We start from the raw sequence: 57671 nt of genomic DNA, 5'->3' as shown, positions 1-57671 counted from the left end.
CGTCGATCAGGTCCGCGCCGCGGTCACCACGCTGCGTTCCGGGCTGCGGCTGATGCCCGGCCAGGACGTCATCGTGGAGGTCCACCCCGAGCGGCCCGCCCCGGCGGCGCTGCTGACGATCGTCACCCGGCCCCCGGCCGCCAAGCCGCAGATCTGGCCCGGACCGGAAGCCGGCTTCGACAGCGCCCGGGGCTCGGTGATCCTCGGCCCGTTCGCCGACGGCGAGGGCTGCGCGCGCTGGCGGGTCTACACCCAAGACTCCATGTGGGGTGGCTACCTGCAGGGCGCGCAGGGCTCCGGCAAGTCCCGGATGACCGAGCAGATCGCCCTGTCCTGCGCCGCGAGCACCTCGCACCCGACGATCATCTGGTACGGCGACGGCCAGCACGGCGACAGCTCCCCGATGCTGGTCGAGCACGCCGACTACGTGGCCACCACCAACGAGGGCATCTACAACATGCTCTTCGCGGCGGAACGCGTCATGAAGATCAACGGCGTGGAGAACCGGGCCGCCCGCCTGGTGGGGTTCACGCCCACCGCGACCCGGCCCGGCACGCTGGTCATCGTCGACGAGTGCCACAAGCCGCTAAGCGCGCTGGAGAACCCGCTGCTCGCCGGCCCCATCCAGCGGCTCATGTGCACCATCGCCCGCGAGGGCCGCAAGGTCGGTGTGGCGCTCATCCTGGCCTCGCAATCACCGACGCTGGACGCCTTCGGCGGCGCCGGCAACCTCGCTGACACGCTGCGTTCCTGCCTGCTCTCCGGTAACGGCGTGATCCTGCGCTCCAAGACCTCCAACGCGAAGAACGTGTTCGGGGTGGACATCAACCCGAGGGCGTTCCCGAAGCTGCCCGGCTACGCCTACCTGGCCGACCCGGACGAGGGCGCCCGCTCGGCGCCGTTCCGCGGCTACTGGGTCCGCGACGACCTGGCCGCCTACTGGCCTGCGCGGATCACCTGGCGCACCCTGCCCGCGCGGCAGGCCAACATGGCCGGCAAACACTACGCGCGCCGGCACGAGGCCGCCGCCGAGCAGCGCTTCGCCGACGAGATGCTCCTCGCCATGGCCGACGCCGGCAACCTCGACGAGATCGAGGCCCTGGAACAGCACATGGACGCCGCCGCAGCCGCCCGCGACGCCGTCGACGTCGTCGAGTTCGGCGACGCGCACCCGCCGGTCCGCCGGGTCGCGAAGTTCTGGGAACAGCCCGCCACCAGCACCAGCAGTGCGCGTCCGGCGGAGCTGAACGCCGGGCAGCGCAAGGTCCTCGACGCCATCACCGCAGGTCACAGTAGCCCGAAGGAGATCATCACCGCGACCGGCTACAGCTCCAGCCAGGTCTACAACCTGCTCACCGACCTCGACAAGGCCGGCGCCATCACCAAGGCCGGATACGGCCGCTACCAGGCCACCGCCTCCGCCGCCTAACCACGATCCCGCCCCGGCTCGGGTCGCCCCGCGCGACCCGGCCCTACCCCCGCACGCCCTTTTTCCACCGATCCGCACCGAAGGAGAACCACCGTGGACACCCACACCCCCGGCGACCAGCACCTCGTCCTGCTCACCGACCCCGAACCCCGCGAGACGCCGCGCTGGCTGCGCACCCTGCGCGAGCTGCCCGGACTGCTGCGCCACCACCGCGGCGTGCGCTGGCTGCGCGAGAACTGGTCTCTGCTGCCGCTCTGGTTGGCCCTGCTGATCTTCGCCGGCACCCTGCTGTGGCTGCTCTGGGTCATCCTGCGCGCGATCGTCTCCGGGATCGCCGCCGCGGGCGACGCCACCGGGGACGGCCTGGCCCGGCTCGCCACCTGGATCACCGAGGGGCCGGTCCTGCACGCCCTGTCGGAGCCGGTGCGCCACTACCTCGACACCCACACCGCCGGACTGCCCGCGACCGGCGGCGACCTGTGGATGACCTGGCTGGTCACCGCCACCGGCCTGTACGTGTTCGCGCTGCTCGGCTCGACGTACGCCCGGATCGGCTGGGCCGTGATCGGCGCGCTGAGCGCCGCCGCCGCGTACGCCGGCGCCGCACCGGGGGCGCAGGGCACCGCGGCCGGGCTCATCGCCGCGGTGTGGCTGCTGCTGTCGCTGCCCGCCTACGCCCGCCGCATCCGGATCGCCGACGTCGCACGCCCGCGGCCGCGGCGCCGCGTCCCGGGCGTCGAGGCCGACACCCGTCCGGCGTCGCATGAGGACGACCTGCTGGCCACAAACGTGCCCTACTAACCCTCCCCGCACGTACGCGGGCGGCCCCGACCGCCTTGACCAGCAATAACGGGGCCGCCCACCACCTCAGAGAGGCACCGTCATCATGCCCGACCCCACCCGCCCCGACTCCACACCCACCGTCCGCCGGTCCGCGCCGCAGGTGTACGAGCTGCTCGACGAGCACGACCTGGCCGTGCGGCTGGATACCGAGACCGCCACGGTGCGCGGCATCGAGGCCCGCGTCGACACCAAGGCCGGCACCCTGATGGCCCTGACCAGCGGCCTGCTGGTCGCGGGGCTGGCCCTGCTCGGCGCCGGGAAACTGCCCGGCCCGGCCGCGCTGGTCGGCTGGATCGCCGCCGGCCTGCTCGGCGCGGCCGTGGTGCTGTTGAGTGCCGCGGTGCGCCCCAACCTGGGCGGCAGCCACGGTTTCGTGCGCTGGGCGTTTGCCGCTAGCGGCCGCGACGTGCTGGCCGCCCTGAGCGTCGAACAGCAAAGCCCGAGCCACATCCACCTCGCCGGCGCCGAGCAGCTGCACTGGCTGTCGCGCTCGCTGCACCGCAAGTTCGCCCGGATCCGTACCGCGCAGACCCTGCTCGCCGCCGTCCTCGCCGCGCTGGGCCGGTGAGCGCGATGACCAACACCCCAGCGTCCAGCACGATGAGCGCCGACACCCGGGCACGGCTGCTGCGCGCCGCCCACGGCCAACGGCTGATCCCGGCGGCGCCGGTGCCGATGGGTATCCGCTACCGCACCCCGGCCCGGCCGGTGCGGCCCGCCCCGGTCGACCGGCGGCCCCTGTGGATGACCCTCGCCGACCCGGAGCTGCTGACCGAGATCGCGCAGGCACCGGCACGGCCTGCGGCACCGCGCCGGCGCTCGGCGAGGCCTGCCCCGGCCCAGCCCGCCGCCCGGGTGCTGGGCAGCTATGGCGCCTACGCCTGCGAGGCCTGCGGCAGCCGGTACGGCCAGGACGACCCCGAACACGGCTGCGGGCCGCTGACCCCGGTCACCGTCACCATCACCGTGCGCAACCCCGGAGGGCCGCGATGACGACAACCTTCTGCCCCGCCCCGAGCGTCGACATGCTGAGCGTCGACACGTTCCGGCTGGAGATCGTGACCGGCCCCGACCCCGACAGCGCCGCCATGCTGGCCTTCTTCACCGCGGACGGGATCGCCGCGGCGATCGGGCAGGCGCGCCGGCTGCTCGCCGCCGCCGAGGGTCCGGACGACCGGTTCGGCGAGCTGTACGTGCGCGACGGCGAGCTGGCCACCTGGCTGACCACGCTCCACCTGGGAGCGTGACGCGATGCTGCACGCCGATGCGCTGACCGTGGTGCACCACGACGACACCCGCACCCACTACGCCGACGTCCGCTACACCCTGCACCGCGAGGGCGTACGGATCTGGACCCGCGACGGGCAGCAGGACCAAACTGACATCCTGATGACCACCGCCTACCGGCACCGCCCGGAGCCCGTCCGGTGAGCCCCGGCCCGGAGGTCGTCGGCCTCGACCAGTCGATCGCCTACGCGGCGCACCTGGCCGCCGAAGCCGGTCAGCACGGCGCCGACAGCGGGCAGCAGTACCTGGCCCAGCTCGCCGCCCGCGGGGTCACCGGCGCCGGGCTGGACAGCGGCCACACCATGCAGGACGCGTTCGCCACAGCCGCGGCAGCCGCGGCCGCGCACGCCGCCGAGCTGGGCAAGCAATGCACCGTCCAGCAGGCGTATGACCAGGCACCGGACTCCGGCGACAAGACGTTTCTCACCGGCGATGCCGCCTTCAGTCAGCCCCATCGACCCGCCGAGCAGGAGACGTCCATGACTGGTGAGCCGCCCGCCCCGGCACGCCGCGGCCACTGCGACCCGCACCAACCGCGCGCCGTCGATGGCCGGTGGATCAAGGTCGAGGACGTGCTCGGCTACGCCGATGACGAGAGCTGCTTCGCCACGGATCGGGTCACCGGCGCCGGCCCGGTCGGTACGGAACTCGCCCTGATCCACCTGCCGGACGAGCCCCTGGCGTTCGTCGTGGTGGCCACCCCGAAGAACGGCTACCACCCGGTGACCAGCAGAGAGCCGGACGGGCAGCTCTACTGCGCGCCGCCGCTGGCGCCGGATGAGGCCGACACCGCCGCCGATCATCTCGACGAGCTGGCCGAGATGATCGAGTCCGGGTACCGGCCGCCCGAGCCGACCCGGCACACCCGCGCCCGGCAGCGCCTCGAACTGCTGCTGCAGGAGGACCGCGCCGACCGGCGCCAGCGCATCGCGGTCGGCGAGGAAGAGGAGTTCCCGCTCTCCACCGGCGAGCTGCTGAAGCTGTTGATCGAGGCGGATCCGACCCTGAACGCGCCGCAGACCCGGCACGCCGTACGAGCCCGCGCCACCGTCACCGCCGGCGGCGACGACGGCACCGTGTGGCTCGACATCTCGCCGGACGCCGCGGGCGAGCTGCACGTCGTGGTAACCGCGGTCGAGGGCACCGACGATCCGGACTCCAACTTGTGGCAGCAGTACAGCGCCCGGCACACCGCGACCGACGCCCGCGAACTCGCCGGGAAACTCCGCGCCTTCGCTCGCGCCGCTCGCCACCGCAACACCGACCGCTGAACGCCGCACCACACGAGGCCCGGACCGGGCACGGTCCGGGCACGGTCCGGGCCTCGCCGCGTCATCATCCGTGCTGGGACACGGCGGTATTCGGACCCTGCAGTATTCCTGGATCGCCGAGGCAGCGACGCGAGGTGTTGGTAAGGGACGTGTCACGAGCCGCAAACGAGCAGGTGTGTCTCATGTCTTCGTCGCCGGTGGCGTAGCGGACGAGGTAGAGGACGAGGCAGATGGCGCCTCCACAAGCGCTGCCGCCGGCGACGACGGCCAGCGGCGCCGGCACGCCACCGACGTGGGAAAGCAGGCCGGTGGCGGCACCGACGAGGATGCCAGTGAGCAGTGCGAAGCCGATCCAGACGGCGCGGATCGAGGCGGTGGAGGTCGAGGTCATTAGGGCCGGGGTCCTTTCGGTCAGTGCAACGGCTCCCTGGTGGAGCCGTCACTGACCATGCGGGAGTCGCCCTGCTCATCCAGCCGGCAACCGAATAGACATGGTGATAATCGCGCGGTTATCACCAGTGCGTCGCGGTCCGGGCCACCGTCGGATTGCGGCCGTAGCCTGTCGGAGTGGCCACCGTCCCCGTGCGGCCCCGCAACGCCGCCGACTCGCCGAGCCACCCCGGCACGGGAATCGCTGCGGCGGTCGCGGCCCTGCCTCTGCCCGTTGGCGAGCCGGGCACCCGGTGGAGCCCGCACACCGTCACTGCGGCGTGGTTGGCCGCGCGCCGCTCGCCGCACACCCGCCGCGCCTACTTCCGTGACCTGGCTGACTATCTGGCCTGGACCGACCGCCACGGCCTGGACCCCCGGCAGGCCCGCAGCGGCGACGTCGACCTCTACCTGGCCAGCCTGCGCGAGCAGACCCCGGCACCGAGCCCGGCCACCCTGCGCCGTCGGCTGGCCGCCCTGCCCAGCTGGTACGCCTACCTCACCGAGCATGACCTCACCGAGCGCAACCCCGTCGCCACCGTCGACCGGCCGCCGGTGGACCGCGATCACTCCTCCACCGTCGGGCTCACCGTCGCCGAGGTGCAGGCACTGCTGGGCGCCGCAGCCGCCGACCGGTCCGGCGCAGCCCTGCCCTGGCAGCCCCGCTACGCGGTCGCGGCCCGCAACCGCGTCCTGATCGCCCTGCTGGCCACCCTGGGCCCGCGCGTCGGCGAGGCTATAGCCCTGGACCTGACGCACCTACGCCACCACGACGGGCACCGCGCCCTCACCGTTCCCGGCAAGGGTGGGCGTCTCCGGGAGCTGCCGATCCCGCCGGCGCTGGGCCGAGACCTCGATGCCTACCTGCGGGCCCGGCGGCTGAGCCGCCCCGGCGCGTTGAGCAGCCTGTACCGCAAACTGGACGACCACCAACGCGGCCTGGAAGAAGCCATCGCTGACCACATCGCGTCCACCGCCGCACGTGGCGTGCCGCCCACCCCGGATGCGTGGGAGCGTCGCGCCCTCGGCTATTGGCGGCACCTCATGAACCTGCGCAAGCAGGTGCACGCCACCCTGATGCACGACGCCCCGCTGGCGCCCGAGCTGCTGGTGCAGCTGCCCCCGCTGACCCCTGGCCCTTTGCTGGTGACCAGCGGCGGCGCCCGGTTGCGTCAGGCGTATGCGTTCGCGCTGGTGCGCCGACTGGCCCGCGCCGCGCAACTGTCCGCCGCCGAACATCTGTCCCCGCACAGCCTGCGCCACGCCGCTGCAACCGCGGCCCTCAATGACGGTGCCACCCTGCGCGACGTGCAGGGCTTCCTCGGCCACGCCGACCCGCGCACCACCCGCCGCTACGACCGACACCTCGCCGTGCTGCACGCCGATTGAGCCGGGAAGTTCGCAGCCTGAGGAGGCACGGGCTTGCGGCTGGTGACACGCTCCTTGCCGACACCCCAGCAAAGACGAGAACCCCCAGAGGGTCAGCCAGTGGTGAGGGCCGCACCTTGGACGGCCATGAACGGGACGGGGTCGATGGAGCTGGGATCTGCGGGGAAGGCACCGGCGGCGATGCCGGTATGCACTTCGTAGTGCAGGTGGGGGCCGCTGCTGTTGCCGCTGCTGCCGACGACGCCGATGACGGTGCCGGCGGTGACGGTTTGGCCTTTGCGTACGGAGGGTCGTTGGGCCATGTGGCAGTAGCGGGTGGCGACGTTGCCGGGGTGGCGGATCTCGATCATCCAGCCGCAGCCGATGACGCCGAGGCCGCCGTCGCGGTCGCAGTTGCCGGTGGAGGCGTTGCACATCTCGGTGATGACGGTTCCGGTGGCGGCGGCGCGGATGGGCTGGTGGCGGATGTTCGCGCCGACGATGTCGACGCCGGCGTGTAGGCGTCCGTCGCGCGGGCCGTACGGGGAGCCGACGACAAGCCGCTTGTCGACCGGCTGGACCCAGCCGCCGGGGCCGACCGGGACGGGGCCGAACTGGCCGGGGCCGCAGGGCGCGGCCGGGCCGCCGCCGCCGATGACGTCGATGTTGGGCAGGGCGAGCACGTGCGCGGCGAGGTCCTTGGCCTGCTGCTCCCACTGCTGGTACGCCTCGGGGGTGCCGGAGCGCTGGACCGCCTGGGCCGCGTCGGTGAGACGCATCTGCTCCCAGCCGGGCACCTGGACCAGCCGATCGTAGAACTTGCGGGCGGAGGTGCTCGGGGTCATCAGCTCGCTGACCGGCCCCCAGCCGTCGGCGCCGAGCTCGCCCTCGTTGGGGCGTTGCTGGAACAGCCCGACGCTGTCGTGGTCGTGGCCGACGGCCTCGTGGGGCAGCGCCATGCTCAGCGCCACCACTTGCGGCCACCGCGGGTTGTCGTTGGCCTGGTTCAACAACGTCGACTCTTGCATCGCGGTGCCCAGGGCGACGACGTAGCCCCAGGCGGGCACGCCCTTCTGCTTGCCGACCGAGACGATGATCGCGGCGTTGTTGACCTGCCGGGCGTCCCAGGTGGCGAAGCCGGGCCCGGACGCCGCGGGTACCGCGCCGCCGATCGGTAGCGGGCCGCACACCGAGGCCTCGGCGGCCTTGGTCAGGGCGACCATGAGCGGCACCCCGATGATGCAGGAGGCGAACACGGCGACGATCGCCGTGAGGGTGACAGCGATCCGGGCAGTGCTGCGCTTGATTGTCTTCATGGGCGCGGCTCGTAGGCGTTGCCGGTGACTCGCCAGGTGCCCTGCCAGTCGGTGAGGACCACGCTCAGCGTGCCGCTGTCGGTGGCCACCGTGTACTCGGCGCTGCGGTTGGCGGGGGCGCGGACCGCCTTGGGCTTACCGGTGACCCGGGTCGACGGCAGGTTCCGCGGGTCGGTGGTGGTGAGCAGCTTGGCGAAGCCCGGCTCGCACCAGCGGGCGACCCCGGCGTGCCACTGCTGGGCGGGCAGCTCGCGGCGTACCCAGGCCTTCGCGAATCCTGCCGCTACCGCGGGTGCGGCGGAGGCCTTCGCGGACTTGGTCGGCGCGGCGTGGTCGTCGTGGCCGGGCGGTTCCACACTGGCGGCCGGCCGGGGCGGCAGGACCGACCGGGGCGTGTCGTTGGCGGTCGGCGCGGCTGCCGACGCCGGCGTCGGCGCGGGCCGGGCGACCGCGTCAGGCCCGGAATCGCGCGCGCCGCATCCCAGAATGACCTGGAGAGCAACGACAGCGGAAATGGCGGCAACAGATCTGCCGATGCGCGATCCGGCAAGCAAAAGTGAACGGTCGAAATTGCGTGACATGTTCCTTTTCCCCCGAAAGCTAGGAATGTCCAATATCGACGGTTTGCGGCGGCGCGTCTACCTTTCTGCTGCTCAGAGCCACCCAAATACCCTCGATCTTGTCGTACCCCGCTGCTACTGTCAGTACCTTGATCGTCACAAATGCCGTCGGGGGAGGGCATCTTGATTACTGACAGATTGCGAAGGCGGCCGTGGCGGCGGTGACGTTGGCGCATTCTCGAACGACTATGCCGGTGCCATTTCTGCATAGCGCGCCGATGCCTCAGCAGGTTTTGGAGTCCGGGCTGCCGCCACTGTGGTGGGTCGGGTGCCACGGTGGTGCGGGCGTGACGACGCTGGCGACGATGACCAATCTCGGCGCGGAGATGGGTGCGGCGTGGCCGCAGGTGCCGCCGGACTGGCGCATCCAGCCCGTGGTGCTGGTCGCGCGTGGTTCGGCGTCGGGGTTGCGCGCCGCCACCGGGGCGGCGGAGCAGTGGCGTGCCCGGGCGGTCGCCAACGTGCGGGTGCTGGGCCTGGTCGTGGTCGCCGCGTCGCCGAAGCGGCCACCGAAGGTCGTGACGGAGCGGCTGCAGCTGCTCGGCGGCTGGCTGCCGACGATCTTGCGGGTCGGCTGGGTGGACGCCTTGCTGGCCGCGGACAACCCCCTCGACGTCGGTGTTCCGCCCGATGTGGAGGCGGTACGGCACAGATTCCAGAAGATCTTGAACGATGAGGTAGGAGCGCCATGATCCTCCAGATGGCACACGACGTGCTCATCAGCAACGGCGAGACCCTGGGCGGGGTGCTGGCCGCGGCGCCGGACCCGGGTGACGGGACAGCCCCGCCCGGCAGCGAAAAGATCGTCACCATCCTGGAGTGGGGGAAGTGGATCTTCACGGCGGCGGCAGTACTGGGCGGCTTGATCATCGCAGGTCGCATGATCCTGGCGCACCAGCGCGGTGACGACGCGCAGATGGGCAAGCTCGGCATCTTCCTCGCCGCCTGCGTGCTGGCCGGCGTCATCCCGAACGTCATCGACGCGCTGGCCTGAACCACGCCCAACCGACACCGATTCACCACGGGGAGGACCTGATGTCTGACGAGACCGATTTCGCCGACCCGTCGCCGTGGACCCGGCCGCGGTTCGTGCTCGCGGCGGTCTTCCTGGCCCTGGTGGTGCTGCTCGGCATCGGCGTCGCCGTGTGGTCCTCCGGTGACGAGCCGGACTCCGGACCGGCGGGCGCGCCCGCGGCGCCGGGGCAGGCTCCCGCGGCGGCGCCGACCGCTTCGTCGGTACTGCCCACCGCAGTGCCGACCCGCGCGCCGGAGGACGTGACGTGGCAGCTGGCCGGGCAGCACTCGGTGCCGGTGAGCGCGTCGGCCGGTCCGCGCACGGTCGCCGGTGGGGTGGCCTCCGGCTACGCCCGCACTCCAGAGGGGGCGCTGATCGCCGCCGCGCAGCTCGCCGCCCGCGCGGCGTTCTCCGCCGGCCGCGGCTCGTGGGAGCCGACCGTGCAGCGCCAGTTCGTCGCGGGCGCCGACCGCGACAAGCTGCTGGCCACCCTCCGTGCGGTGCCCGACCAGCCCGCCGAGCCGGGCGAGCTGAGCCCCCTGGCCGGCTACATCTACCAGTCGTACACCCCGGACACCGCGGTCATCGGGCTGGTCTACCGCGCGCCCGGCACCGGCGCGTCGCGCTATCACGTGGTCACCACCACGCTGCAGTGGCGCGGCGACGACTGGCAGATGGTGGCCCCGCCCGGCGGCTCGTGGCTGTCGGTCAGCCGCCCGGCCCCCGACCTGACCGGGGTCGTCGAGTGGGGCAGCCGCTGATGGCGTGCATCCCGGTCGTCGACCCGACCTGTAACCCGATCCAGGACGTCATCACCGACGGCGTCACCGCCATCTTCGACAAGGTCGCCGAGGTGATGGTGGAGACCGCCGGCTGGGCGGTCAAGACTCTGGTCACCGGCTGGATCATGGCCCCGTCACCGATCATGGACAACACCGACGTCGTCGACAACCTGCGCCGCTACACCTACTGGATCATGACGGCCATCGCGGTGTGCGCGCTGCTGGTCGCCGCGACGCGCATGGTGCTGACCGGCAACGGCCAAGACGGCGTCAACGCCGCCGCGGGGATGGGCAAGCTGGTGCTGGTCACCAGCCTCACCGTGCCGGTCGTCATCGCCCTGACCGAGTTCGGCGACGGCTACTCCCGCTGGATCATCAACCAGTCCGTCGGTGACGGCCTCGATGAGCGGGTAGCGCTGTTCGCACCGACCGCGGCCATCCCCGGCCTGACCCAGTTCGCCATCATCGCCATCGCGCTGCTCTGCGTGATCGTGTCGATCGTCCAGATGTTCATCAGCATTGCCGTGGGCGGCTTGAAGATCCTGCTCGCCGGGTTGGCGCCGCTGCCCGCCGCGGCGAGCATGACCGACGGCGGCAACGCCACCCTGGCGCGCTACCTGTCGTGGCTCGGCGCCGCCCTGCTCTACAAGCCGGTCGCGGCCACGATCTACGCCGGCGCGTTCTGGATGGTCGGCACCGGTCAGTCGCTCGAGACGGTCCTGACCGGCATCGTGGTCATCGCCTCCGCGATCGTCGCCCTGCCCGCCCTGCTGCGCCTGCTCGCGCCGATCACCGCCCTCGTCGGCGCGGGCGGCGGCGGGGCCGGAGCCGCTGCCGCGTCCGGGGCCGGTGTCGTGGCCAGCGGCGCGGTGCGCCTATCCGGCGCCCGCGGCAGCAGCGGCGGCGGGGGCCCGCAGCCGTCCGCGCCGACCGGCACCACCGGAACAGCCGGCGCGGACGCGCGTCGGCCCGCTGCCATCGGTCCTGGCCCGGGCGGTTCCGGCGCGGGCGAATCCGGCCCGGCCGGTGGCCCGGGCGGCGCAGATCCCGCCGGTCAGCGCGGACCCGCCGGCGCCTCGCCCGGTGCCGGCAGCGGCGCCCCCGGGAGCACGGGAGGCCCGGCCGGCGGTGCCGCCGGGGCCGCGGGCGGTGGCGGCGCTCCGGCGGCGGCCGGTGGTGGGGCGAGCGTCGGGTCGGGTGCGGCAGCAGGCGGCGGTGCCGCCGCGGGCGCCGGCGCCGCCGGTGGGGCAGCCGCCGCGGCCGGGCCCGCCGGCGCCGCGATCGCCGTGGGCACCGCGGCCGCCAAGGCCGGACCCGCCGTGGTCCGCAAGGTCGGCGGGACCGCCAGTGGAGCAGCCGAAGAAGGTGAACAGCAGTGACGACCACCAAGCCACGCACCTACGGCAACTGGCGCCGCGGCACCGGGGCGGGCCTGCTCGGGCTCGGCCCGGCCGGCACCCTCGCGATGTTCGGCATCGGCCTGCTGGCCGTGGCGATGCTGGCCGTCTCGACCCTGCACGCCCTGACCACCGCCCTGATCGGCGTGGTGGTCCTGGCCCCGTTGGCGGTGCGGGTCAACGGCCGCACCGGACTACAGGTCATCGCCGCCCACATCGCCTGGTGGCGCGGGCACTCGCGCCGTCAGCACCTCTACCGCTCCGGGGTCGCCTCCCGGGTCACCGGCCACCACCAGCTCCCCGGCATCCTGGCCCGCTCCGAGGTCTACACGGTGGAAACCGGCCGGGCGGGCAACCTCGGCGTCGTCGTGATCCCGCAGAGCCGCCACTACACCGTCACCCTGCGCTGCTCACCCGAGGGCCGCGACCTGGTCGACCAGTCGGTGATCGACCACCGGGTGGCGCACCTGGCCGCCTGGCTCGACACCCTGGCCCGCGAACCCGGCCTGGTCCAGGCCGCCGTGACCGTGGAGACCACCCCGGACCCGGGCACCCAGCTCGCCGCGGAGGTGGCCACCACGACCAGCCCGCACGCCCCCGATTTGGCCCGGCAGGTCCTGGACGAGGTCGTGCGTACCTACCCCGCCGGCGCCGCGATGGTCGAAACCCGAGTCAGCCTGACCTACACCGCCCCGCCGGGACGACGCACGATGTCTCACGAGGACATCTGCCGGGAGGTGGCGTCCCGGCTGCCCGCCCTGCACACCGGCCTGTCGGCCGCCGGGGCGGGCGGCGTGCAGCCGATGAGCCCGCGCGGCCTGGCCGCGGTGGTCCGCGCCGCCTACGACCCGGCCGTCGCGCTGGAACTCGCCCGCGACCCGGGCGCCGCCCCGCCCTGGGACGCCGCCGGGCCGGTCGCCACCAAGGAGTCCTGGGACTCCTACCGCCACGACTCAGGCGTCAGCAGAACCTGGGGCATGGTGGAGGCGCCGCGCGGCGTGACCTTCTCCAACACGTTCTCCCGGCTGACCGACCCGGACCCACAGCTCAAACGCAAAAGAGTCACGCTGCTCTACCGCCCGTACACCCCGGCGGAGGCGGTGCGCCTGGTGGAGAGCGACAAACGCGACGCCCGGTTCAACGCCAGCAAGAAGGCCCGCCCGTCGGCCCGCGACCTGGCCGACCTGGAAGCCGCCGAGCAGGCCGCGCAGGAAGAAGCCGCCGGGGCCGGCATGGTCCGCTTCACCCTGTTGGTAACCGCCACCGTCGACAGCGTCGACGAACTCGCACACGCCGACCGGCTGATCGCCTCCCGCGCCGCCGAGGCCCGCATGGTGCTGCGCCCGATGTACGGCGCGCAGGCCGCGGCATTCGCCGCCGGGCTGCCCGCCGGGGTCGTGCTGCCCACCCACGCCACGATCCCGTTCTGATGCGAGGGAGGCCCTGATGGGTACCAACCGCACCCCCCGCCGGCCGCGCCGGGCTACGCGCTACGGCCACGCCGGCCCTGGCGGCGGGAAGGTGTCCTGGGTCGAAGCACCCGCCGAATACCGCGGCACCAGCGTGCAGGTCTGTGGATTGTGGCCGTACGGCACCGGCGCGGCGACCCCCACCATCGGGGCGCCGCTGGGCCGACACCGCTACACCCACGCCACCGTCTGCTTCGACCCGATCTCCTGGTACGAACGCGCCAAGCTCATCAACAACCCGAGCGTGTGGATCCAGTCAGAGCCGGCCATGGGCAAGGCCCTCGACGTCGACACCTTGATCCCCACGCCTGAGGGCACCGTGCGGATGGGGGACCTGCAGCCGGGTGATGCGGTTTTCGATGAGCATGGTCAGCCCACCACCGTCGTCGCGGTGTGCGAGACGTGGACCGACCGCGAATGCCTCAAGGTGGTGTTCTCCGACGGTTCCGAGATCGTCGCTGACGCAGAGCACCTGTGGGTGACCGAGACCCAGCGGCAACGCCAGCGCCGCTGCGTGCAGCGGCTCCGTCCCCCGGCGCGAGCCTCTCTCGGTACACCCGCCGAACGCGAGACGGTCGCCGCCCTGCTGGCGGCCACCGTGCCCGGTCAGACCACCACCCTCACCGACCTGGCGATCCAGCTCGGGTGGCGTGACGACAGCCGCCGTCACCGGCTCTACAACTGGGCAACGCAGATGCCCGTTCCGGCCGGCAGCGGCTACAACGGCGCGTACGACAAGACGCTGTTCCTTCAGCAGATCGCCATGGTGCTGGCCGCGCCGCGGCAAGGGCGCACCCTCGACGACAACCGGCCCGTCACTACGCGAGAAATCGCGGACAGCCTCACGTTCAACAACAAGCGCAACCACGCGATCGAGGTCGCCGGGATCGAGGGCGCGGACGTGGATCTGCCGCTCGCGCCGCGACTACTCGGGCTATGGCTCGGCGACGGCAGCACCGATGGCGGGGTATTCACCACTGCCGATCCGGAGCTGGTCGACGCCTTCGCCGACGCCGGCTTCGCCGTCCGGAAGGTGACCCGGTACGGGTACAGCATCTCGGCGGTGAAACCCGCCGAGGAGCCGCGATGCACCGTCTGCGAGGTGTGCGGGGCCGCCATCAGCACACCGCGGCGTCGGCAGCGGATGTGCTCCAAGCGGTGCGCTTCCCATTCACGCCGGGACGCGCGTTACCGGCAGCCGCCCCGCCCCTGCATCACCTGCCAGCAGGACTTGGCTCACAGCAGCATCGCCGACCGGTGCGCTAGCTGCGCCAAGGCCGCCAGCTTGGTCGGCTGCCTGCGGACGGCGGGCGTGCTGGGCGACAAGCACATCCCGCCCGCCTACCTGCGGGCCTCGGTTGCCCAGCGCCGCGCACTGCTTTCCGGGCTGTTGGACACCGACGGCACCGTGGCACCCACCGGGCAGGTGCAGTTCACCACCACCAACCCACGGCTGGCTGCGGATGTCCACGAGCTGATCGCTTCCCTGGGCTACCGGCCGTCGTTGTTCACTAAGACGGCCAAGCTCAATGGACGACCGATCGGGCCCATGTGGCAGATCGGGTTCAGCACCACCGACGAGGTCTTCGGCCTGGCACGCAAACGCGCCGCTCACCAGCAGCGCAGACGGCAGACCAGCACCGCACGCAATCGCGTGCGCTACATCGTCGCCGTCGAGCCGGTACCGTCGCGGCCGGTGCGCTGCATCCAGGTCGCCAATCCGTCCGGGATGTACCTGGCCACGCGGGCCTTCATCGCCACCCACAACAGCACCGCGGTCCGCCGGATGCTGTTGTCGCTGGTCGCGCAAGGTGTCACCCCGCTGATCCTGGGCGACTTGAAGCCGGACTACGCCGAGCTGGTCGCCGCGCTCGGCGGCCGGGTCGTGCGCGTCGGGTCCGGCCTGCACCGGCTCAACCCCCTGGATGTCGGCCCGTGGCGCCAGGTCCTCGCCCGCGTCGGCGACGCGCAGGAGGCCGAGCGGCTGCGTGCCGAGGTCGTCGACCGGCGGCTCAACGCCGCGGCGGTGCTGCTCACCCTGATGCGCGGCGGCCCGCTGGAGTCCGGGGAGCTGACCGTGATCTCCGCGGCGCTGCGCTACCTCGCCGAGCGCGAGACCGACACCCAGCCGCTGCTGTCCGACGTGCTCACCGTCATCGAGGACGCGCCGCCGGAGGTGCGCTGGGTGACGCTGTGGTACACCGACGCCGATCTGCCGCGCTACCGCGAGGAGACCGAGAACCTGCGCCGGGCGCTGCGCGCGCTGATCCACGGACCGCTCGGCCCGACCGTGCAGGGACACACCACCGCCCCGATCGACCTGGACACCACCGCCCTGTGCGTCGACATCTCCAACATCAGGGAAACGAATCACCTGCTCACCGCCGCGTCGCTGGTCACCACCTGGGCGGCCGGTTTCGGCCAGGTCGAGGCGGCGCACCGGCTCTCCGACCTGGGTCTCGCCGAGCCGCGCACCTTCTTCCTGGTGCTCGACGAGATGTGGCGGGCGCTGCGCGTCGGGCACGGAATGGTCGATCGCATCGACGCGTTGACCAGGCTCAACAGGTCCAAGGGCACCGGCACCGCGTTCGTGACGCACAACCTCGCCGACCTGGAAGCCCTGCCGGACCCGGAGGACCGGGCCAAAGCCCGCGGTTTCGCCGACCGCTGCGCCGTGATGATGATCGGCGCCTGCTCGGATCAAGAGCTGGACGCGGTGTCGCGGGTCCGGCAGTTGTCACAGGCCGAACGCGCCGAGGTGCTGTCCTGGGCCGCGCCACCCTCCTGGTCGGCCGGCGCCGACGGCGAGGAAGTCCTCATCGGCCGCGGCAACTTCCTGATCAAAGTAGGAAACCGGCCGGGCATCCCGCTGCACCTGGAACCCACCGAGGTGGAGAAGCGGCTCGGCAACACCGACGCGCGCTGGAAGCGCACATGAGCACCGAACGAGGCCCCCGCGGCAACGGCCAGGGCCTGCTGATCGGCGCCGCCGCCGTCCTCGTGCTCGTGGTCGCGGCCGGGATGTGGGCGCCGGTCGCGCTCACCGACGCGCCCGGCTACACCGGGCAGGGCCTGTTCGACACCGCGTTCGCCGTCGCCCGCGGGCAGATCCGCTGGACGCTCGGGTGCACCATCGCCGCGGCCGCCGAGCTGCTGCTGCTCGTCCTGCTCGCCGTGGGTGTCGGTTGGGTGTGGAAGCGTCGCGGGCATCGCGGCAGTCGCGTTGATGCGAAGGCCCGGCACATGGCCGGCCGGCAGGAACTCGAGCACCTGAGCCCCAGGGGCGTGCAGGCGTCCGCGGCACGGCTGCGGCCCAGCCTCGCCGACGCCAAGACCATCGCCCCGGACGATGCCGGGGTGCTCATCGGGCACCAGCTCGCCGGCGGGATGCCGCTGCGCCAGTCCTGGGAGGACATGGCCGTCGACATCTGGGGGCCCCGCACAGGCAAAGCCCTGGCGGCCTGGACTCCCGTGCTGACCCCGCACGGCTGGACACCGATCAAGGAACTCGCCCGAGGGTGCCGGGTGATCGGCAGCGACGGCCGCCCGACCACCGTCACCGGGGTGTATCCGCAGGGCGTACGGCCCGCGTACCGGATGCACTTCAGTGACGGCGCGAGTGTGCTCTGCGACCCAGACCATCTGTGGACCGTGCGCCCGAAACGACGTGTCGACAAGAAAAACCCCGAGGCGTGGCGGACCTGGACCACTCATCAGCTGCTCGCCAACGGCCTGCACCGCGCCAGCGGAGGCGCCCGGTATTACCTGCCCGTAGTCGCCCCGGTGGCGTTCGAAGGCGTCCTGCCCGAGGGCCGGCTCCCCGATCCGCCGGTCCTGGTAAACGTCGCCCGCCGTGGGCCCCAGATCCGCCCGGTCCCGACGCCCACATCCCGGCCGGTCGCCCCGTACCTGCTCGGGGTGCTGCTCGGCGACGGCGGTCTCTCCGCCGGCCAGGTACGGCTGTCCACCGCGGAGGCGCTCGACCTGCTGCCGTTGTTGCAGCCCCTGCTGCCCGTCGACGTCACTGCCAAGCCGGTGAAAGGATCCCGCTACCATTGGGCACTGACCGCGCCCCGCGGCGTCCGCAACCAGCTCATGGCCGGGTTGCGGGAACTCGGCGTCATGAGCTGCCGCTCGACGACCAAGTTCGTGCCACCGGCGTACCTGCTCGCCGACGTCGCCACCCGCACCGCCGTGCTGCAAGGGCTGCTCGACACCGACGGCAGCATCGACCGCGCTGGCGTCGTGGACTACAGCACGTCATCACCGCAATTGGCCGACGACGTGCGGTTCCTCGTGCAGTCCCTCGGCGGCCTGGTCACCACCCGCCGCCGGGAAACGACCCACGCCCCCAGCTACCGCTTGCACCTGCGCCTACCCCTCGCCGTGCAGCCGTTCCGGCTGCCCCGCAAGCAGCAACGCTGGTCGGACGTGGCGCCCCAACGACGCTCCCACCAGCCGGTACGCACGATCACCGCGATCGAACCCGAGGGCGAAGCGGAGATGGTGTGCATCTCGGTCGCCGCGTCCGATGGTCTCTTCGTCGTCGACGACTTCGTGGTCACCCACAACACGACCGCCCGAGCGATCCCAGCGATCGTTGCCAGCCCGGGACCTGTGCTGGTCACGTCGGTGAAAGGTGACATCGTCGACGCCACCCGCGGGCCTCGCGAGGCCCGCGGCCCGGTCGCGGTGTTCGACCCGCAAGGCCTCTGGAGCGAACCGCAGCGCATGTGGGTCAACCTGCTGCGGCCCATCCTCACGATCACCGACGCGCGGCGGCTGGCCGAGCACTTCGCCGCCGCCGAACGTGCCCCCGGCGTGCAGCGCGACGCGTTCTTCGACCCCAAGGGTGAGGACCTGACCGCCAGTCTGCTGCTCGCTGCCGCGGCCGGTGGCCTGCCCATCACCGACGCCTACAAGTGGGCGACCAACCCGCGCGACGACACCCCCGTGCGGCTGCTGCGCCAGCACGGGCACGAACTGGCCGCCTACGCCGTCGAGGGTGTGATCAACCTGCCGGACAAGACCCGGGGCGGCATCTACGGCGGCGCCGAGCTCGCCCTGTCCTGCCTCACCGAACCGGCCGTAGCCGCCTGGGTCACCCCGCCCACCGCGCCGAGCATCGTCGAGTTCGACCCGGCCGCGTTCGTCACCGGCGCGGGCGCCCTGTACCTGCTGTCGCAAGGCGGCCCCGGCTCTCCCGCTCCGCTAGTCGCCGCGCTCACCGACGCCGTACTGCGCGCCGGCGAGGCCCGCGCCCGCACCTCCCGCGGGCGGCGTCTGGACCCGCCGCTGCTGTCGGTGCTGGACGAGGCGGCCAACATCTGCCGGATGCGGCAGCTCCCGGCCCTGTACTCGTTCTACGGCTCGATGGGCCTGCCGATCATCACGATCCTGCAGTCCTACGCCCAGGGCGTCGACGTGTGGGGCCGCGAAGGCATGAGAAAGCTGTGGTCCGCGGCGAACGTGCGCACCTACGGCGGCGGCGTCGCCGACCCCGACTTCCTCGAAGAGCTGAGCAAACTCATCGGAGAGCACGACGTCACGGTGCGCTCCACCACCCACAACGGCATGTCGCTCAGCGCCGACAGCGTGTCCCGCTCCACCCGCCGCGAACGCATCCTCGACGTCGCCGCCCTGCACGCCCTCCGCCGCGGCCGGATGATCGTCTACAGCTCCGGTGCCCGCCCGGTGCTGGCCCGAACCGCGCCCTGGCAGCACGGGCCGTACGCCGCGGCGATCCGCGCCTCGATCGAGCGCTTCGACCCCGACCACAAAGTCGAGTGGACGCTGACCCCCGGGCCCGGCGACCCGGGCAACGGCATCACCGACAGCCCGCCCCGATGAGCGAGACCGAGCACCGCGAGCCGGCCGGTTCCGCCGCGATCCCGGACCTGTCCACCCTGCTCGACCAGCTCGCTGGCGCACGTCCAGCCGTCACCGACGCCCTACCGGCCGAAGTCGACGATGCTCTCGACGGCAGCAAGGAACCCTCGGCGGCGCGGCCGCTGTTCAGCGACCTGGAAGCCTTCCTACGCCGGTACCTCGCTCCGGTCGTCGAGCGGCGCCTGACCGTCGGCGCGGCCAGCGGCGTCAACTGGTGCCCTGAGTGGTGGCAGCACCCCGAGGCGATCAGCCGCCTCTACGCGCTCTGGCGCGCCTGGGAAACGCTGCGCGCCGCCGACCCGGACACCGGCATGAGCATCTGGTGGCGCGACCACTTCGACCCCCACTTCGCCGTGCTCACCGGCGAGTACGGGCCGTTCGGCAAGTGCTCTCCCGACCGCGGCCACGTCGCAACCACGCCACTACCGCTCACGCCGGCCCCGCCCGACGTCCTGGCGCAGCTGCCCGACGCCGAGCTCTGACCCGCTCGATCCCCGCGAGCGGGGTGTTGGAAGGAAGGTGTCAGGAGCCGCAAGCGGATCGAAGGCCGCGCTTATGTCGAGGAGTCCGTAGTCGGTAGCGTGGAGACGGAGTCGGCTGGATTACCGTCGTCGGTAAGCCCGAATCGGCGTAGCTGTTCGGCGCCCTCGCAGTCCCCGTCCCGATGCCGCCACAGGGCCACCAGATCGAGCGCTACGGTGCTGCCGCGGTCGGCGGCTTGCCGGGCGAGTTGTTCGGCGCCCTCACGGTCCCCGGCCCGCTCCCTCAGCCTGGCCAGCTGCTCAAGCGCTGCGGTACTGCCGCGGTCGGCGGCTTGCCGGTACAGCTGTTCGGCGCCCTCACGGTCCCCGGCCCGGTCCTTCAGCAAGGCCAGATGCTCCAGCGCTGTGATGTCGCCACGGGGCAGCAGCGAGCTGGTACAGGCGGGCGGCGCGACCGAGTCGGCCCCGCATCTCGGCTTGGCGGCCGAAGCCGCTAAGCAGTGCCGGGTCGGTGACTGTGGTGGTGATGGTGTCCCAGAAGCAGGCGGGTGGGAGTACGCCGCCGCGGTCGATGCGGCCGGTCTGCTCGATGGGCCCCTTGCGGCCGGGCACCCCGTCGGGCGGCCCCACGGAACTCCGGCTCACAGTGCTCTGAATGTTTGCTGGCGACCCGACTGCGCGCCGGTCCCTGAAGTTGAGTAGGGCCAGGCGGGTCGGATTGGCGACTTGACGTAGACGACTTGCGCGGCGGTATCGAAAGTGAGGTGCCGGGCTCTTGCTGGCGGATGACGTGCGCGGTCTTCGGAAGCCCGCGTCCTGGGGGCGGCACTGTGCCGACTCCCTACGGGTTCGTGAGGGGGTTTCGTGATGAACGAGTCGCCTGATGTTGGATTGGCCAGGGACTGATCCCGATGAGCGTCAACCCGATGAGCGTCAAGTGGTGGGCCCTGATTTGGCTGGTCGCGCTCCTGGTCGTGATCGTCTTCGGCCCGGTCCTGGCCGATCGGATGCGAGCAGCCGGGATGAAGAAGAGCCTGGAACGGCGGCGGGATAAGCTGCCGAAGAACTCGGAGGAGCGGGGCAAGCTCGATGAGGAGCTGGCGAAGTGGCAGCGTCCGGTGCGTGCCCGGGTCCTCGGCGTGGTGATGGGCGACGACGAGCGGTTATCCACCACCAAGTCGGTCGCCCTGTTGTGGACTCTCGTGATCGCTTACGTCATTCTCGCGCTGATCCTCGTCTGGCCGTCGGACTGGGGTAAGGCCTTGCAAAATCTCAACGGCTCGTACCTCGCGCTGCTCGGTGGCCCGATCGCGACGGTCGTACTGTCGAAGGTCATCGTGTCGACCCGGTTACGCCGCGGCACGATTCAGAAGCCCGAAGGCGATGGCATCCCCCGGCTGGGTGACCTGGTGGCCGACGACAGCGGGAACACCGACCTGTTCGACCTTCAGTACATCCTGTTCAACGTCGTCGCGGTGATCTTCGTCCTGACCGGGTTCTCGAAGTTCACGTCCGCCGGCTTCCCCGAAGTGCCGGAGGTGCTGTGGCTGCTCACCGCCGGGCCGGCGGCCGTTTTCGTTAGCAACAAGGCCTTCGGCACGAATGCGCCGGCGATCTTCAGTGTCGACCCGGGAGAGGTCCGCAAGGGAGAGTCCTTCACCGTCTACGGGCAGAACTTCATCGTCGGTGACGCCGCCGGCGCCGCCGAGAAGGTGAGCGTCCAGATCAACGGGGCGAGAGCGGACGTGGTGCAAGGCTCGGTCAGCGGCGTGTCGGTGCGCGCAACCGTCCCGGAGCACCTGCTGCCCAGCGACTCCGCGGTCGTCACTGTCGTTACGGACGCGGGCGTGCACGTCAGCCGCCGCGACCTGCTTGCCGTCGTCCGGGAGCCGGTGGTGAACCCGCTTGCCGCCGGGACGACCGTGGCGCGCGACGGGAGCTTCCTTCTGACCGGGGCGTGGAACCCAGGCCCGCACGGCCTGACCGTGCTCATCAACGACGTCGCTGCGGCGACCGCGAACGCAAGCGGCAACGCCGTCACGGTGACGGTGCCGATGGCCACCCAGCCGGGGACTGCCCAGGTGAGGGTGCTAGACGCGGTCGGTCGCAGCGAGCCGGTGCCACTCAACGTCAGCCTTCGCTGAGCGCCGCGATCACATTCGGATCTTCTCGCGGTCGTGGTCGCCGTCGGGCTCCGAGTGTGGGAAGACGGTGGCCCAGATTGCGGCGTTGGCGGCATCGCCGCCGCCCGCCACCTTGAGTGCTTGGGTGGCGCGGGCGGCGTCCTGCTCGGCCTGTAGCGCTTCGGCCTCGCGGGTGCGGGCCAACGCGACCTGCAGGCGGACGCCGTAGTCGTCCAGCGCGAGGCCGCCGCCGAGGAAGGCGTCTACGACGATCCCGTCGGTGCGCAGGGTGTTGGTGGTGACGGCGTGAATGATGCCCGGCACGGTGACCGGCACGCCGCCGGAGGTGGCAGTGTCGTGGCCCGCCGCGGGCTCGGGGTAAGTCATCCGCAGGCTCGGATCAAAACGGGTCCAGGCGATCGTCTCGGTGGCCGGGACGGTCTTGGCGGGGTCGTTCGGGTCGGGCTCGGTGCGGATCTTGCCGGTGACTGGGTCGCGGGACGGGACCTGCCGGCTGACCTCCTCGACGACCTGGTGCCACTCGCCTCGGTAGTCGAAGATTGCATCGAGCTGGCGCAGGATGGTCGCCTCGGCGAGAGCAGCGCTCTCGTCGTCGGCGCAGATTCCCCGCAGCAGCGAGTGCAGCTGCGGGAGGGCGACCTCCTCGTAGTCAGTGAGCGGTACCTGGATCTCAGGATGGTGGTCCGGGTCCGGGGTCCGCATCATGCGCTTGCCGTCCGGGGTGAACCACTCGATCAGGTGCCCCACTCGCACATCGACCAGGTGCAGGATCGAGACGAACTCCTGGGTCATCTGCCGAAAGGTGAAGTTCACGGTGCGCGCCAGGCTGGTGTTCTCCAGGGTGCGCACCATGGTCTGCTCGTTTTCGCTCGTCGAGATGACGGTCTTGGTGGTGTCCACCTTGACGTCGCGCTTGGCGGATTTCTCCGCGGCGTGCCGGCTGGTGCCGTTGGTGACGTTCTTGGCGAGTTGTTCCCGGGCTGATGATGTCCCGTATGCGAGTCCCGCCTCCACCGACGCCGAGCCCCATCCCCACGTCACGCCAGCCTTGACGTTGACGCTGGCCTTCAGGTTCTGCTCGTCTTGCGACTTAGTGGTGTCCTCGTTGGTGATGGCCGTGGTGAGTTCGTCGCCGGTGGTTTCGCTGAAGCTGTCGAAGATGCTGGACGTGGCGGTGGCTGTGCTGCTCTGGCTGTTGAAGGTACGGATAGTGATGCTGGTCTTCTCGCCGGGTAGCAGGGTGAAGGTCTGCACGATCCGCCCGGCACCGTAGCGGCCGAGGAAGTTTGTTAGCCGTAGGCACTCCACCAACATCAGCCGGTGCCGGGGCAGGCGCGGCATGGCGGTCACGGTGAACTGCCGCTCCACCTGGCTTGCGGCGCCGGCCTTGTTCTTGGCGAGGACCACGACTTGGTGGTCACCGTCGGCAGTCACTGTCAGCGACGCGCGGAACGAGCCGTCGGCGTTCACAGCGACTGTAGTGGCGTCGGCGCCGTCGAGGGACAGGACGCAGCTATCGATCCCCGACTCCTCGTCGGCTGCCTTACCGGTGACCTCGAGCGCGGCGGTGCCAGAGCCAGACAGTGCCAGGCGCGCGCCGGCCGGCGGAGTGTCCACCGTCAACCTGGGGCGGGTCGTGTCTGGTGGCGGCGGTGTTGGTACTTCGCGGACCTCAACCTGGCGCGGGGCCAGTGTGGCGAAGTCGTTGCCAGGCAATTTGAGCCGTGCGGACACCGAAACCGGCCCGGGTGTGACCCGGACTGCTGTGGTGTACTCGCAGACAGCCGTCCCCGGTGTGCCGGTCAGCGGTGCGGTGGTGTCGACACCGTTCACCGTGACGGTAGCAGTCGGGGGGCGTGCCCCGGTGTTGGAGATGGTGGCCTGGACAACGACCGGCATATCGAATCCGGTCGGACCGCTGTCGAAGACCGCGCCCGGCGCGGGCTCGACGATTCGGAGTACAGCCTGCGGTACCGGCGGCTGGTGCCGCGGCTCGCCACGTGGCACGTCACCGTCGTTGCCGTCCCGGGGTTGCAGCATCATTACCGGTGTGGGGAGTGCGGGGGGCGGGGCGACGTCGGTGCGGAACGGGTCGTTGGCGCCGAAGTCGAGGGTGATGTAGCTACGTCCCGGGAAGCTGGTGGGATCGGGCACGTTGTAGGACAGGCCCGGCGCGTTGTCCGCATCGGAGACGTCCAGGTGCACGAAGGGCGCGACGCCGTCGATCATGGCACTGTCCTTTCGCTTCGGATGATCAGAGGCGCAGATCGCCGCCATATCGGTCGGACATGCCCGGCGGTGCGCCGGTTGCCGGGTCGACAACGACCCACACGGGTACGGCGAGGCGGGCGGCTGTCCCCGCGACGCCCTTGGCCAGCGTGCCGAGCCATACGGCGACCAAGCTCAGCGACTGCCACATCCGCGCGGCGGTTGCAGCCGCCGCACCGACGACGGCCGCGCCACCAAGCCAGCTCGCCAGATCCAAGCCGGAGGCGTCGTCGCCAGCCGCCCGGGTCAGTGCCTCCACCGCAGGCGGGCCCCCAGTCTGCCCGGCGGCGTCGGCCAGAGCCTGCGCGAGGACTAGGCCGAGCAGGGCCAGGCCGATGTCGCGGACATCGACGGCCTTGGGGCCGCCACCGTCCTTATTCTTGCCGAGGATTTGGTAGCACAGCACCCCGGGGATGGGGACCTCGACGTCCATCAGCCGGCCGTCCCAGAGCAGCACCCGCCGCGGCGGCGTCCACGAGCCCGGCTCCCAAAACCAGACTGGTCCAATGGTCGACAGGTCGACGCGACGCGGCACCTTACGGGTCACGTAGCCGGCGAACTTTTTCAGCACCTCCGCGGACCACACCAATGCACGCCGCGCTGGAATGCCCTTCACTGACTTGTGGATCTCCCAGGCATTCAGGAATAGCAGGTACCGGCCGTAGAGCTGCTTGGCGCCGCGTACCGCCTGCACCTTCGGCTTGATCTCGTAGACGTGCCGCAGGGCTGGGTCGAGGATGTCGGGCTGACCCACGGCATTGGTCACGACGCTGAACAGCGCCGTGCGGACCGTCTCCCAGTCCGAGCCCGCTTCGGCGACGTCGCCGAGGGTCTGGCCCCCGACTCGGGATCCGGCCAGGACCTCCGCGGCCACCTTTTTACGGTCCAGCAGGTAGAGAGCCAGTAGCGCCTTCTCCGCGATGAACCCGTCAAGCTGCGAATGCGGCCGGATCTCCCCGCTCGCCCGCCGCTGCTGCACCCATCTGTACAACTCCACCCGTGCCCCGGCGGGCAGGCCCCATTTCAGCAGCCGCTTCCAGTTGCGCTTGCTGAGCGGACGCAACAGCGTCAAGGCCGTCGACGGCAGCGGCCGCACGCGCGCTGTCGCACGGATCCCCATCCCGGCCGCCGCGGCGAGCAGGGCGGCGATCCACGGGTCTGAGTTGGGCGGGTCCGGCTCGGCCTCGAAGGTGGCGGAGTTGATACGGTCCTCGTCCGTCTCAGCCCAGAACTCGTCGGCCGCATTGTCGTACTCGCCACCATCCTCGCGATCCGGTTCGTCGTCCCCTGAGTCCGGGGCGGCCGCGCCCAGCATCCAGGTCAGAGCCAGCCGCTCCATGCCCAGCGACGACAACGCCCGCGACACGACCTGAGCGCACAACTGTTCGGCTTCCGCCCAGGTCACGGGGCCCTGCCGGGACACCCCGGTGGCAGCCCGCAGCACCATTGTCAACGGCCCGGCGTCCTGCGGGGATGGCGGCGTAGCCGCTACCGGCGCCGGCGAAAGCCGGGCCTGCGGCACGGCCAGCGCGTGCGCGTAAACCGCACCCACCAGGTTCACGGCGGTGTTCGCCGAGCCGGGGGCGCCACGCTCCACACCGAGCGAGGTCAGCAGCACGTCCACGAGCGTGACCACAGTGATCAGGTCCGGGTCGAAGGAGTGGTCTCCCGCACCGTTGGTCGCCGTCTCCCGGGACAGCACGGCGCTGCCGTCCACCGCCCGCTCGCGCTCCACCCGACACACCTGCTCGGGCCGCACCGCGACCGGGTCAGCGCCGGGGCAGGCGAGCAGTGACTGTCCGCCGGTAATCCGCGACCGCGTCGGCTCGCTCGGATCCGCCAGGAGAATATCGCCGCTCGCCATGACCGCCTCCCTTGGCGTACGCCTAACCATGCGAGCACGGAAGCCGGTGGAGGGCGTCGCAGTGGCCGAGATCTGACAGCGTCGCGGCCCGTACCAGGCCGTGGGGCGCCGCTCATCGGGTTGGTGTCGCGATCATCAAGTACAGGGCAGGCTGGGCTACGTGACGGCGCGGCCGAAGGTGGGGCCGGTCCTGGCCCCACCCGCTACCTCCGTGATCCGGATACGGGAAGACTGGCTAGGGCCTCGGTCTTTCGACTGCCAAGCAGCGTGATCAGATCTCTTCCGAAGCCCGGGGCTCAGGCGTACAGAACTTGGCAATAACAGCACCGAAGGGGCTAGTACCGATACGGCGAAACAAGTCGGACAGCAGGAGAGGGTCGTCTTTGCTGACCGCTGGCACCACCTGAAGCAGCTTGTACAGGTCCCGCCCTAGCGCCTCGAGTTGCTTCTCCGCCTCATGGCTCGGCGCTGCCAGCGCCGAGGCGTCTTGGCGGTGCAACCAGGCGCCGGCATCGCGTGTAAGCACCGCAGCCTCCTGCTCCACCTCGGCAAGACGCAAAAGCAGATCGACGACTTCTCGATGTACAGCTGCCTCGCCATGGTCGGCCAGGAACTGGACCATTTCTAGGTCAGCTGCGGCCAGGCTCAAGAGCTGAGCACGCTCTTCGTTAGCCGCGGCTGGCAGCTGCCGCAGCAATACGTCTTCGGCGGCCTTCAGCGACATCACGACTGGGTCGACGTCCGAACAGCCCTCCGGAAGAGGAGGGAGGTCCACGCCCAAGGTGTCGACCTCACGCAGCATGCCAACAAGCTCGTCTTCGGTCGCGGTACACAACCGGTACTGGATGGGCTGGCCGCCGCGACGACCCTGCGCCTGCGTACCCACTCGCTCCACGAAGCGAGCGTCCCGGCTGAGAACGGTTCGGACTGTGTTGTCCTTCGCGCCGCTGTAATGAGCCAGGTCCGCCACGGTGAACTCCCGCAGGGCCAGGATGGCGTTGAGAACGCGGTAGCGGTTAAGCATGGTCAAGGACCTTCTTCCGCTGGCCAGAGCCCCCTACCGGGCCGTTGCTTAGTCAGTGTGCTTCTTAGTTATTCGTTTGTCAAGTGAACAACTTAAGGACTTCACCAACAAGGCCATGCAAGTCGTGCGTAGTCAGATACCTACGCATGACAGGGACTAGCTCTGGATTCACACCCCGTAACGTGGCTTTCGATACGCCGGCCACAAACAGATCCCGCTGCTGGTTGTCGATCGGAGAGGCGTTCAGATGCACACTCAGCTGCACGAACGCCCCCAAAGGATCCGCCCGCGCTTCAGGCAAGCGCTCGAGCAGGCTACGCATGTTGTGCGCAGCCCTTACTCCCAAGGCTCGCTGCGCCCATGCCCGGTCTTCGACGTTTTTAGCATATCGAGCCTTATGTACGGTATCGGCGGCCTCCTCCTGCGCCGCAGCGCGAGGCGTCATCGTTAGGTCAGGGTCTCCCGATCCTCCATGCCGCGATCGGGCCAACATCTGATGCACAGAGAAGGCGACATAGTCCATCCAGCCCTCCGCGAACCGGCTGCTGGGGTCCGCGGAGGTTCTACCCCCTTGCCAGGGGCCTTGGAAGACATGGCAGACGCACTCGTGCAGCAACACGTAAGGGAGAGAGAAGGCTGTCAGCTCGTCCATCAACTTGGCGTTGACCCTCACATCGACGCGGGCTGAAGGCGGATCCCCCGGCTCCTCGTGCAGGCATGTGACGGCAGTGAGCTGGATCGGTAGCGGAGAGTGAAGAGAGCCAAGCTGATGATCAAACCGAACAGTGATCCGCTCTAGCATGTCCGGCGAGACAGGGAGGCCGTGTGCGCGGTATAGCTCAAAGGCTTCCTCCACCGCCTTGTCGAAGGCGGCTGGCAAGAGGTCGCCGGGGAAGCGGCCGGCGTCCGCCAGCACCCGATCGATCTCGTCCAGTAGAAGCGTGCACACCTTTTCGGTATCCGCGCCAGGGTAGGACTGCATGATCGACCGGAGCTCCTCCGCCAGTCGGTGCAGGTAACTACTCAACGGGTCAGCCGAGCAGAACTCCAGCTGACGAACAGTCGAATGGCACAGCCTGTCCCGAACCTCTTCCCACAACGTGCCGTACCCGGCCGCCGCCAGCTCCGCGTGATGAAGGTCTAGCACCTGGAACACGAGTACGCGCGCCAAGACCGCCTTCTCGACGTGGAGCGGAAGCACCCGCTCAGCCTTCATGACTCAGGCGGCTTCTCATCTCGGATGGCGTCGCTGCCGTAACGGTTGCGGATCCGTGGGAGAAGCACCTGCTTCCACAGAGAGATCAGGACTGCGTTGGCCACGGGAGCGAAAGCCACCACCAGAGTGACTGCGGTGGGATCCACGCCGGCACCACGCACGCCAACCCGGATGGCGTCCTTTCGGCCCCCCTCCGGCACGGCGTCAAGATCAATCCCCGACGCGGCGAGCTCCTTCTGAACCTGTTCGTCATCCAGGGACGCCCAGAACTGATCGATCTCCTGCTGGACTTCCGCAGCGGATCGAGTACCCCGCACATACAAGAGATCGGTCATCTCAGTCCCTCCGGTTTCTGTCGCAATCTCGACACGCCTAGAACTAATGCACCGGACGGCGGCTCACGTACCAGCGGAACCTGCATCTCGTCAGGCAGCATTTACTTACAGCGACGGTCCTCACTCGATGCGCAAGATCGCAACCGGGCAAACCACTAAAACCCAACCAGATGATACGAGCAGTTGGCTACCGTCCGAACCGGCGAAATCAAAGTGGCGGAGGGACACCCATTGGCACCGCTGCACCACCACCGCGGCAGCCAGCACGCCGGTCGCCACCACATCCAGCATGAGCATCTGGTGGCGCGACCATCTCGATCCGCACTTCACGGTCCTGACCGGCGAGTACGGCCCGTTCGGCAGGTGCTCACCTGATCGCGGCCACGTCGACACGGCGCCGCTGCCGGTCGAACCCGCCCCGGCCGACGTCCTGGCCCAGCTTCCCGACTTCGAGCTGCGAGGGTCCTGACCGGACGGACACCGCCCCGGCTCGGCGTTGCTACGCTCCGCCACGCCCGATGACGGCGACGACCAGGAGGCGAATGTGCGGGATCGACGGCTGGCCGCAGGGGCACTGCTAACCGTCCTGGCCGTAGCAGGGTGCACCTCCGATCCGGCCCCGCCGCCCGCACCCGGCCCGACGTCGTCGGCGCCCGCGCGGCCGACGTTCGATCCGCCGACCCGCTTCGGGCCGACCGCGATCAAGCTGGGTCCGGCCCGAGCCTCCGACGTGCTGCTCTACGCGGGAATGGCGTACGCGGCGGGAGAAAGCAGTACCACGGTCACCGACGTGCTCACCGGCCGCCGGCTTCCGGCACTCACCCCCCAGCACCCACCGGTCCAGCGCCCCGGCGGGCTCGGCGAGCCGGTCGGGCACATCCCGCTGCTCGTGCAACGCGACGGCCGCCCGGCCGTCGTCATCGCTTACGCGGTGAGCACCCCCGCCTCCGGTACCACCACGGCGAAGCAATCCGTGCAGCTCCTGCTCGCCGACGCCGCCTCTGGCCAGCAGCTCGCCGCCCTGAGCGTGGCCGCGACCCCGGCCGAGGGCGGCGGCGACTTCACCGCGGTCGCCGGCGAATACGTCACCGTCGTCGGTGCGCAGGCCAACACGCTCGTGCTGACCGTGGGCAAGCAGGTCACCCTGGGCGTCGACCTGACGACCGGCTCGGTGCTGTGGCGCAACACCACCTTCACCGCGGCCGCGGTGCTCGGCGACACCGTCGTCGGGCTCACCGCCGCGGACTCGAGCGTGCGGCAGCAGCTCGTCGGTCTCGGCGTCGCCGACGGCGCGACCCGCTGGCGCGCGGCGAACGTGCGTAACGCCGAGCTCGCCGCGGCCGGGACCGCGTACGCGGTCCTGGTCGCCGAGCAGGACACCGGCGGCCGCTTCTACGCCCGCATCAACGCCGACGGCAAGCTCAACGACCGCGAAGCCGGCTCCTACGGCTCCGGGCTGGGCTGCCGCTACGACCAAGCCTCGGTCACCGTCTGCTCGATCGGCACCACCGCGGTATTCGCCCTCGACGCCACCGACGGCAAACTGCTGTGGCAGCTACCCGCCACCGGGCGTACCGCCCCCAACGTCACCGCCGTGTGGCACGGCGCCGTCTACGGCACTACCGGCACGACCACACCGGTCGTCCTCGACGCCCGCACCGGCGCCGACCGCGAAGCCGCGCCCGGCCTGGCCCCGGTCGCCGTCAGCGGCTACGCCGGCGTGGGCGTCGATCCGGCCGAGCAGAACACGGTGACCGCCTACCCCGCGGTCGGCTGACGGTTGAGCGCAACTTCAGCGGCCTGGACGGCGAAGGGTGCGTCCAGGGCGACGAGAGCGTCCGCACTCCTACGAGCCAAGCGGCTGCGCTGAGCTATGGGCGGCCCCTATGGCGGCAAGCATGGCCGTTTCGGCTCGCCGAACCCCTTGTTGATCTTAGTTTCGGGGAGTGCTCAGGCCGCCGGTGGTGCCGATGCGCGCGGTCGGCGTACCGGAACTTCCCGGCCCGGCGATGTGCCGCGGCGGCTGCGCCTATGAGGTCAAGTTTGATGGCTGGCGGTGCCTGACCTTCGTCCGCCCGGGCGGGGTCTACTTGCAAAGCCGTCAGCTCAAGGCCCTGGGGCCGTACTTTCCCGACGTCGTTGTCGCAGCGCAGAGCACGTTCGCGCCGGGCACGGTGGTCGACGGCGAGCTAATCGTCTTTGACGCGGCGGCGGGACGGACGTCGTTCTCGGCCTTGCTGGGGCGCGTCACCGCCGGCCGTCGGCTCCCGGCGGAGGTGGCGGCGCATCCGGCGAGCCTGGTGTTGTTCGACGTGCTGGCCCACGATGGCGTCGACCTGACCGCCCGGCCGCTGCGCGAGCGCCGCGTCGTGCTGGAGCACCTCGTCGCCGGCGCCCCTCCGGCCCTAGCGCTGTGCCCGCAGACCACCGACCTTGAGCAGGCTCGGCAGTGGTTCGAGGAGCTGGCGATCACCGGCGCGGAGGGCCTGGTCGTCAAGGATCTCTCGGGGCGGTATCGCCCCGGGGCGGCAGGGTGGTGGAAGTACAAGCGGCGCGTCACCACGGAGGCGATCGTGGGCGGGGTGATCGGCACCCTGGGCGGCCCGCGAGCTCTCCTGCTCGGACGTCTCGACGAACGCGGCCAGCTGCGCTACGTCGCCCGGACCGGGCCGCTGGCGCCTACCCAGCAGCAGGAGGCCGCCGAGATGCTGACCGCGGCCGCCGATCCGCACCCGTGGCCATGCCCGCTACCTGCGGCCTGGATCGGACAGCTCGACCAGCCCGAGCCTGTGCGGTACGTGCCGGTCGAACCGCTGCTGGTCGCTGAGATCGTCGTCGACGGGGCGTACGAGCGGGGCCGCTTCCGGCACACCGTCCGTCACCTGCGCCTACGCGCGGACCTCGCCCCCGCCGACGTCGAGCTCTGGAGGTCTTCACCGTAGTGGTCAGCCTCGGTCTCCTTCCCCGGGTGGTCCGCCCGGCGATGCCGGGGCCGGTCTACAGGAACGTGGGGGTAGGTGTGGTGTTCGGGGTGGCGTCACGGTGACGGATCGCCGAACCGTTCGCGGGCGGCGATTTCTGGTTCGGCGTGGGCCTCCTGGAGAGCGGCAATCTGTTGGCGAACGACCTCGGACAGGATGGCGGTCTGCCATCCTTTGGCCTTTGCCAACTGCTCGGCTGAGACGACAACTGTGGTGTCGTCGCGCTTGTCATACAGCCGCGCCTCAGCCACGTTTGCGTCTTCCAAGTCCGCGCCCTGCAGCTGCGCCGCGAACAGGAACGCGCGCTGCAGCTGCGCCGCGAACAGGGTCGCGCCCTGCAGCTGCGCCCCGCTCAGGTACGCGCCCTGCAGCTGCGCCTCTCTCAGGTTCGCGCTCGGCAGCTGCGCCCCTCTCAGGTTCGCGCGCCGTAGCTGCGCCCCGCTCAGGTCCGCTCCCTCGACCAGCAAATGATGCTCAGTAGCCGGTGTGGTCCGGTTCAGTGTCGTCCAGTCTCCGTCTAGTCGTCGTGCTTAGGGTGATCGCGTCCGTGAATGACGGAACGCACCCACTGCGCTGAGTATCGGGTTGGGCTCGGTGGACCGCGTCTGTGCAGCGGACCGCCGCTGAGCGTCGGGCGAGAACGGGCGCGTGGCGGTGTCCACCTGACCAGAGCCGGCGATGTACCGCCGCCCTACCGATCGTGAGCCACCTGTCGAGCCGACCTCCGACATGAACGCGCTCGGTCGTCCCATCGAATCCGACCTCAGGAAAGGAACTCGTGGCAATGAACATCGCACGATGGCTTCCGCGGAGGAGGCCGCTGGCCGTGGCGGCGTTGGCCATCACGGCGGTGGCGGCGATCCTCATCCCCGCGCCCGCATCGGCCACCGCCGCCGCCGGCTTCTGTACCTTCCGGTCGGGCGGCCCCAACAACTGGAGCAACCCGGCACAGGTCAGCGCCGAACTGTTGATCAGTTGCGACATCGGATCCCACGCCTACGCGTCGGTCCACCTCTACCGCGACGGGACGCTCGTGGGGTCCGACGACGACTCCGGCCTCGGGGGAGCGTGGGCGATCACGGCGGCGAGCTGCGTACCCGGCAACTACGTGGCGTACTGGTACGCCTCCGTGAGTGACCCCACCCCGGAGTCGTACCGGTGGCAGAGCCCGAGCACCAGCATCAGTTGCGCTCCGCCACCCCCAGCCGTGGTCAACCCGGGCAGCCAGAGTACCTACATTTATGACTCCGCATATCTGCAAATGACCGCGACCGGCGGGACCGCCCCTTACAGCTGGTCCGCCAGCGGGCTGCCCACGGGCACGTCGATCAACTCCAGCACCGGCGTGATCGCCGGCACCGTTACTCAGTTCGGCACTTACACCGTCACTGTGAGCGCGACCGACGCGGCGGGTCGCTCCGGCAGCACCCAGTTCACCTGGCTCGTCCGGCGCGAGGCCTGTCCAACCTGCTAAAAGCGGGTTGGACAGGAGTTATGTCGGTAACTCGCCGAATCGATAGGCGTCCGGCGGGAGGCGTTGCAGCGTTGCGGGGGCGTGCGCTTCGATCAGGTGCGGCCTGCGCCGGCACCCGCACCTGCGCCGCCACGAACTCCACGACCTCGTCACGCAACTCCGCCCGCCCCCGCGGGAACCGCCGGTACCGGCCGTAGAACTTCAACAGCACCGCGAACGCCAACGGCCAGGGTGAGCCGGAGTTCGGACGGCCTCCGGTGTCGTCTTCCGAAGGCGGGCGCACGGAGGTTCCGAACCGGCCGTCGCGGTCCGCCGCCGGGTCGCGTTTCGCCTCGCCGGTGAGTCCAGCGATACGGCGTTTGAGCGGGGCGTTCTCGAGTTCGGCGGCGCGGGCCTGGACGGCGGTCAGGAACACGTCGAGCGCGGAGACCGCGAGGTCTTCGCGGGCGTCGTCGATGGGTACCGTCCCGGGGTTGATCATGGATCTACGGTACGGCCCCGGTACGACATATCCGCGCTGGTAGAGACCGGTGCGCCGGTATCGATCCCAAGGGGCTCGGAGCTCGCTCAGGCGTCGGCCGGGCGGCGCTGGGTGAGGAGCTGGTCGTGCTGATCGAGCGACGGCGGGCCCGGCCGCGAGTCCGGCGGGAGCTCGGTCACCCGCGCCTCCACGCTCGCTGGGTCCGGCTGGTTGGGCAGCAGCTCGGGCAGCGCCTTATACAAGGTGCTGCGCGAGACCTTGAGCAGCTTGGCGATCGAGGAGATCGAGTGGTCCGGCTCGTTGAGCAGCTGCATCGCGTACGCGATCTTCTCCGGGGTCATGGCCGGGGGGCGGCCGAGGCGCTGCCCGCGGGCGCGGGCGGCGGCCAAGCCCTCGTTGGTGTTGGCCACGATGATGGTGCGGACGAACTCGGCCAGAGCGGCGAAGACGTGGAAGACGAACATGCCGCCGGCGGTGGTGGTGTCGAGCTTCTCGTGCAGCGACTGGAAGCCGACGCCGTGGCGTTTGAGTTGGCCGACGATGCCGATCAGGTCTTCCAGGGATCGGCCGAGCCGGTCGAGGGAGACCACCACCAGGACGTCGCCGGGGCGTACGTAGTCGAGCATCTTCGCCAGCTCGGGCCGGTCGGTGTTCTTGCCAGTGGCCTTGTCGAAGAAGCAGCGCTTGCAGCCGGCCGCGGTCAGCGCAGTCTGCTGCCGGGCGAGGTTCTGCTCCCGGGTGGAGACCCGGCCGTAGCCGACGAGCACGCCGGCGATCGGCGCCGCGGCGAGCGGGTCGTCGGGCGAACTGAGCATCACCGCGCCCGAGGCGGTCGGCATGCCGGGGCCGGTCACTGCTTTCCTCCCGGAAGCACTGTTAGCCGCGGTCGTGGTCCCTCGATGCCGAGCTCGTCGTACGCGGCGCGGTCAAGCTGGACCTGCCGTTGGGCGGCGCCCTCACGGCACGACTGCGGCGCGTCTTTGCAAACGAGAGTCTCGGCGCGGCTCACCGGGTCGGTCAGGATCTGCACGCTGCGGCCGATCAGGGCCTCGCGCGGGAAGTCGTCAAAGTCGCGGCCGCACAGCGAGCAGACCGGCCGGGTGCTGCCGTGCTCGGTGAGCAGCGCGGTGAGCGCGCGGGCCTCGTCGGCGCGGGGCGTGGTGGGGTGACCGCAGGTGCAGACGGCGCGGCTCCGTCGACCGGCGGGCAGGAAGCCGGCCGGCAGATGCACGCGCCGGGGGTCGAAGTCGCTCACCCGTCCATTGTGTCCGAGAAACCCGTGATCGCCTTGTTGGACACATGGCATTTTCGGACGGGTTTTTCAGACGGCTGTGACCTTCAAAGGTCTACGGCGCTGAATCTTCGCCGGTAGTTGGCGTTGCTGCTTCGGGCGGTTGGACGCAGTACAGCTTGCTGCGGGAGACGCCGATCAGGTCGGCGATCTCGGTGACGGGCACGCCGGTGGCCCGCAGGTGTTGCGCCAGTTCGTCTTGCTCCTGGGTCAGCGGAGGCGGTCCTGGTCGCCGGCCGAGCTTGCGGCCGGCGGCGACGGCCTCGGCGAGTCCTTCTCGGGTGGCCTCGGAGCGCCATGCCTTCTGGGTTTCGATCAGGCCGTGGGTGACCTGGCGGAGCAGTTCTCCGTGCTCGGCGGTGTCGAGCTGTTCGCGCAGGGCACGGAACCGCACGCCGCGGTGGTCGAGTTGGATGAGCAAGTCGGCAAGGTAGTCCAGGGAGCGACCGATGTGGATGAGCCGGCAGACGATGAGGGTGCCGCCGGCCGGGACGGCAGCAAGCGCGCGGTCGAGCTGGGGCTGGTGGGCGCGGATGGAGACCTGCTCGTCGCAGTAGATCGCGGTGCAGCCGGCGGCGGTCAGCTCGGCGCGGACCGCAGTGATGTCGTCGACTGGTCGGGTGCGGGCGTAGCCGATGACGGTCACAGCACGCCGATGACCAGGGACTCGCGGGCGGCCTCGACGACTTCCTTGGTGACCACCGTCAGGTGGTTGATGTCCAGGACGCGCTTGATCTGGGCGACGAGGCGGGCGGTGAGCCGGAAGTTGCCGCTGGTGATGCGGATGATCGTGGCGAGGGCCTCGGCGGTGGTGAAGTCCTGCGGGTCGTGCAGGCCGAGTTCGGGCCAGTGCCGGGCCAGGACGAACGCCTGTTCCTCGGCGGAGAGCACCCGGAAGTGGTGCACGAACCCGACGCGGCTGTAGAGCTGCGGGTAGCGGGCCAGGCGTTTCTCGATGCCGGGCATGCCGATGAGGATGAGCCCGACACCGGTGCGGTCGTGCCGGTCACGCAGCTGTTCCAGGGTGGGTGTCTTGAGCCGGTCGGCCTCGTCGACGAGCAGCAGCTCGGCGAAGCGGCCCTGGTGGCGCGACAGCGCCGGCGGGTCGTGCTCGGGGTGCTCGAGTGTCTGGACCATCCAGGAGACCCGATCCTGGACGAAGGCCAGCTCCTTCTCCAGCCGGCTGGGGCTGTTGTGGACCTTCGGGGTGTAGACGGCGCTGCGGGTGTCGAGGATTTCGCGCGGGATGCTCTCGGTCTCGAAGAACTTGAAGGTCTGCACGGCGTGCTCGACCAGGTCCCAGCGGGCGTACCGCCGCGCGGACAGGGTCTTGCCGACCCCGGGCGGGCCGTAGCACAGCCCGATGTAGCGCTCGCGGCGTACGGCGTCGGCGAACTCGGCGAAGCGCCGGTACTCCTTGGTGATGACGAACGGCGCCTCGGCGGGCGGCGGTTCGGGCTGCTCGGTCAGGGTGGGCAGCGTCGCGATGGCGGCCTCCTTGGCCGCCCACTGCTCGGGGGTGTCTTCGACCTCGGGGTCGGCCATTGCTCAGTCCTCCCGGTAGAGCTTCAGCGCCGGTGCGGTCGGCCGGGCCGGCTCGCCCTGCGGTGCCGCGGGTACGGGCTCGGGTGGCTGGTGCACGGCCAGGAGCCGGTCCACCACGCTGGCGCGTTCGGTCAGTCCGTGGGTCAGGCCACGGCGGCGGGCGTTGCGGGCGGCGGAGATCTCCTTGATGCCGATGTTCTGCGCGGCCAGCTCGGGGCAGATGGCCCGGCACAGGAACTTCTCGTCGTGGAAGACGCGGATCTCGGCGACGTCGCGCGGGTCGTATCGGATGGTGACCGCCTCGCCGACGTACTCGCCGAGCACGCTGGTGTCGAGGTAGCGCAGCCCGAACAGGTGGATGCCGTCGGGGTGGACCTTGCGCGGCTTGGCGATGGTGAGTAGCAGCAGGTCGAGCTGTTCCACGCTGTCAGGCAGGTGCGGTAGGAATCCGGCGGCGTCCCAACGGGCCTGCGGCGGCTGGCCGGTCTCGCTGTGCGGGCGCTGGTTGTATTCCGCGACGATGAACCGGCCGATCGCCGCGTCGAGCTCGGCGAGGGAGAGCTTCGCCTGTCCGGCCCGGTCCTTGGTGCCGCGTGGGGCGTAGCCGGGCAGGGTGGGCAGGCACATCTGGTTGATCGTGGAGAAGTACCGCTCGATCTTGCCGCGGCCGCGGGGCTTGCCCGGTTGGGAGAACACCAGGCGGATCTTCAGGTCGGCGGCGACCTGCTCCATGTGCTGGGAGGTGAAGTCCGAGCCGTGGTCGGTGTAGAAGGTGTCGGGGATTCCGCAGACGTGCCAGCCGGGTTCGCTCTTGCGCCAGATCGCCTGCCGCAGGGCGAGGGCGGTCTGGATCGCCGACGGGGCGCCGAGGTTGACCGCGTACCCGGCGATCGCGCGGGAGTGGTCGTCTTCGATGACGGTCAGCCACGGCCGGGCCGGCTTGCCCGACGGGGCGATCACCCACAGGTCGAGCTGGGTGTGGTCGGCCTGCCAGACCTCGTTCGGCCGGTCTGCTTCCCGGCGGTGGATCAAGTCGAACACCTCCCGGTAGCGCTTGTCTCCGTCCAGAGCCAGGGTTCGCATCGCCGGGTCGATGCCGCGCACGATCGTGTACACCGTGGCGTAGGACGGCACCGGCCAGCCCTCGTGCTTGGCGACGTCGACGACAATCCGGTGTACGTGCGCCGCTGACGGCCCGGGCGGGCGCAGCGCCAGGCCCTCGATCAGCAGCCGCAGCTGCTCGGGCAGCCGCCGGGTGCCACGGTCGGCGCGCGCCCGGCGGGCGAGCCCCGCGAGGCCGTCGGCGCGGTAGCGGGTCAGCCACCGCTGCGCGGTGCGCAATGCCACCCCCGCCTCGCCGGCCGCCCGTGGCAGCGGTACCCCGTCGTGCAGGTGCGGGCGCAGCACCCGCCACCGGTGCAGCGCCTGTGCCCGCGCGGCCTCCGGCAGCTCGGCCAGACCGGCCAGCGCCGACGGAAGGTGCGAGCCGCGCACCGCCGTAGGTTATGTCCACATCGGTCGATGTGCCGGACGGACACGCGGAGGTGTTCCATATCCAAGGAAGTGGAACGGCAATTCCGGCGGCGTGACCGCACGCCGGAAACCGGCCGCCAGCCGTTCCAAAAGTCGTTCCACAAATAGCGTTCCGAAACGATAGTACGGAAACGAGTTCCGGTACGATGGCGTGGTGACAGCCGCCGCACCGCACCCGCCGGCCGGGCTCGACCTCGGCTACGCCCGCGTCTCCACCACCAAGCAGAGCCTCGAGCGCCAACTCGAAGCGCTTACCGCCGCCGGTATCGGTGGCGAGCGGATCTTCACCGACAAGCGCACCGGCGCCACCGTCGACCGCGAGGGCCTGGCCGCGTTGCTCAAGTACGCCCGCGCCGGCGACACGATCGTCGTGCACACGCTCGACCGGTTGGGCCGCAACCTGCGTGAGGTGCTCAACCTCGTGCACGACCTCGCCGAGCGGGGTGTCGGCGTGCGCTCACTGGCCGACCCGCTGCCGATCAACACCGCCGACGAGGGCATGGGCCGCATTGCGTTCCTGCTGCTCGCCCTGTTTGCCGAGATGGAACGCACCTTCACCGCCGAACGCGCCGCCAACGCCCGCGCCGTCGCTGAGGCCAAAGGCCGGCACGTCGGCCGCCCCGTCGCTCACCCCGCCGACCGCATCGAGTACGCCCGACTGCTCAAAGCACAGGGCGCCAGCCTCGGCGCGATCGCGGCCAAGACCGGCATCCCGAAGACCTCGTTGCACCGCTATCTGACCGCCGTCGAACCGGCGGCTTGAGCTCGAAGAGGAACGACCGCCATCCGCTCAGGCAGTGTCACGCGGAGGACTCGTGGTGAGCCAGCCACTGGATCTCTTGGCCGTGGGGACCGGTGAAAGCAACGCCTTGGCCGTCAACCGCAAGCAGGAACCTTGCCGGGCCTGCGGGATCGACCTCCATGGTTGCCGCCAGTTCGGGCAGAACGCCCACGCCTTCGTTCGAGATCCAGTGCCCGGGCAGACCACGGACTAGGTTGATGAAGGCACTACGGGTGTCCGGCGGAACATAGGTCAGTACCGCGCTGTGGAAGATGACCAGCGTGGCATCGGCCGGCGCCTGGGCGGCCAGCGCCGGCAGGTCGGCGAGCAGATCCCCTTTGACCATGCGCGGCGGATCCGCGCGGGCGATGTCAACCGCGGCTTGCAGCCGCTCGCGCCGTTGCTGCTGCTCCGGCCAAATCAGCGCATCGAGCCACCGCACATCATCGTCATCGTTGACGTCGAGCGGATTGAGGTCCAGGCCAGCGCGCCACGCCACCGTGGGCATCGATACCGGCCGTGGAACGTTATCGCTGACTGCGCAGGTCAGCCGTACCGGGCTGACCGCAGGGCCGAGCACCTGCTGGTCCTGACCGTAGCGGTACTGGTAGGCATCGGGATACAGGCACAACCCGGCGGAAGCACCGACTTCCAACAGCGCGAGGGGCTGCCGCAGTCGCGCCAGGACCGGCAGCAGGGTGGCACATCGGGCCGGCTCGTTCGTCTGCGTCCGCCGCTGGAGCATGGTGGCGGACAACGCCGACCAGTTCTGCAGGACCCAGTCCAGGAAGTCATCCGGAGCGCCGAGCGGCGCACCAAGGTACTGAGCCGCGGCAAGGAGCAGGTTCGGCTGCCGCTTCTCCTCCGGCAACCCATCCAGGAGTCCCAACACCTGCTGGTCTGCACCAACCGCCAAGGCCAGCGCCTCGTACGTCGGCGACTGGCCCCGCGCCTCACGAACCGCAAACGCCTGATACCACTGAGCTGTCGTCATCACATCACCGTGCCCGCACAGCACGGAGGGCGCTATGACAACGATCTCAACGTCCAGTCGCACGCCCTGTGGTCACGCCACGAACCCCCGAAAGTTCGCCGCCACATACCGTCGAAGATCACACAGACGGCCCTGATCGCCGCCTGAGCCAGTTCTTGATCTTGTCCGGGAAACGGTCGATTTTCGGACACTCGGCCTGGTGACCGGGCGCAACCGAGGCATGGGGGCGAACGCTACCGGCAGCACTGCGCGTTGCGATCCTTGCCGCCCCGGTGGCCGGGCGCAGCACGTACCTCTGATGCGGGAGCAACACCTTGAACGTGTTGCGATCCTCGCCCGGCCTTGTGGCCGGGCGCAGCGCGGCGAGCGGCCGCCGCAGTGAGGGCACGGCCAGATGTTGCGATCCTGGCCGGCCTGACGGCCAGGCGCAGCTCGAGCGTGGTGTCGGAGCGGGTCGGCTCGACGGAGCCGTTGCGATCCTCGCCGAGCCTGGTGGCTGGGCGCAGCGTCACGCGGGGGTGGATCCAGGAAATGTTGATCTGGTTGCGATCCTCGCCCGGCCTGGTGGCCGGGCGCAGCCGCGCGGACTCAGCACAGCAAACCTGCTAACGCCTGGCTGTTGCGATCCTCGTCCGGCCTGGTGGCCGGCGCAGCCCGCCCGGTGGCGCCCGTCTTCGCCAGCGGTTCCTCGAAGTTGCGATCCTCGGCCGGGCTGGTGGCCGGGCGCAGGTGTGTAGCGGCCTTGACCGCGGACACTTGCTTGTCGTTGCGATCCTCGCCCGGCCTGGTGGTCGGGCGCAGCCCGACGATGTCGCGCAGCGTCAGCGGGCGCTGGTAGTTGCGATCCTCGCCCGGCTTAATGGTCGGGCGCAGCCTGCCGGTGGCCTTGCCGGTGGCGTGCCACCAGATGTTGCGATCCTCGTCCGGCCTGACGGCCGGGCGCAGCGGCCGGGCTGGTCAACAAGCCGAGTTGCGATCCTCGCCCGGCTGGCGAGCCAGGCACAGTGCTCGCTCACAGCTCGAACACACCATCGGGGCCGAAGTTGCGATCCTCGCCCGGCGCCTGGTAGCCGGGCGCAGCCTTCTCGTACAGGGCGGGCTGCTCATAGCCGCGGAGGTTGCGATCCTCGCCCGGCTTAATGGTCGGGCGCAGCGTGCGGGATCCCCCTAACAGTGATCTCGATCGAAAGTTGCGATCCTCGCCCGGCCTGGTGGCCGGACGCAGCCATGCAGGGCCGTGTACGGGGCCAACGGGATGCCCCAGTTGCGATCCTCGTCCGGCTTGGTGGCCGGGCGCAGCTCCTGCAGTAGGGGCATGGCGTTTCCTCATACCTCGTTGCGATACTCGCCCGGCCTGAAAGCCGGGCGCAGCTGCTCGAGGACGCACACCAAGTTTGGGTGTAGAGGAAGTGCGATCCTTGCCCAGCCAGGTCGCCCCGCCCAGTCTGACGACGGGTACGGCGGCCGCGGAGCAGGCGACGCAGTTGCGATCCTCGCCCGGACCTGATGGTCGGGCGCAACCCCATGTCATTTTGGTTCGCCTGGGCGGTACGCGTTGCCGTTGCGATCCTCGCCCCACCTGACGGCCGGGCGCCTGCGTGTGGAGCCATCATGGCCAGAGGTCGACCAGTGGGGTGAATTCGACGCCGGTAGGCAGGTCGGTGGTGTCGATGCTGCGGGTGTAGTCGGTGTGTTGGCGTGGTGCTTTGTCGGGGTTGGCGCGGTACAGCGTGATCCGGCTGGTGAGGGTCGCGGCGGGGGCGACGCCAAGGGGGTCGGGGTGGTTGAAGATGTACAGGCCGCAGAGTTTCATTTCGCCGCGTGATGCGGCGCGGTCGTGGTCGAACATGACGGTGAGGGCTTGCCAGAGGGTGGCCATGTCGTCGCTGGTGACGCCGGTTTTTGTAGCGCGGGGGGCGGAGAAGAAGGCGTGGGCGCGGTACAGCCCGTAGGGCACGGTCCATTTGGAGCCCATCTCGGTGACCTTGCCGGCGGCGAGGTCTTCGGGACGGGTGGGGGTGACGCGGGTGATGGCGTGGTCGGTGGGCAGGATCGCGTCGAGGCTGCGGGCAAAGGTGAGTTGCATTGGGCCGCGGACTTTGCCGGCGCCGCCTTTGGTGGTGCCGGTGCTGAGTACTCCGCCGAACATGCGGATGTCGAAGTAGTGCTGGCACAGCCATTGTTGGGCGTTGTCGGGGTTGCCGGGGTTGGCTTTGAGGGCTTGCTCGATGCGGGTGTTCAGGGCGTGGCCGGCTTCGACGAAGATGCCGTAGCGGGGGTCGTCGCCGCGCAGCAGGGCCACGGTGTCGCGGATTTTGCGTTTGAGGGCGACGTCGGTGACCAGGCCCTGGCCGGTTTCGTCGTCGGTGCGGGGCTGGTTGCCGCCGTCGGGGTCGCCGTTGGGGTTGCCGTCGGTGACGTCGAACAGCAGCACGGCGTCGTGGCGGCGGGTGGGGTCGAGGTGGGCGGCGCTCATGCCGGGACTCCTTCAGTGTCGGCGTCGGTGCTGCTGTCGATGTCGAGGGCGGTGTCGTCGCTGTCGACATCGAGGTCAGGGTCGATGGCGCCGCTGGCGGCTTTGGCCTGCTGACGTTCCACCGTGGTGGCGGCGCGTTGCTGGTGGTAGCCGAGGATGAATGCGGCTTGCTCGACGACGACGACGGCGGCGGGGATTCCGCCGGCGTCGGCGATCTGGTTGAACAGTTCGTCGAGGCGCTGTTCGTAGAAGTACGCGGACTTTGGCCGCACGCGGCGTAGGCGTTTGAGCCAGGCGCGGGCGTCGCGGCGTCCGGCGACCAGGGCGCTGAGCGGGCTGGTGATGGCGCGGGAGAAGTAGCGGTCGGCGAAGGTGGTGTTGATGCTCTGGTTGTAGGCGCGGGCGTTGGCCAGTTGTAGGTCTTCCAGGACGGCGAAGATCCGGCCGGCGAGGTAGGCCGGTGACGGGTGGTCGGGGTTCAGGGTCGCCATGAGGGCCTTCCGGTCGGGAGCGGGGATACGCGGGTGGCGGCGCAGGATCAGCCGGATCAGCGCGGCGCGGGCGGTGTCGACGCGCCTGTCGGCGCGGATGCGGTGGATCACGTGGGTGAGCAGGTGTGGTGGCAGGGGCCGGCCGAGCAGGGCGGCGGCCAGCAGGGCGCGGTGCGCGCCGTGGGGGCGGTCCTCACCAGAGGCACCGAACTCTTTCCAGACGCTTTTGCGGGTGTCCCACCGTCCGCTGACGCGGGTCAGATGGCCCAACGGAATCCGGGTGGGTGCGCCGGTGAACGCGTCGACCATTTCCAGGTCGGTCAGCCACGCGGCGATGTTGGCTTTGAGCTGCGGTAGGGGCATCTGGACCCAGCCACGGACGACGACGCGGGCGGAGTTACCGGCGACGGTCACGGTGCAGAACGCCGAGGTATCGTCGAGCTCGGTGTGCGAGCCGCCGCGCACGGCGGCGAGCAGCTGCGGCACGTCGGCGTCGTTAGGTTGCTCGAGAGCGCCCATCGGGTCGTAGTCGGCGCCGCCGACGATCCACCACGCCAGGCGGGTGTTCTGCCCGGAGTAGGCCACGCTGTGGTTGGGGTCGGACAGCAGAGTGGTCAGCGCGGAGGTGAACTTCAACGCGCAGCCGGTGCAGATCGGGGTGTGTACCAGTGACTTCTTCAGTTCATAGCCGTGTACGGCTTCGTTGACGCTGACCAGCGACGCGTTCTTCAACGTCCCGGGCAGCCACCGGCTGGGGATCTGCTGCGGGATCGTCTTGAGCAGCGGCTGCACCCGGGCGCAGACCAGGCACAACCCGACCGCTCCGGAGCCCTTGCGGGCTGCGGCGACCGTAGCCCAGTAGCCGATCGCCGCCTCGCTGGTGCAGGCCACGGTGCCGGCAACGCGGAACGCGACCAGGTCGCCGCGCCCCCACCCGGGCGGCTGGTCCACACTCGCGTCGCGCTGGTGGCGGTAGAACTCGGCGATCGCATGCGCCGGGCCGCGCGGGTCGCCGACATGCTTGTCCCAGGCGTAGATCAGTTCCTTGAACGCGGCGTGCTGCTTCGGCGCCCGCTCCGGGTTGCTGCCCTCACCGATCCAGCCGAGCACGTACTCCGGGTTATCCACGGCCAACGCCGGCGCGATACCGACGGTGCGGGTGACCGACGGCACCAGCCGCGCTACCCCGTACTTCCGGGCGCGGTCGCTCGGGTCGGCGGTGTCGGTCAGCGGGCCGGCAACAGTGCCGTCGGGGTGCAGGTCGAGCAGCCATCGCACCGCCTTCCGCGCGTAGAACGGCGGGACAACCTCGCCGCTGGCATCGGCGAACTCGACCAGGCGTTGCAGCAGCATCAGCGTCCCCCACCCGGCAGGTCCAAGGTGAGGCCGTGTTCCGGTACATGCAGCACACCGACATCCAGGCGGGCGGCGAACCACTGCATGCTCACCACGCCGCGCGGGTCGCGCTCAATGGAGTGCAGCATGATGCCCAGGTCTTCGCTCAGCGTGTACTGGCGCGGGGTGTCGTCGGGCCAGCAGAAGTCGGCGCTGAACTCACGGGTACCTAGATAGGGCTGCTGGAAGCAGGCGCCGCGGCGGACCCGGCGGCGCAGCTGGTCGCGGTAGGCGGCGGCGGGCTTGTCGGCATGCGCGCGGGTCTCGATGTGCGCGTGGATGCGGTACGCCACGTCGCGCAGGCAGACCGCGTTGCGCTGGTCGCGGTGGGCCACGGTGTCCACCCGCCGACCGCCCTTGATCGCATCAGCCAGCGCAGGCACGTCGCTGGTCTCGTTCCGGCGGATGGTGAACTGCCGGATCGGGTTGAGCACCTCGATCGCGACGATGCGGTAGCGCATCTCGGGTTTCCAGAAGATGGCCTCCAGCACCCCCACCGCCGCCGAGGGCGTCATCACCGGATAGGTGACCCGTTCGACCTTCAGCTCCGGGCGCGAGAACAGCGCCGCGTCGCCGCGGACCTGCACCGCCACCGGCGGCTCACCAGCTCGGTTACGAGGCAAAACGAGTGCATGGGGGTCGGTCACAGCACCAGTCCTTCCACTGCGGTGTCGATGGTGATACCGGTCGCGTCGTCGTAGTCGCCGCACCACTCGACCAGCGCGCCAGCCGTGCCCGGCGTGCCGAGCACCGGGCGCAGCAGCGCCTGCACATGCGGGCGGGCGCGCAGGACGCTGCGGTTCAGGGTGGTGGTGTACGGCTGCAACCGGCGCACGTCGCCCATCGCCGGTACCGGTGCATCCCGCAGCCGGGTCAGGGCGTCGTCGACCTCTTGACGCTCATCGGGGTCGGCGGCCTGCGGGGTGATCACGGCGAGGCTGTCATCGTCGATCATCCGAAACGCCTGAGTCTGGTCCCGGACGCCGCTGGTCGCGTCGATCACCGGGCCGCTGGCCACGGTCTCGAACGCCCATCGGGTGCGGGCCTGCTGGATGCGCTGCCCGACGTGGCCGGGGTCGGCCAGGTTCAACGCGTCGTACAGCGACCGGTAGTAGGCCGGCAACGCCGTGACGTCGTCGGGATCTCGGCCCGGCCCGAAATGCAGCAGCGTGGCCCCGACCGCGGCCCGGTACGACGGCGGCTGACGGGCATCCGACGCGGCGAAGATGACCACCCGGCCCAACCCGGCAAGCCGGCCTTCGCGATTGGCCCGGCCGGCGGCCTGGAGCAACGAGTCCGCCGGTGCCAGCGCCCGGAACACCACCGGAAAGTCAATGTCGACGCCGGCCTCAATCAGTTGAGTGGACACCAGCAGCACCGGCAGGCCCGCGTCCAGCCGTCGTCGCACCTCGGCCAGCACCCGACGACGATGATCGGGGCACATCCGGGTGGACAGATGCCACGCCACCCTTTGCGCGGTGTCACACTCGTCGCCGGTGTGGCGCCACTGCGCGAAGACGGTCTGCGCGTCGGCGGTGGTGTTGACCACCACCATCGCGCAGCCCAGCGCGGCGGCCTGGGCTGCGATGCCGGCCAGCGTCGGCGACGGGTCGAGCTGCCACTCGAACGAGACCCGACGCAGCCGGCTGGCCACCGCTGGCAGGTCGGTGATCAGGTCGGTGGCCTCCAGGTGCGCGAACGGGCTCAACGCCCAGAAGTCCGGCTGCGTGGCCGAGCACAACAACACCGTCACGCCGAAGTGCTGCACCAACAGGCGCAGCCCGTCCAGGATCGGCATCAGCATCGCCGGCGGCAGCGCCTGCACCTCATCGAGCACGATCACCGAGTCGGCCAGGCGGTGCAGCCGGCGCACCGCGGCGGGCTTACGCGCATACAACGACTCGAACAGGCGCACGAACGTGGTCACGATGAACGGCGCATCCCAGTTCTCCGCCGCCAGCCGCGCCCACCGCCGCGCTCCGCCTGCGTCGAAGTCGACGCCGCTGTGATGCTCCAACACCACCGGATCGGCGTCCCGCTCGTCGTCGAGCAGCTCGCGGTACTGCAGGGCGTTCTGCTCGGTGATCGTCAAAAACGGCACCGCGACGATGACCCGTCGCTTGCCGTGCCGGTGCCCGTGCCGCAACGCGAACCCGGCCGACGCGAACGTCTTACCCGCCCCGGTCGGCGCCGCCAACCGGAAGATCCCCGCCGGACGCTCGGCGGCCTCCACACATCCGGCGTAGATGCGTTCCCGCAGCGCATCGATCGGCGAACCCCGGCGTGTGGCGAGCTTGCCAGCCCGGCGGGTGGTGAACCGCTCGTACAACACCCCCAGGTCCGCCTCCGGGCGCACCCGCGGCGCCGGCAAGCCGGCGAAGTGCGCGGCAGTGTCCAGAAAGTCCGCGTCGACCAGCGCGCTGAAACACAACCGGACCGCCATCTCACCCACCAGACGGTCCTCGCGCCACACCGGCGGCACCGCCGCACGTAGATCAGCGGGTAGGTCCGCCACCAACCCATCCAGGACCTGCTCAGCGCTGGCCACCTCAGCGGCACCGTCGGTCACCCGTGACTTCAACGCCGGCCCGAGATCCTGCATGTCGACCAGGCCGCTGTGATGGCCCCAGATACCCACCGCGAAGCCGCCCAGGCCCCGCTCGTGCGCGACCCGCGTTCCCAACGCCTTGTGATCGGTGCCCACCCGGCCGCCCGTGACCGCTGCCCGCGCCAAGCCCGCCTGCCACGTGCACGACGCCTTCCCCACGTCATGCAACCGCCCCAACCAGTACGCGACCTGTTGACCACCGAACGGCGCAGCGAAGTTGCCTGCCAGATCCGCGACCGCTCGCAGATGCGCATCCAGGCTGTGCCACCCCCCACCCAGGGCAGGGCTATGCGCCCACAACGGCGTACCACTAGACACGAATAGTCCTCAATCCACGGTTTGCCGCATCTGAGCCCGTCCATCCCGCCACGCCGAAACACCCACCGTCAATGTCAGATAGCCACCAGTAGCAGTTCGCGCTAGCTGGGCTGCCGCACTCTGGTCGGGATCGAGCACGCGCCGGACCCTATCGCCACCGTGTGACACTTCGACGCGAGCCGACTACTCCTGGTGATCCACTGCGCGACCCGCCCTGTCTATCGACGCCGACATCCGCACGGGCACCAGCCTCAGTAAGCGCACCAAGGACACCGAGCGCATGAACCAGGGCCTTCCCAACCTAGGAACCTCCGGTGACCGCCGCACGAGCTGTCGGTTCCTCACCACGAAAAGCCCCTAAAATAAGGCGAAGAAGACACGCACCTGTCCGCGCCCGAACACCAGAACGGCCATACAGGCAGCTCACGAACCGCTGCGCCCGGCCACCCGGCTGGGCGAGGATCGCAACCAGTCGAGCAGCCGAAACATCTCGACGGCCCGCGTGGTGCTGCGCCCGGCCACCGGGCGAGGATCGCAACCCCCGAGGCAAGGTCCACGTGTCCACCGCCGCTGGTGGCTGCGCCCGGCCACCAGGCCGGGCGAGGATCGCAACGTCGTCTACCGCCCGGCCGCGTTCGCGACCGTGACCGGCTGCGCCCGGCCACCCGGCCGGGCGAGGATCGCAACGGCTTGTAGGCGCCGTTGCGGGTCAGGTCGACCCGGCTGCGCCCGACCACCAGGCCGGGCGAGGATCGCAACGCCACCCTCGGCGGCGCCCCGTGGGTCATCACCCGGGCTGCGCCCGGCCCACCGGGCTGGGCGAGGATCGCAACGCGACCTGCCACCCCATGCGGAACGTCAGGCGGATCGCTGCGCCCGGCCACCAGGCCGGGCAAGGATCGCAACGTCAGCGTGGAGACCAACGCCCGGCCCGGACGCGGTCGCCGCCCACGTCGCCCGCCGCCCGCACTTCTAGCTCCGGCCCGGTGCACCCGAGGTCGCGCGCCGGACTTCGTCCTGCCTGAACAAAGTAGGCCCTCGCCGACGAAACGGGGAGGGCCTATGGACCTACACAGGCGATGCCACAACCTGAACCTCGAACGTCGCGATCGGCCGATCACACGACACGCAGCGCAGCGCGTAATGGGCAAGCCGTTCCACCTCGCCGACAAGCTGGAGTGAGTGATCCCGGTGACCCAGGCGGCCGGCGAGCCGGGCAGCTGCCGACCAGAACCGTTCGTCCGCGAACTCCCGTTCGGCCACCAAGTGATGCGGCACCGGATCCGCCATGCCACCGGCAATCATCGGCTCGTACCCGCGTCGAGGTGCTGCTCGTGGCCCGGTCGCGCCAGCTCGTGCCGGGCCGCGGTGACACAGGGCGCCCCGCTCTGCGACCGGGCCGCGGCCCCCGCGACGGCATCCTGTGTCGTGATCGGGTACGCCTGCGCGGCAAGTAGAGCAGCTTCGCCGTAACCGGCGGCGACCTGCGCAGCACCCGCGTCGGGCGTCTCCGCTGCCGGGTCAGCGGCAACCCCGGGAGAGCCCGGGTTGCTCGCGGACGACTCCCTCGACGCCGGCGCGGTCTCCGAGACGGGGTCCTCGGCGACGCCCCCGCCGCGGCTTTGGGTGCCGAGATCGACCGGGCCATCGAGCCGGTCGTCAATCGAGCGGAACGCGAATGCCGCCGGGGTGTGTGCCTGATCGACGAACGCCGGCACACCACGCAGCAGCATCTCGACGTCGTGTCCCTGCTCCTCCAACTGGTCGAGCTGGTTCACCAGCGCGCCCCACGCCTTGCAGCTGATCACCCGCTCGGCGCGTTCGTCGGACCACGCCGCCCGCACATGCGCGGCGGCGCGCTCCTCCCGGTCACGGGCACTCCGACGCTCTGCCCGTACGGGCTGGGCCTCGCCGAGCTCGCCGTCCACAACCGCGGACGCCTCCCGCCCGGTGTCGCGCTGCGAGCCCGATCGCGCGTGGCCGCGGGTCGCCTCGGCCTGAGCCGCCCGGTCGGCGGCGGCGCGGTCCAAGGCATCGGACAGCCATGCCACATCCTGCGAACTCGGCGTTGTCTGCGCGGCAAGGTCGACGCGCACACCGCGCTCGGCGAGCCGCTCGACCACCACCTGGCGGGCCTCAGCGGCACGCGGGTCGACGTGCTGCCACGTGGACGCCGCCCGCCATACCCGACTGATGTCCTCCGCTCCAGCCTCGCGCCACCACTGCCGACGCATCGCCGCGCGCCACACCGCGGCGTCGGCCTGGTGGTACGCCCGAGTCTGCTCGCGGACCCGCCGCACCTGCTCCCGATCCCGCTCGGCCGCCTCCCGCAGCCGCTGGATACGCAACTCGATCAGCGCCATCAACAGCTGGGTCGACGCGTTGACCACCGCGGCGACCACCCCGCTGGCCCGCGACATGATCTCGTCGACCTCGGTGCCCTGACTCATCTGCAGTCTCCTCCCCCGTTACCGTTCCTCGCGCTCTGCTACTCGCTCCCGGCGCGGACCGGGAACGCTCGGACGGACCGGCGTGACCGCCGGCGTCCCGGCCCGGACCGGCTCCGGCGCCGCCGGTGCCGACGCCGGCGGCCCCTGCCTCACCTCATGGGCCTGCCGCAGCAGCGGCATCATCTGCTCCGCGGCGACCCGGGCGGCCCCGGCTGCGTGCGCGTCCTGCTGTGCCTCCCGCAGTCGCGCAAGGGCCACGATCAGCCGAGCGGCGGCCACCATCAACGCCACCACGGCCGCCGCCTCACGGCTGTGCCGGGCGGCGCCGGCGATCGTGATCGCGTCCGAGACGCGGGCCAGCTCGGCGGCGATCGTGCTGGTCTCAGGCGCCGGACCGGAACGCTTCGGCGCCGCCGCACGAGCCAGGATGTCCGCCGCCCGCGACACCGGCCCCTGGCCCGACGATTCCGCGATCACCGCCGTCACCGCGAGGGCATCGGCACTCGCGCGCGCAATCGCGGGCCACTCCGCAGAGCCCGGCGCGACCGCGGCCATCCGCGCGGTGATGTCCTCCAACGCCGCGGCGGTGGCCCGCCACACCCCGACGCGCTGCGGTCCAGCCAGAACCCGATGTTCGCGCGGCACCGCGTCCTTCCACTGCTGCGCCGACAGGCGTTCCCCACTCGGCCAGCGCTGCCGGACCCGGTGCAAACTCAGGTCCTGATCGAGCAGCCGACCGGACAACCAGCGCGGCTTGCCCGCGCGCCGCTCGGGCGGCAACGCGACCGCGTACCCGACCGTCTTCGCCGGATCGTCGGCGTCGGCGCGGGCGGCCACGAGCAGCCCGGCGGCCTTCATCCGAGCCACCCAGTCCGCCTCATCCTTCGCTCCGGCGAGCGCGGCGCGCACCTCGCGGCGCAGCAGCTGCCGATCAGTGACGCGGCGCCCCGCGGTGCGCGCCTGGTCAATCTCCGGCCGGTTCTCCGCGGGCCGGGTGGTTGCACCAGCGCGGCCCGGGGTGTCCTTGCGCAACCCGAATACGTCCTCGATGCGGTCGCACACCTGCTGCGACTGCTTCCATTCGCCGCGCAGATACACCGGGGCGCCGTCCTCGGTCGCCCGCGTGATCACCAGATGGATGTGGTCGTTGCCGTTGACTGACCGGCCGTGATGCACCGCGATCCACCGGCAGCCGGCCCGCTCGGCGTCGCCCGCGAAGCCCATCTCTTCCACGTACCTGTGCGCGATCTTCGACCACTCCGCGTCAGAGATCTCGCGCTCGTCGACGCGCACCGACAGCGCGACCTGCAGCACGTACTCGTCGATCCCGCGATCGCCGAGCGCCTCCTGCGGCGCGTCCAACTTGGCCGCGAGTTCGCCCAGCAACCACCGACCCGGGGCGCTCGGATCTACCGGCGGCGCCAGCACCGCAGGATCGTCATAGCCCGCCACGATGCGCGGATTCGTATGCTCCTCGGCCTTGCCCGGACCCCACAGGTACTCCAACAGACCGCGTACCCGGGTTCCCTTGGTGACCTTCGGGATCATCGCCGCATCCGCACCGCGGCGACCGCCTCGTCCGCCGCGGTGGCAACCTTGCGGACGTACTCCGCGATCGCCGGCAGCTCCCCCACCGGCTCGCCGAGCGAGTGCAGCTTGGCGACCGCCTGGTTCAAGTTCGTCGCCGCTCCGCGCAACTGTCGGTGGATGCCCATCAGCTCCAGCAGCTCCATCCGGCGCACCTCGCCGTCCTCGGGCGCGTCCTGCAGCACCGGCTCAGCGGCCATCTCCTCGACAACGTGTTCGGGATCGGTGCCGGTCGCCGGTGCCCGGCCGACCTGCCACGCCGACGGCCGCAGACTCGCCTCCGCTACGTACGCCGCGGGTGCCAACCGGGCCGCCGCCGCGAACACCAGAACCTGAGCCAGCTCCTCATCGGAGTAGCGCGGGGTGATCCGGTTCTCCCGCGGTACATCGCTACGGCGGCGGCGTCGCGATGCCGCGGCGCCGGGCTGAACCGCGCGCCGGCGCGGTGAGTCCGTCACTCCTACCTCCCCCATGAAGCGCAGCGACCGACCCCGAGAGGAGTCCGCTGCCGCCGCCTCGATCAACCGCGTTGGTCGGTAAGGCAGCCTTTCCTTTTAACTTGCTCCGTTCTCCAAGGCCTGTGCGCGCGTCCTGCGGCACCTGCCTCGCAGGACGCGCGCGGCCGCGGTGCAGCCCCGCGCTTCAACCCCGGTGCCTTCCCCGGGAACGCGGGATCGTAGTTGGCGGCCGTCCAGCGTCAAGGGCGCTTCGCGTCGCTCCGCGATGGCCCTGCGGCCCACCCTTGACTCCATCCGACCTCGGCACTGCAAGGGCGTCTGTTCCCGGCGGAAAGGCGGTTGGCGAACAGACCTCCGTTGGGAGGTCCCTGTCCGTACGCCGAGCCAAGGAGCCCAGCCGTGACCCTGGATCTCTACACCCGACCCGACGTCGACCTCATCGACGACGAGTGCGGCCACACCATCGTCACCATCTCCGGCGAGCGCCAACACCACGAGATCCCCGACGACGGCGCCCCGCACTCCCCCACCAGCGAATGCGGCTGCGGACCGCAACGCCACCTCGTCGGCGGACACACCGTCTACGAACACGTCGACCAAGACCTGTGCTGACCGCCTCGGCCGCACACCCAGTCCTGCGCGAAGATCGACGAAAGTCACCCGCCAAGGGTCACAGAAGATGATCGTTGTCGCTACCCTCAGCATTCGACGCTAGATCATCCACGCACGGGGAGGAAAGCCCAATGCCACGCGACACCACCCCCAAGGCCATCAGCAGCAAGGCCGAACGTCAGGCGCTAGAACTGCTACGCGCCCGCGCCGCCGGCATCGGCGAAGCCGCTGTCCTACGGCACCGTGTCGACGAGCTCACCGCCGAACTCACCGCCGTCACCGACGAGTACGCCGCGGTGCTGGCGAAGCTGCGCGAGAACGGCTGGTCCGATGCCGAGCTCAAGCAGCTCGGCCTTACCGAGGTGACCGCCGGCGGACAACCCGCCGGACGTCGGCGCCAAACCCGAGTTGCCGCCGTTCCCGCTCCGCGCGACTCCGAGCCGACGCCATCCGCAACCCCGCATCTCGAACAGCATCCCGAGCACACAGCCCTCAGCTGATCACGAAGGCGGCCCGGCCGGAGCGTCCGACGCTCAGGGCGATCATCCACGGGTGATGTCGACGGTCATCAGGCACGGCCGGAGGACCCGTCCTGGCTGATGGAGTAGTAGCGCCGCCGGCTTGTCGCCTTAAGAAGCCACAGCTCCGCCCCCTTAAGCGCCAAGAGGCCCCACCCCGACCGTTGAGGAACATCGAACGGGGCTGGCGCTAGGGACGATCTTGGCCAGTTCTCCGACGAGGGCGGATGGAGCGCCCCGCCACGACCGAACCCGGCCCGTATCGGGAATCCCCGAGAGCGTTACGAAGGCATTGCCACCGCACCGCGTTCTAGCGGCGGCCGGGCAGCCAGGCCATTCTTAACGCCGTGGACAGCCCTTCTCCGCGACGTAGCCGCCCGCATGGCTGGTCGGTCCTGCTTGGCCTGCTCCTGGCGGCGGTGGGCAACATGGGCTACAACCTGCTCTCGGCCGACCTGGGCTACCCAGGGGTTGCCGCCACCTTCGCCGCCGGGATGGTCGTCGTCGCCGGCCTGTGGGTGCGCCGTGAGCGTCCCGACGCCCCCCTGGTCCGCGCGGCGATGTACGCCCTGCTAGCCGGATCGCTACTCGCCACCGCTACCTCACTGCTGATACCGGAACGGCTAGCTGGCTATGCCGTACTCGCCGCAGCCGTACTTGTCGCTGGCGCGGTGCTCATCCCCCGAGACTACGAAATTGCCGCCGACATCCTTTGCGCTGCGGCATTCATCGGCGTGGGAACGGATCGCATCAACGAGAATCTGGCCGGCCTCTTTGGCGGGCGGTTCCTGCTCTGTGCGGCGTGCGTTCTCACGGGACTGGCCACAATCCTGACCGGGCTGTGGTTCCTGATGGGCCGCCAGTCCCTGGCCGTAGTGGGGTTCATCGGCGGCGGGCTGGTGGGCGCCGTGGCCGGGCTGGTGTTCCTGTCGCACGGGCAAATCCCGCTCGGGGTGGGGACCATCGTCGGCGGACTGGCGAGCGCCGTGTTCGGTCTCGGAGTCCTGGTGGACCGGCAGCCCCTACTCGGGGTGGGCGGCGTCGTCGGCGGACTGGCGTGCGCCGTGTTCGGTCTCGGGTTCTTGGTGGACCGGCAGCTCCTGCTCGGGGTGGGCGGCGTCGTCGGCGCGCTGGCGGGCGCCGTGTTCGGTTGCGGGTGGCTGGTGGGCCGGCAGCTCCTGCTCGGGGTGGGGGGCATCGTCGGCGGACTGGCGTGCGCCGTGGTCGGTCTCGGGTTCCTGGTGGACCGGAAGTTTCTTGGCGGCGCGGGGATCGCTGGTCTTGGGCTGGCGGTAGGTGCCTACGGCGTGCTTCTTTTAACCGAGGCTGGAGCGGGACGGCGGCTAGGCGCGTGGCTGCGAACCCAGCGTGGCCTACCACCAGTAGAAGCGGCGGCGACCGCGGTGAGCGGTGACACCGCCGCGGCGGCAGCACCAACTCTCCCCACCTCTATTGAGAGCGGACAGCAGAATACCCGGCCAACCCGACGGCGAAGCCGTCGCGGGCGACGCTCGTAGGTGCCGACGCCACAACGAGCATCGATAGGGGCAGGACGCGCCGCACCTGCACGAACATCGCGTTGTCGCCCGCCAAATCGAAGGGGCGCCCTACGACTGCGCGGAGCCGATGAGCGGACGTCACCTTGTCACGATGCGGGCGGGCTTCCCTCCAGGAGCAGACCCTTTCGACCGCATACCGTGCATCTCTGCGAGCGCCACCAAGCATCGTCTTCGCCTCGGCTGACGTAGCAAGCCTCTTGAAAGTCGCCACCGCAGGAACATTCGGTACCGCTTGCGCTGCGATGCAGGTGATGACCGACGTGTCCCGGGCGGTTCTGCGTAAGCGGCTGGCGCCGGCGGTTGATTCGATCGTTCGCCCGCGCGCCCGCGCGGGCAGCCATCGACTCTTCCCAGGTGCCGCTCATGGCGGCACTGTAGCGCTCGGGCCCCGGCGGACGAACTCTGTCACCCCTGCACGGATCTGGCACCGCCGAGCGTGCGCACGTCGCTGGCGCCCGGCCCTCACACCACCCAGAGCGTGAAGTCGCTCCCGTAACCGCCGCCGATACTCAGGCTTCCGTCAGCGGGACTACTCGGAGGCGCGGAACGGCTGCTGGCAGAGGCCGCAGGTGATCGGGCCCAGCTGCAGGACGGTAGGGGCTACGCGAATACGGCGCGGACGGGGGCACCCGCACAGGGCCACGATGTTGTTGTTGCTGGGACTGGTGCCCGGGCTGGGCGTGGCGGTGCTCGGCTCGACGATGCGCGTGACGCCCACCGCGGCGCTGAGTTCGTCGAGCACCGTGGCGTAGATGTCGGCGGTACGAGAGGGCATCTGGGTCTGGGACCACCCGGTCGATGCGCTCTGCGAGACCTCCAGGCCGACTTCGCGGGCGAGGTCGGCGTAGGTCTTGCTGTGGTAGCGGCCCTGCCGGCTGGTGTCCTTGATCCCGCGGGCGTGGGCCAGGCCGTGCGCGGCGTGGTGCAGCAGGGCGGCCATCGCGACCGGGCCCGCGGTCAGGGATCCATCGCCGAGCTGCAGCTCGGGGACGGGGTCGCCCTCGGCGCGGGTCCATTGGGTGGCACTGAATCCGCCTCGGTCGCCGCGCCGGCCGGTGACGATGGCGACCTCGGGCACCTCGGGATGCCGCGCGCGGATGGCGGCCCAGGCGTGCTCGAGTACGGCTAGCAGCGGCGCGGTGATGGTCACGGGCCGAATCGTAGGCGCCGGCGCCGTCGCGGTAACGGCGGCCGCAGTAGGCATCAGCGGTGTCCTTCGGGGTCAGACATTCGAGCGGGCGGTCGACCTTCCTCCACGATGACCGCCGGTCCGGCTACGGCCGCCGCCGGCCGCGCGGCAGCCCGGAGCCCGCGTGCTCGATGCACGTGGGCTCCGGCCCCGGCGCGAGCGCGGACCGTCGATGAAGCACCGATGGTGCGGCTACTGCTCGGCGTCTCGCGCGCCGATGCGGGTGGTGTCGTGCGCGGCGGTACGCGGTCGCCAGTTCGTGGCGTTAACGTCGAGCAGATGCGGGTTGATGGTCCAGTAGCCCTCGCAGCCGACTAGCACGGTCACCGTTTCCCGCTCGGCGTCTCGCCATAGGAGGTGGCCGAAGATGAAGCCGGGGAGCTGGGTCACGTCGGTGTCGCAGTCGGGGCACACCGGGCTGAGTTGCTCGCCGTTCAGCCGCCCGGCGGTGAGGGCGGTGACGGCGCGGTGCAGGTAGGTGGTGGTGCGGCTGTCCAGCAGCATGGTCGAACCTCTTCCTGGGCCGTGGACCCGGCGGACCCGGCCTGGTGTCGTGCCTGTCGCATGTGGTGGTGCCACTCGGCAGACCTGGCGGTCGCCGGCGCCGGTCGCCGCCGCGTCGTCTCCTCGCGGATCACGGGATCTCGGGCCGGAATCGCGGCCGGCGGGCGATGACCCGTGGTGCCCGGCCGGGGAGCGTCCCCGAGCCGGGCACGGTCGGTGGCTACTGCCAGGGCTCCAGCTCGCGGCCGGTGATGGCCTCGACCACGGCGGCCATCAGCACACTGGCCGCGTTCGGGGTGACCGCGTTACCGAGCATCCGGACCTGCTCGCGTTTGGTTCCCAGCAGGATGTAGCCGGGGGCGAAGGCCATGCCCGCGCGGATCTCGTCGACCTCCAGCATCCGAAACGAGCAGTCGTCGACGTGCAGCGCCGGGGCCAGCAGGGCATCGCCCGGCACGGTGGTCTGCGCGGGCAGCGGCGCGGCGACTGGGCGCAGGGTCCCGGTGTCGTAGCCGTAGGTCACGTGGTCCCAGCGCACCAGCGACTGGTGACCGGCGGTGGTCAGGGTGCGCATCGGCTCGTCCAGCGGGGTGGACATCTCGGCGCCGCCGGTGTTGTTACGCATCAGCAGGCCCTGATGCGTGCCCCCGGCGGCGAACGTGACCAGCGGGCTCTTCGCAGCCGGGCGGGCGACGCCGTTGTTGCGCAGCGGGATGACCAGCGCGTCCTGGTGCCGGGCGGTCTGGGCCCGCATCGGCACGTCGGTGTAGCGGGCCTGTTTGCCGTCACGGCCCTCCAGCGGCACCAGCATCGCCGGGACGACGATGCCCTCGGTCTCGCGGGTGGCCCGGGCACGCATCGGCTCGGTGACCGCGCGGGCGCCGTCGTTCCACGTGCCGCCGGAAGGCACCAGCATCGGCGGGCACGCCAACGCCTTGGAGGCCGTGGTGTGCAGGGTCTTGAACGGTTCGGTCACCGGCCACGACCGCACGCCCGGGCGCCGTTCGAAGGTGTTCCCGGCCGCTTCGAGGGTGACCGGTCCCGCGTAGCGGCGCAGCCCCGCCGTGATCCGTGCGAGGGTCTTGGGCTGCAGCGGCCTGGCCCGGTCGCCGATGCGCTGCCCGGGGATCGTCCAGTCGATCGCGGCGGCGGCGGGCAGCGCGTACGGCTGCACCTGCGCGCCCCGGCAGCGGACGTGCGGGCACTGGTAGACGTACTGCTGGCCGTAGCGCATCGCGCGACGCGCGCCCGGCTTCTTGTCGAGCATGACGGCCTGCACGTCGGTGTCGCAGGTCGGGCAGTACGCCGTCGGCCGCGTCCACTTGGCGAAGTCGGGCTCGCGGTACTCCGCGCGCCAGAAACAGAAGTAGACCCGATCCCGCAGCTGCGGGGCGCCCGGCCCGAACGTGCTGGCGAACGCGGAGTTGAGCACCACGATCCGGTACCGGTATCCGAGGTTCTCCATGCGGCGCAGCCACTCGTCCAGATGCGACCACTTCAGTACGTCGGTCACGTTCTCCACCAGCACCGCGCGGTAACGGTGCACCTCGGTGAAGCGCGGCACGTCCTGCATCAGCATCCGGGAGCGGTGCGCGGCCTCGTCGGGCAGCGGCGGCTCCTCGTCGGCGGCGAACATATCGAGCTGGACGGGCTTGCCGTCGTAGTCGACCTTCACGCCCTTGGCGATACTCCAGTTCGAGCACTCCGGGCTGAACCAGCCAACGTCAGTCGTGGGGTGCCGGTGCGGGTCGATGCCGCTGATGTCGGCGATGTCGTGGTCGGCGTGCGGCAGGTTCTCGTTGTGCGTCTTGATCGCCAGGTCCCAATGATTGGCGGCCATCCTCACCGTCACACCCGGGACACGCTCCATGCCGGAGCTGCTGCCTCCTGCGCCGCAGAAGTAGTCCGCCACGGTCAACTCCGTACCGGTAGGCTCAGTGCTCAAGGTCGGGGTCCTCTCCCGATCGGCCCCCGGTCC

General features: G+C 70.5%; 54 protein-coding genes (1 of these 54 running past the window's edge). 25 read left to right on the top strand and 29 right to left on the bottom strand.

Annotated features, from left to right (window positions below):
• The 7 genes from EDD30_RS37740 to EDD30_RS37710 form a co-directional block, all read left to right on the top strand.
• Positions 1-1429 carry the 3' portion of an ATP-binding protein gene (locus tag EDD30_RS37740; protein ID WP_071804676.1) on the top strand. 614 nt of this gene lie to the left of the window's left edge, so only the last 1429 of its 2043 coding nucleotides appear in the window; its start codon lies beyond the left edge, outside the window; its stop codon occupies positions 1427-1429.
• A gap of 93 nt (positions 1430-1522) precedes the next feature.
• A complete protein-coding gene (locus tag EDD30_RS37735) occupies positions 1523-2230 on the top strand; it encodes a hypothetical protein (protein ID WP_071804674.1) in 708 nt (235 codons plus the stop codon).
• A gap of 85 nt (positions 2231-2315) precedes the next feature.
• Positions 2316-2840 carry a Pycsar system effector family protein gene (locus tag EDD30_RS37730; protein ID WP_123678925.1) on the top strand — a complete coding sequence of 175 codons (525 nt, stop codon included), beginning with the start codon at positions 2316-2318 and terminating at the stop codon, positions 2838-2840.
• 5 nt (positions 2841-2845) lie between these two features.
• On the top strand, positions 2846-3265 hold the full coding sequence (locus tag EDD30_RS37725; protein ID WP_071804672.1) for a hypothetical protein: 420 nt from the start codon (positions 2846-2848) through the stop codon (positions 3263-3265).
• Positions 3262-3519 carry a hypothetical protein gene (locus EDD30_RS37720; protein ID WP_211277741.1) on the top strand — a complete coding sequence of 86 codons (258 nt, stop codon included), beginning with the start codon at positions 3262-3264 and terminating at the stop codon, positions 3517-3519. Before EDD30_RS37725 ends, EDD30_RS37720 begins: the two co-directional genes overlap by 4 nt.
• A 4-nt stretch (positions 3520-3523) precedes the next feature.
• Positions 3524-3703, top strand: coding sequence for a hypothetical protein (locus tag EDD30_RS37715; protein ID WP_071804670.1), 180 nt, complete (start codon positions 3524-3526; stop codon positions 3701-3703).
• Positions 3700-4830 carry a hypothetical protein gene (locus EDD30_RS37710; protein ID WP_071804668.1) on the top strand — a complete coding sequence of 377 codons (1131 nt, stop codon included), beginning with the start codon at positions 3700-3702 and terminating at the stop codon, positions 4828-4830. Before EDD30_RS37715 ends, EDD30_RS37710 begins: the two co-directional genes overlap by 4 nt.
• 64 nt (positions 4831-4894) lie before the next feature.
• On the opposite strand, the gene EDD30_RS37705 is transcribed toward EDD30_RS37710, so the two are convergent.
• Positions 4895-5221: a hypothetical protein gene (locus EDD30_RS37705; protein ID WP_071804666.1), complete on the bottom strand. Its 327-nt coding sequence runs from the start codon at positions 5219-5221 to the stop codon at positions 4895-4897.
• Positions 5222-5397: 176 nt separating this feature from the next.
• Between EDD30_RS37705 and EDD30_RS37700 the strand changes: the two genes are divergently transcribed.
• Positions 5398-6648 (top strand): tyrosine-type recombinase/integrase, encoded by a 1251-nt coding sequence (locus tag EDD30_RS37700; RefSeq protein WP_071804665.1) that lies wholly within the window; start codon positions 5398-5400, stop codon positions 6646-6648.
• A 92-nt stretch (positions 6649-6740) separates the two neighbouring features.
• On the opposite strand, the gene EDD30_RS37695 is transcribed toward EDD30_RS37700, so the two are convergent.
• Together EDD30_RS37695 and EDD30_RS37690 are read right to left on the bottom strand one after the other, a co-directional pair.
• Entirely contained in the window at positions 6741-7943 is a 1203-nt protein-coding gene (locus EDD30_RS37695; RefSeq protein ID WP_071804663.1) for a M23 family metallopeptidase, read from the bottom strand.
• On the bottom strand, positions 7940-8299 hold the full coding sequence (locus EDD30_RS37690; RefSeq protein WP_123678923.1) for a hypothetical protein: 360 nt from the start codon (positions 8297-8299) through the stop codon (positions 7940-7942). Before EDD30_RS37690 ends, EDD30_RS37695 begins: the two co-directional genes overlap by 4 nt.
• 482 nt (positions 8300-8781) lie before the next feature.
• On the opposite strand from EDD30_RS37690, the gene EDD30_RS37685 reads away from it, so the two are divergent.
• The 9 genes from EDD30_RS37685 to EDD30_RS37640 all read left to right on the top strand — a co-directional run bounded on the left by EDD30_RS37685 (position 8782) and on the right by EDD30_RS37640 (position 21741).
• A complete protein-coding gene (locus EDD30_RS37685) occupies positions 8782-9255 on the top strand; it encodes a DUF6668 family protein (RefSeq protein ID WP_244945702.1) in 474 nt (157 codons plus the stop codon).
• Complete coding sequence (locus EDD30_RS37680; protein ID WP_084556262.1) at positions 9252-9557, top strand: hypothetical protein; 306 nt, start codon at positions 9252-9254, stop codon at positions 9555-9557. The genes EDD30_RS37685 and EDD30_RS37680 overlap by 4 nt, the downstream gene beginning before the upstream one ends.
• A gap of 41 nt (positions 9558-9598) precedes the next feature.
• A complete protein-coding gene (locus tag EDD30_RS37675) occupies positions 9599-10339 on the top strand; it encodes a DUF8175 domain-containg protein (protein WP_071804514.1) in 741 nt (246 codons plus the stop codon).
• Positions 10339-11739 (top strand): hypothetical protein, encoded by a 1401-nt coding sequence (locus EDD30_RS37670; protein ID WP_071804635.1) that lies wholly within the window; start codon positions 10339-10341, stop codon positions 11737-11739. The genes EDD30_RS37675 and EDD30_RS37670 overlap by 1 nt, the downstream gene beginning before the upstream one ends.
• The gene (locus tag EDD30_RS37665) at positions 11736-13187 is read left to right on the top strand and encodes an SCO6880 family protein (RefSeq protein ID WP_071804516.1); all 1452 of its coding nucleotides are present in this window, start codon (positions 11736-11738) and stop codon (positions 13185-13187) included. The genes EDD30_RS37670 and EDD30_RS37665 overlap by 4 nt, the downstream gene beginning before the upstream one ends.
• 16 nt (positions 13188-13203) lie before the next feature.
• Positions 13204-16164, top strand: coding sequence for an LAGLIDADG family homing endonuclease (locus EDD30_RS37660; RefSeq protein WP_084556264.1), 2961 nt, complete (start codon positions 13204-13206; stop codon positions 16162-16164).
• Positions 16161-19076: a TraM recognition domain-containing protein gene (locus EDD30_RS37655; protein WP_084556265.1), complete on the top strand. Its 2916-nt coding sequence runs from the start codon at positions 16161-16163 to the stop codon at positions 19074-19076. The genes EDD30_RS37660 and EDD30_RS37655 overlap by 4 nt, the downstream gene beginning before the upstream one ends.
• On the top strand, positions 19073-19597 hold the full coding sequence (locus tag EDD30_RS37650) for a DUF4913 domain-containing protein (protein ID WP_084556266.1): 525 nt from the start codon (positions 19073-19075) through the stop codon (positions 19595-19597). Before EDD30_RS37655 ends, EDD30_RS37650 begins: the two co-directional genes overlap by 4 nt.
• A 911-nt stretch (positions 19598-20508) precedes the next feature.
• Positions 20509-21741, top strand: a complete 1233-nt coding sequence (locus EDD30_RS37640) for an IPT/TIG domain-containing protein (RefSeq protein ID WP_071804520.1) — start codon at positions 20509-20511, stop codon at positions 21739-21741.
• A 9-nt stretch (positions 21742-21750) separates the two neighbouring features.
• On the opposite strand, the gene EDD30_RS37635 is transcribed toward EDD30_RS37640, so the two are convergent.
• The 6 genes from EDD30_RS37635 to EDD30_RS41305 form a co-directional block, all read right to left on the bottom strand.
• A complete protein-coding gene (locus EDD30_RS37635) occupies positions 21751-23970 on the bottom strand; it encodes a hypothetical protein (protein WP_071804522.1) in 2220 nt (739 codons plus the stop codon).
• 25 nt (positions 23971-23995) lie between these two features.
• Complete coding sequence (locus tag EDD30_RS37630; protein WP_071804524.1) at positions 23996-25873, bottom strand: hypothetical protein; 1878 nt, start codon at positions 25871-25873, stop codon at positions 23996-23998.
• Positions 25874-26144: 271 nt separating this feature from the next.
• On the bottom strand, positions 26145-26903 hold the full coding sequence (locus EDD30_RS37625; protein ID WP_143162620.1) for a hypothetical protein: 759 nt from the start codon (positions 26901-26903) through the stop codon (positions 26145-26147).
• A 73-nt stretch (positions 26904-26976) separates the two neighbouring features.
• Positions 26977-28113, bottom strand: coding sequence for a hypothetical protein (locus tag EDD30_RS37620; protein WP_071804528.1), 1137 nt, complete (start codon positions 28111-28113; stop codon positions 26977-26979).
• A complete protein-coding gene (locus EDD30_RS37615) occupies positions 28110-28448 on the bottom strand; it encodes a hypothetical protein (protein WP_071804530.1) in 339 nt (112 codons plus the stop codon). The genes EDD30_RS37620 and EDD30_RS37615 overlap by 4 nt, the downstream gene beginning before the upstream one ends.
• Positions 28449-28568: 120 nt before the next feature.
• Complete coding sequence (locus EDD30_RS41305; protein ID WP_244945701.1) at positions 28569-28739, bottom strand: hypothetical protein; 171 nt, start codon at positions 28737-28739, stop codon at positions 28569-28571.
• Between EDD30_RS41305 and EDD30_RS41300 the strand changes: the two genes are divergently transcribed.
• From EDD30_RS41300 to EDD30_RS37600, 3 genes are all read left to right on the top strand, one after another.
• A complete protein-coding gene (locus tag EDD30_RS41300; RefSeq protein WP_244945700.1) occupies positions 28738-28917 on the top strand; it encodes a DUF4913 domain-containing protein in 180 nt (59 codons plus the stop codon). The two genes, EDD30_RS41305 and EDD30_RS41300, sit on opposite strands and share 2 nt — an antisense overlap.
• Before the next feature lie 75 nt (positions 28918-28992).
• Positions 28993-30225 (top strand): PQQ-binding-like beta-propeller repeat protein, encoded by a 1233-nt coding sequence (locus EDD30_RS37605; protein WP_143162621.1) that lies wholly within the window; start codon positions 28993-28995, stop codon positions 30223-30225.
• Positions 30226-30394: 169 nt separating this feature from the next.
• Positions 30395-31390: an ATP-dependent DNA ligase gene (locus EDD30_RS37600; RefSeq protein WP_143162622.1), complete on the top strand. Its 996-nt coding sequence runs from the start codon at positions 30395-30397 to the stop codon at positions 31388-31390.
• Between the two features lie 95 nt (positions 31391-31485).
• On the opposite strand, the gene EDD30_RS37595 is transcribed toward EDD30_RS37600, so the two are convergent.
• On the bottom strand, positions 31486-31896 hold the full coding sequence (locus EDD30_RS37595) for a pentapeptide repeat-containing protein (protein ID WP_071804534.1): 411 nt from the start codon (positions 31894-31896) through the stop codon (positions 31486-31488).
• A 317-nt stretch (positions 31897-32213) separates the two neighbouring features.
• Between EDD30_RS37595 and EDD30_RS37590 the strand changes: the two genes are divergently transcribed.
• Positions 32214-32903, top strand: a complete 690-nt coding sequence (locus tag EDD30_RS37590; RefSeq protein ID WP_084556269.1) for an Ig domain-containing protein — start codon at positions 32214-32216, stop codon at positions 32901-32903.
• Here EDD30_RS37590 and EDD30_RS38580 read toward each other — a convergent pair.
• The 6 genes from EDD30_RS38580 to EDD30_RS37565 form a co-directional block, all read right to left on the bottom strand.
• Positions 32863-33384, bottom strand: coding sequence for a DUF4158 domain-containing protein (locus EDD30_RS38580; RefSeq protein WP_143162623.1), 522 nt, complete (start codon positions 33382-33384; stop codon positions 32863-32865). The genes EDD30_RS37590 and EDD30_RS38580 overlap by 41 nt on opposite strands.
• 86 nt (positions 33385-33470) lie before the next feature.
• The gene (locus tag EDD30_RS37585) at positions 33471-34238 is read right to left on the bottom strand and encodes a recombinase family protein (protein WP_425321286.1); all 768 of its coding nucleotides are present in this window, start codon (positions 34236-34238) and stop codon (positions 33471-33473) included.
• Positions 34235-34639, bottom strand: coding sequence for a hypothetical protein (locus tag EDD30_RS37580; RefSeq protein ID WP_071804538.1), 405 nt, complete (start codon positions 34637-34639; stop codon positions 34235-34237). Before EDD30_RS37580 ends, EDD30_RS37585 begins: the two co-directional genes overlap by 4 nt.
• Positions 34640-34730: 91 nt before the next feature.
• Positions 34731-35321 carry a recombinase family protein gene (locus EDD30_RS37575; RefSeq protein WP_084556270.1) on the bottom strand — a complete coding sequence of 197 codons (591 nt, stop codon included), beginning with the start codon at positions 35319-35321 and terminating at the stop codon, positions 34731-34733.
• The gene (locus EDD30_RS37570; RefSeq protein ID WP_084556271.1) at positions 35318-36220 is read right to left on the bottom strand and encodes an AAA family ATPase; all 903 of its coding nucleotides are present in this window, start codon (positions 36218-36220) and stop codon (positions 35318-35320) included. Before EDD30_RS37570 ends, EDD30_RS37575 begins: the two co-directional genes overlap by 4 nt.
• A 3-nt stretch (positions 36221-36223) precedes the next feature.
• Entirely contained in the window at positions 36224-37714 is a 1491-nt protein-coding gene (locus EDD30_RS37565; RefSeq protein ID WP_123678921.1) for a Mu transposase C-terminal domain-containing protein, read from the bottom strand.
• A gap of 193 nt (positions 37715-37907) precedes the next feature.
• On the opposite strand from EDD30_RS37565, the gene EDD30_RS37560 reads away from it, so the two are divergent.
• Positions 37908-38516 carry a recombinase family protein gene (locus EDD30_RS37560; RefSeq protein ID WP_071804649.1) on the top strand — a complete coding sequence of 203 codons (609 nt, stop codon included), beginning with the start codon at positions 37908-37910 and terminating at the stop codon, positions 38514-38516.
• A gap of 37 nt (positions 38517-38553) precedes the next feature.
• Here EDD30_RS37560 and EDD30_RS37555 read toward each other — a convergent pair whose 3' ends face one another.
• The 10 genes from EDD30_RS37555 to EDD30_RS37515 all read right to left on the bottom strand — a co-directional run bounded on the left by EDD30_RS37555 (position 38554) and on the right by EDD30_RS37515 (position 51311).
• Positions 38554-39528, bottom strand: coding sequence for a DUF2332 domain-containing protein (locus EDD30_RS37555; RefSeq protein ID WP_071804651.1), 975 nt, complete (start codon positions 39526-39528; stop codon positions 38554-38556).
• Between the two features lie 588 nt (positions 39529-40116).
• Positions 40117-40284 (bottom strand): hypothetical protein, encoded by a 168-nt coding sequence (locus EDD30_RS39640; RefSeq protein ID WP_170047212.1) that lies wholly within the window; start codon positions 40282-40284, stop codon positions 40117-40119.
• 853 nt (positions 40285-41137) lie between these two features.
• On the bottom strand, positions 41138-42004 hold the full coding sequence (gene cas7c, locus EDD30_RS37550) for a type I-C CRISPR-associated protein Cas7/Csd2 (protein WP_071804541.1): 867 nt from the start codon (positions 42002-42004) through the stop codon (positions 41138-41140).
• Positions 42001-43848, bottom strand: a complete 1848-nt coding sequence (cas8c, locus tag EDD30_RS37545; RefSeq protein WP_071804543.1) for a type I-C CRISPR-associated protein Cas8c/Csd1 — start codon at positions 43846-43848, stop codon at positions 42001-42003. Before cas8c ends, cas7c begins: the two co-directional genes overlap by 4 nt.
• Positions 43848-44483, bottom strand: a complete 636-nt coding sequence (gene cas5c / locus EDD30_RS37540) for a type I-C CRISPR-associated protein Cas5c (protein ID WP_123678920.1) — start codon at positions 44481-44483, stop codon at positions 43848-43850. The genes cas8c and cas5c overlap by 1 nt, the downstream gene beginning before the upstream one ends.
• Before the next feature lie 50 nt (positions 44484-44533).
• Positions 44534-46816 carry a CRISPR-associated helicase Cas3' gene (gene cas3, locus EDD30_RS37535; protein WP_244945699.1) on the bottom strand — a complete coding sequence of 761 codons (2283 nt, stop codon included), beginning with the start codon at positions 46814-46816 and terminating at the stop codon, positions 44534-44536.
• Positions 46817-47884: 1068 nt separating this feature from the next.
• Positions 47885-48106, bottom strand: coding sequence for a hypothetical protein (locus EDD30_RS37530; protein WP_071804547.1), 222 nt, complete (start codon positions 48104-48106; stop codon positions 47885-47887).
• An 11-nt stretch (positions 48107-48117) separates the two neighbouring features.
• Positions 48118-49266 (bottom strand): hypothetical protein, encoded by a 1149-nt coding sequence (locus tag EDD30_RS37525; protein WP_071804549.1) that lies wholly within the window; start codon positions 49264-49266, stop codon positions 48118-48120.
• A gap of 18 nt (positions 49267-49284) precedes the next feature.
• Complete coding sequence (locus tag EDD30_RS37520; protein ID WP_071804551.1) at positions 49285-50814, bottom strand: relaxase/mobilization nuclease domain-containing protein; 1530 nt, start codon at positions 50812-50814, stop codon at positions 49285-49287.
• The gene (locus tag EDD30_RS37515) at positions 50811-51311 is read right to left on the bottom strand and encodes a hypothetical protein (RefSeq protein ID WP_244945698.1); all 501 of its coding nucleotides are present in this window, start codon (positions 51309-51311) and stop codon (positions 50811-50813) included. The genes EDD30_RS37520 and EDD30_RS37515 overlap by 4 nt, the downstream gene beginning before the upstream one ends.
• A 399-nt stretch (positions 51312-51710) precedes the next feature.
• Between EDD30_RS37515 and EDD30_RS37510 the strand changes: the two genes are divergently transcribed.
• The 3 genes from EDD30_RS37510 to EDD30_RS37500 all read left to right on the top strand — a co-directional run bounded on the left by EDD30_RS37510 (position 51711) and on the right by EDD30_RS37500 (position 53958).
• On the top strand, positions 51711-51923 hold the full coding sequence (locus EDD30_RS37510; RefSeq protein WP_071804553.1) for a hypothetical protein: 213 nt from the start codon (positions 51711-51713) through the stop codon (positions 51921-51923).
• Positions 51924-52054: 131 nt separating this feature from the next.
• The gene (locus tag EDD30_RS37505) at positions 52055-52423 is read left to right on the top strand and encodes a hypothetical protein (RefSeq protein ID WP_071804555.1); all 369 of its coding nucleotides are present in this window, start codon (positions 52055-52057) and stop codon (positions 52421-52423) included.
• A 365-nt stretch (positions 52424-52788) separates the two neighbouring features.
• Positions 52789-53958 (top strand): hypothetical protein, encoded by a 1170-nt coding sequence (locus tag EDD30_RS37500; RefSeq protein WP_143162624.1) that lies wholly within the window; start codon positions 52789-52791, stop codon positions 53956-53958.
• Positions 53959-54529: 571 nt separating this feature from the next.
• On the opposite strand, the gene EDD30_RS37495 is transcribed toward EDD30_RS37500, so the two are convergent.
• From EDD30_RS37495 to EDD30_RS37485, 3 genes are all read right to left on the bottom strand, one after another.
• Positions 54530-55150, bottom strand: coding sequence for a hypothetical protein (locus EDD30_RS37495; RefSeq protein WP_084556272.1), 621 nt, complete (start codon positions 55148-55150; stop codon positions 54530-54532).
• A 231-nt stretch (positions 55151-55381) separates the two neighbouring features.
• Entirely contained in the window at positions 55382-55693 is a 312-nt protein-coding gene (locus tag EDD30_RS37490) for a hypothetical protein (protein WP_071804561.1), read from the bottom strand.
• Between the two features lie 220 nt (positions 55694-55913).
• A complete protein-coding gene (locus EDD30_RS37485) occupies positions 55914-57638 on the bottom strand; it encodes a DNA cytosine methyltransferase (RefSeq protein ID WP_071804563.1) in 1725 nt (574 codons plus the stop codon).
• Positions 57639-57671: the final 33 nt, after the last annotated feature.

The sequence above is a fragment of the Couchioplanes caeruleus genome (assembly GCF_003751945.1).
GTDB classification, from domain to species: domain Bacteria; phylum Actinomycetota; class Actinomycetes; order Mycobacteriales; family Micromonosporaceae; genus Actinoplanes; species Actinoplanes caeruleus.
This window is presented reverse-complemented; position numbering and strand designations above follow the sequence as displayed.

Coding starts and splice junctions, on each gene's coding strand:
- EDD30_RS37730 (WP_123678925.1), top strand. CDS start 2,316: ATGCCCGACCCCACCCGCCCCGACTCCACACCCACCGTCCGCCGGTCC.
- EDD30_RS37725 (WP_071804672.1), top strand. CDS start 2,846: ATGACCAACACCCCAGCGTCCAGCACGATGAGCGCCGACACCCGGGCA.
- EDD30_RS37720 (WP_211277741.1), top strand. CDS start 3,262: ATGACGACAACCTTCTGCCCCGCCCCGAGCGTCGACATGCTGAGCGTC.
- EDD30_RS37715 (WP_071804670.1), top strand. CDS start 3,524: ATGCTGCACGCCGATGCGCTGACCGTGGTGCACCACGACGACACCCGC.
- EDD30_RS37705 (WP_071804666.1), bottom strand. CDS start 5,221: ATGACCTCGACCTCCACCGCCTCGATCCGCGCCGTCTGGATCGGCTTC.
- EDD30_RS37695 (WP_071804663.1), bottom strand. CDS start 7,943: ATGAAGACAATCAAGCGCAGCACTGCCCGGATCGCTGTCACCCTCACG.
- EDD30_RS37685 (WP_244945702.1), top strand. CDS start 8,782: ATGCCTCAGCAGGTTTTGGAGTCCGGGCTGCCGCCACTGTGGTGGGTC.
- EDD30_RS37680 (WP_084556262.1), top strand. CDS start 9,252: ATGATCCTCCAGATGGCACACGACGTGCTCATCAGCAACGGCGAGACC.
- EDD30_RS37675 (WP_071804514.1), top strand. CDS start 9,599: ATGTCTGACGAGACCGATTTCGCCGACCCGTCGCCGTGGACCCGGCCG.
- EDD30_RS37670 (WP_071804635.1), top strand. CDS start 10,339: ATGGCGTGCATCCCGGTCGTCGACCCGACCTGTAACCCGATCCAGGAC.
- EDD30_RS37660 (WP_084556264.1), top strand. CDS start 13,204: ATGGGTACCAACCGCACCCCCCGCCGGCCGCGCCGGGCTACGCGCTAC.
- EDD30_RS37655 (WP_084556265.1), top strand. CDS start 16,161: ATGAGCACCGAACGAGGCCCCCGCGGCAACGGCCAGGGCCTGCTGATC.
- EDD30_RS37650 (WP_084556266.1), top strand. CDS start 19,073: ATGAGCGAGACCGAGCACCGCGAGCCGGCCGGTTCCGCCGCGATCCCG.
- EDD30_RS37640 (WP_071804520.1), top strand. CDS start 20,509: ATGAGCGTCAACCCGATGAGCGTCAAGTGGTGGGCCCTGATTTGGCTG.
- EDD30_RS37635 (WP_071804522.1), bottom strand. CDS start 23,970: ATGATCGACGGCGTCGCGCCCTTCGTGCACCTGGACGTCTCCGATGCG.
- EDD30_RS37630 (WP_071804524.1), bottom strand. CDS start 25,873: ATGGCGAGCGGCGATATTCTCCTGGCGGATCCGAGCGAGCCGACGCGG.
- EDD30_RS37620 (WP_071804528.1), bottom strand. CDS start 28,113: ATGAAGGCTGAGCGGGTGCTTCCGCTCCACGTCGAGAAGGCGGTCTTG.
- EDD30_RS37615 (WP_071804530.1), bottom strand. CDS start 28,448: ATGACCGATCTCTTGTATGTGCGGGGTACTCGATCCGCTGCGGAAGTC.
- EDD30_RS41300 (WP_244945700.1), top strand. CDS start 28,738: ATGAGCATCTGGTGGCGCGACCATCTCGATCCGCACTTCACGGTCCTG.
- EDD30_RS41305 (WP_244945701.1), bottom strand. CDS start 28,739: ATGCTGGATGTGGTGGCGACCGGCGTGCTGGCTGCCGCGGTGGTGGTG.
- EDD30_RS37590 (WP_084556269.1), top strand. CDS start 32,214: ATGAACATCGCACGATGGCTTCCGCGGAGGAGGCCGCTGGCCGTGGCG.
- EDD30_RS38580 (WP_143162623.1), bottom strand. CDS start 33,384: ATGATCAACCCCGGGACGGTACCCATCGACGACGCCCGCGAAGACCTC.
- EDD30_RS37570 (WP_084556271.1), bottom strand. CDS start 36,220: ATGGCCGACCCCGAGGTCGAAGACACCCCCGAGCAGTGGGCGGCCAAG.
- EDD30_RS37555 (WP_071804651.1), bottom strand. CDS start 39,528: ATGACGACAGCTCAGTGGTATCAGGCGTTTGCGGTTCGTGAGGCGCGG.
- cas7c (WP_071804541.1), bottom strand. CDS start 42,004: ATGAGCGCCGCCCACCTCGACCCCACCCGCCGCCACGACGCCGTGCTG.
- cas8c (WP_071804543.1), bottom strand. CDS start 43,848: ATGCTGCTGCAACGCCTGGTCGAGTTCGCCGATGCCAGCGGCGAGGTT.
- EDD30_RS37530 (WP_071804547.1), bottom strand. CDS start 48,106: ATGGCGGATCCGGTGCCGCATCACTTGGTGGCCGAACGGGAGTTCGCG.
- EDD30_RS37525 (WP_071804549.1), bottom strand. CDS start 49,266: ATGAGTCAGGGCACCGAGGTCGACGAGATCATGTCGCGGGCCAGCGGG.
- EDD30_RS37520 (WP_071804551.1), bottom strand. CDS start 50,814: ATGATCCCGAAGGTCACCAAGGGAACCCGGGTACGCGGTCTGTTGGAG.
- EDD30_RS37505 (WP_071804555.1), top strand. CDS start 52,055: ATGCCACGCGACACCACCCCCAAGGCCATCAGCAGCAAGGCCGAACGT.
- EDD30_RS37490 (WP_071804561.1), bottom strand. CDS start 55,693: ATGCTGCTGGACAGCCGCACCACCACCTACCTGCACCGCGCCGTCACC.